General features: G+C 44.2%; 48 protein-coding genes, 2 tRNA genes and 1 pseudogene (1 of these 51 running past the window's edge). 21 read left to right on the plus strand and 30 right to left on the minus strand.

Translation table 11 applies throughout. The features are described 5' to 3' along the window. Positions 1-627, minus strand: partial view of a hypothetical protein gene (locus PHX29_01605; protein ID MDD5604603.1) — the start only. 858 nt of this gene lie to the left of the window's left edge; the window shows 627 of its 1,485 coding nt (coding positions 1-627); the start codon lies at positions 625-627; the stop codon falls past the left edge of the window. A gap of 254 nt (positions 628-881) precedes the next feature. On the opposite strand from PHX29_01605, the gene PHX29_01610 reads away from it, so the two are divergent. Together PHX29_01610 and PHX29_01615 are read left to right on the plus strand one after the other, a co-directional pair. Then, positions 882-1,283, plus strand: coding sequence for a secondary thiamine-phosphate synthase enzyme YjbQ (locus PHX29_01610; protein ID MDD5604604.1), 402 nt, complete (start codon positions 882-884; stop codon positions 1,281-1,283). A 52-nt stretch (positions 1,284-1,335) separates the two neighbouring features. Further along, complete coding sequence (locus PHX29_01615) at positions 1,336-1,809, plus strand: hypothetical protein (protein ID MDD5604605.1); 474 nt, start codon at positions 1,336-1,338, stop codon at positions 1,807-1,809. A 23-nt stretch (positions 1,810-1,832) separates the two neighbouring features. On the opposite strand, the gene PHX29_01620 is transcribed toward PHX29_01615, so the two are convergent. From PHX29_01620 to PHX29_01640, 5 genes are all read right to left on the minus strand, one after another. Then, positions 1,833-2,309, minus strand: coding sequence for a GNAT family N-acetyltransferase (locus PHX29_01620; protein ID MDD5604606.1), 477 nt, complete (start codon positions 2,307-2,309; stop codon positions 1,833-1,835). 1 nt (position 2,310) lies between these two features. Next, positions 2,311-3,300, minus strand: coding sequence for an ATP-grasp domain-containing protein (locus tag PHX29_01625; GenBank protein ID MDD5604607.1), 990 nt, complete (start codon positions 3,298-3,300; stop codon positions 2,311-2,313). Further along, positions 3,285-4,292, minus strand: a complete 1,008-nt coding sequence (locus PHX29_01630; GenBank protein MDD5604608.1) for an ATP-grasp domain-containing protein — start codon at positions 4,290-4,292, stop codon at positions 3,285-3,287. Before PHX29_01630 ends, PHX29_01625 begins: the two co-directional genes overlap by 16 nt. A 1-nt stretch (position 4,293) precedes the next feature. Beyond that, the gene (locus PHX29_01635) at positions 4,294-5,610 is read right to left on the minus strand and encodes a KamA family radical SAM protein (protein ID MDD5604609.1); all 1,317 of its coding nucleotides are present in this window, start codon (positions 5,608-5,610) and stop codon (positions 4,294-4,296) included. Positions 5,611-5,742: 132 nt separating this feature from the next. After that, the gene (locus PHX29_01640; GenBank protein MDD5604610.1) at positions 5,743-6,558 is read right to left on the minus strand and encodes a sulfite exporter TauE/SafE family protein; all 816 of its coding nucleotides are present in this window, start codon (positions 6,556-6,558) and stop codon (positions 5,743-5,745) included. A gap of 176 nt (positions 6,559-6,734) precedes the next feature. Here PHX29_01640 and PHX29_01645 point away from each other — a divergent pair, with 176 nt between their 5' ends. Continuing rightward, entirely contained in the window at positions 6,735-7,181 is a 447-nt protein-coding gene (locus tag PHX29_01645) for a zinc ribbon domain-containing protein (GenBank protein MDD5604611.1), read from the plus strand. An 18-nt stretch (positions 7,182-7,199) separates the two neighbouring features. Here the strand turns inward: PHX29_01645 and PHX29_01650 are convergent, their stop codons facing one another. Continuing rightward, the gene (locus PHX29_01650; GenBank protein MDD5604612.1) at positions 7,200-9,440 is read right to left on the minus strand and encodes a heavy metal translocating P-type ATPase; all 2,241 of its coding nucleotides are present in this window, start codon (positions 9,438-9,440) and stop codon (positions 7,200-7,202) included. Between the two features lie 135 nt (positions 9,441-9,575). On the opposite strand from PHX29_01650, the gene PHX29_01655 reads away from it, so the two are divergent. Beyond that, a complete protein-coding gene (locus tag PHX29_01655; GenBank protein ID MDD5604613.1) occupies positions 9,576-10,799 on the plus strand; it encodes an MFS transporter in 1,224 nt (407 codons plus the stop codon). Between the two features lie 358 nt (positions 10,800-11,157). Here the strand turns inward: PHX29_01655 and PHX29_01660 are convergent, their stop codons facing one another. From PHX29_01660 to PHX29_01695, 8 genes are all read right to left on the minus strand, one after another. Beyond that, positions 11,158-11,892, minus strand: coding sequence for a glycosyltransferase family 2 protein (locus tag PHX29_01660; GenBank protein MDD5604614.1), 735 nt, complete (start codon positions 11,890-11,892; stop codon positions 11,158-11,160). Beyond that, positions 11,879-12,796, minus strand: coding sequence for a Gfo/Idh/MocA family oxidoreductase (locus tag PHX29_01665; protein ID MDD5604615.1), 918 nt, complete (start codon positions 12,794-12,796; stop codon positions 11,879-11,881). The genes PHX29_01660 and PHX29_01665 overlap by 14 nt, the downstream gene beginning before the upstream one ends. Then, a complete protein-coding gene (locus tag PHX29_01670; protein MDD5604616.1) occupies positions 12,789-14,105 on the minus strand; it encodes a nucleotide sugar dehydrogenase in 1,317 nt (438 codons plus the stop codon). Before PHX29_01670 ends, PHX29_01665 begins: the two co-directional genes overlap by 8 nt. 9 nt (positions 14,106-14,114) lie before the next feature. Further along, positions 14,115-14,678, minus strand: coding sequence for a DapH/DapD/GlmU-related protein (locus tag PHX29_01675; GenBank protein MDD5604617.1), 564 nt, complete (start codon positions 14,676-14,678; stop codon positions 14,115-14,117). Next, complete coding sequence (locus tag PHX29_01680; protein MDD5604618.1) at positions 14,671-15,756, minus strand: DegT/DnrJ/EryC1/StrS family aminotransferase; 1,086 nt, start codon at positions 15,754-15,756, stop codon at positions 14,671-14,673. Before PHX29_01680 ends, PHX29_01675 begins: the two co-directional genes overlap by 8 nt. Before the next feature lie 24 nt (positions 15,757-15,780). Continuing rightward, positions 15,781-16,719 carry an SDR family oxidoreductase gene (locus tag PHX29_01685; protein ID MDD5604619.1) on the minus strand — a complete coding sequence of 313 codons (939 nt, stop codon included), beginning with the start codon at positions 16,717-16,719 and terminating at the stop codon, positions 15,781-15,783. 20 nt (positions 16,720-16,739) lie between these two features. Next, positions 16,740-18,512 (minus strand): glutamine--fructose-6-phosphate transaminase (isomerizing), encoded by a 1,773-nt coding sequence (glmS, locus tag PHX29_01690; protein ID MDD5604620.1) that lies wholly within the window; start codon positions 18,510-18,512, stop codon positions 16,740-16,742. Between the two features lie 229 nt (positions 18,513-18,741). Then, a complete protein-coding gene (locus PHX29_01695) occupies positions 18,742-19,479 on the minus strand; it encodes a type II CAAX endopeptidase family protein (protein ID MDD5604621.1) in 738 nt (245 codons plus the stop codon). A 153-nt stretch (positions 19,480-19,632) separates the two neighbouring features. Here PHX29_01695 and PHX29_01700 point away from each other — a divergent pair, with 153 nt between their 5' ends. The 4 genes from PHX29_01700 to PHX29_01715 all read left to right on the plus strand — a co-directional run bounded on the left by PHX29_01700 (position 19,633) and on the right by PHX29_01715 (position 22,756). Beyond that, entirely contained in the window at positions 19,633-20,136 is a 504-nt protein-coding gene (locus PHX29_01700; GenBank protein ID MDD5604622.1) for a MarR family transcriptional regulator, read from the plus strand. Positions 20,137-20,299: 163 nt separating this feature from the next. Then, positions 20,300-21,475, plus strand: a complete 1,176-nt coding sequence (locus tag PHX29_01705) for an NAD(P)/FAD-dependent oxidoreductase (GenBank protein MDD5604623.1) — start codon at positions 20,300-20,302, stop codon at positions 21,473-21,475. 29 nt (positions 21,476-21,504) lie between these two features. Further along, positions 21,505-22,320 (plus strand): transcription elongation factor GreA, encoded by an 816-nt coding sequence (locus PHX29_01710; protein MDD5604624.1) that lies wholly within the window; start codon positions 21,505-21,507, stop codon positions 22,318-22,320. Positions 22,321-22,417: 97 nt separating this feature from the next. Then, entirely contained in the window at positions 22,418-22,756 is a 339-nt protein-coding gene (locus tag PHX29_01715; protein ID MDD5604625.1) for a DUF4870 domain-containing protein, read from the plus strand. A gap of 65 nt (positions 22,757-22,821) precedes the next feature. Here the strand turns inward: PHX29_01715 and PHX29_01720 are convergent, their stop codons facing one another. From PHX29_01720 to PHX29_01755, 8 genes and pseudogenes are all read right to left on the minus strand, one after another. Beyond that, positions 22,822-23,058: a hypothetical protein gene (locus PHX29_01720; protein ID MDD5604626.1), complete on the minus strand. Its 237-nt coding sequence runs from the start codon at positions 23,056-23,058 to the stop codon at positions 22,822-22,824. Between the two features lie 5 nt (positions 23,059-23,063). Continuing rightward, entirely contained in the window at positions 23,064-23,504 is a 441-nt protein-coding gene (locus PHX29_01725; protein ID MDD5604627.1) for a rhodanese-like domain-containing protein, read from the minus strand. A gap of 56 nt (positions 23,505-23,560) precedes the next feature. Further along, positions 23,561-24,646, minus strand: a pseudogene (locus tag PHX29_01730) (YeeE/YedE family protein). A 261-nt stretch (positions 24,647-24,907) separates the two neighbouring features. Beyond that, positions 24,908-27,256, minus strand: coding sequence for a hypothetical protein (locus tag PHX29_01735; protein ID MDD5604628.1), 2,349 nt, complete (start codon positions 27,254-27,256; stop codon positions 24,908-24,910). Positions 27,257-27,392: 136 nt separating this feature from the next. Continuing rightward, entirely contained in the window at positions 27,393-28,148 is a 756-nt protein-coding gene (locus PHX29_01740) for an ABC transporter ATP-binding protein (protein MDD5604629.1), read from the minus strand. Beyond that, positions 28,127-28,885, minus strand: a complete 759-nt coding sequence (locus tag PHX29_01745; protein ID MDD5604630.1) for an ABC transporter permease subunit — start codon at positions 28,883-28,885, stop codon at positions 28,127-28,129. The genes PHX29_01740 and PHX29_01745 overlap by 22 nt, the downstream gene beginning before the upstream one ends. Next, entirely contained in the window at positions 28,879-29,871 is a 993-nt protein-coding gene (locus tag PHX29_01750; protein ID MDD5604631.1) for an ABC transporter substrate-binding protein, read from the minus strand. Before PHX29_01750 ends, PHX29_01745 begins: the two co-directional genes overlap by 7 nt. Positions 29,872-29,894: 23 nt before the next feature. Continuing rightward, the gene (locus PHX29_01755; protein MDD5604632.1) at positions 29,895-30,857 is read right to left on the minus strand and encodes a prenyltransferase; all 963 of its coding nucleotides are present in this window, start codon (positions 30,855-30,857) and stop codon (positions 29,895-29,897) included. Positions 30,858-31,021: 164 nt separating this feature from the next. Between PHX29_01755 and PHX29_01760 the strand changes: the two genes are divergently transcribed. Continuing rightward, a complete protein-coding gene (locus tag PHX29_01760; protein MDD5604633.1) occupies positions 31,022-32,221 on the plus strand; it encodes a histidine kinase in 1,200 nt (399 codons plus the stop codon). A 7-nt stretch (positions 32,222-32,228) separates the two neighbouring features. Then, positions 32,229-32,897: a response regulator transcription factor gene (locus PHX29_01765; GenBank protein MDD5604634.1), complete on the plus strand. Its 669-nt coding sequence runs from the start codon at positions 32,229-32,231 to the stop codon at positions 32,895-32,897. Here the strand turns inward: PHX29_01765 and PHX29_01770 are convergent. Both PHX29_01770 and PHX29_01775 read right to left on the minus strand, forming a co-directional pair. Next, positions 32,857-33,801, minus strand: a complete 945-nt coding sequence (locus PHX29_01770; GenBank protein ID MDD5604635.1) for a prenyltransferase — start codon at positions 33,799-33,801, stop codon at positions 32,857-32,859. The genes PHX29_01765 and PHX29_01770 overlap by 41 nt on opposite strands. A gap of 22 nt (positions 33,802-33,823) precedes the next feature. Continuing rightward, positions 33,824-35,620 carry a TIGR04190 family B12-binding domain/radical SAM domain protein gene (locus tag PHX29_01775; protein ID MDD5604636.1) on the minus strand — a complete coding sequence of 599 codons (1,797 nt, stop codon included), beginning with the start codon at positions 35,618-35,620 and terminating at the stop codon, positions 33,824-33,826. Between the two features lie 217 nt (positions 35,621-35,837). Between PHX29_01775 and PHX29_01780 the strand changes: the two genes are divergently transcribed. Then, the gene (locus PHX29_01780) at positions 35,838-37,556 is read left to right on the plus strand and encodes a TIGR04190 family B12-binding domain/radical SAM domain protein (GenBank protein MDD5604637.1); all 1,719 of its coding nucleotides are present in this window, start codon (positions 35,838-35,840) and stop codon (positions 37,554-37,556) included. A 95-nt stretch (positions 37,557-37,651) separates the two neighbouring features. Here PHX29_01780 and PHX29_01785 read toward each other — a convergent pair. After that, positions 37,652-37,725, minus strand: a tRNA-Pro gene (locus PHX29_01785). Positions 37,726-37,831: 106 nt separating this feature from the next. Here PHX29_01785 and def point away from each other — a divergent pair. Next, positions 37,832-38,344 (plus strand): peptide deformylase, encoded by a 513-nt coding sequence (gene def, locus PHX29_01790; GenBank protein MDD5604638.1) that lies wholly within the window; start codon positions 37,832-37,834, stop codon positions 38,342-38,344. Further along, on the plus strand, positions 38,331-38,993 hold the full coding sequence (locus PHX29_01795; GenBank protein MDD5604639.1) for an MtnX-like HAD-IB family phosphatase: 663 nt from the start codon (positions 38,331-38,333) through the stop codon (positions 38,991-38,993). Before def ends, PHX29_01795 begins: the two co-directional genes overlap by 14 nt. On the opposite strand, the gene PHX29_01800 is transcribed toward PHX29_01795, so the two are convergent. From PHX29_01800 to PHX29_01810, 3 genes are read right to left on the minus strand one after another with little or no spacing between them, the layout of a single operon-like run. Further along, entirely contained in the window at positions 38,990-39,646 is a 657-nt protein-coding gene (locus tag PHX29_01800; GenBank protein ID MDD5604640.1) for a YggS family pyridoxal phosphate-dependent enzyme, read from the minus strand. The two genes, PHX29_01795 and PHX29_01800, sit on opposite strands and share 4 nt — an antisense overlap. Before the next feature lie 16 nt (positions 39,647-39,662). Next, positions 39,663-40,004, minus strand: coding sequence for a zinc-ribbon domain-containing protein (locus tag PHX29_01805; protein MDD5604641.1), 342 nt, complete (start codon positions 40,002-40,004; stop codon positions 39,663-39,665). Between the two features lie 14 nt (positions 40,005-40,018). Then, complete coding sequence (locus PHX29_01810) at positions 40,019-40,966, minus strand: trypsin-like peptidase domain-containing protein (GenBank protein MDD5604642.1); 948 nt, start codon at positions 40,964-40,966, stop codon at positions 40,019-40,021. Between the two features lie 112 nt (positions 40,967-41,078). Between PHX29_01810 and PHX29_01815 the strand changes: the two genes are divergently transcribed. Then, a tRNA-Leu gene (locus PHX29_01815) sits at positions 41,079-41,160 on the plus strand. Between the two features lie 60 nt (positions 41,161-41,220). Here PHX29_01815 and PHX29_01820 read toward each other — a convergent pair. Further along, the gene (locus PHX29_01820; protein ID MDD5604643.1) at positions 41,221-41,496 is read right to left on the minus strand and encodes a sulfurtransferase TusA family protein; all 276 of its coding nucleotides are present in this window, start codon (positions 41,494-41,496) and stop codon (positions 41,221-41,223) included. A gap of 287 nt (positions 41,497-41,783) precedes the next feature. Between PHX29_01820 and PHX29_01825 the strand changes: the two genes are divergently transcribed. The 7 genes from PHX29_01825 (at position 41,784) to PHX29_01855 (ending at position 46,554) form a co-directional block, all read left to right on the plus strand. Beyond that, entirely contained in the window at positions 41,784-42,290 is a 507-nt protein-coding gene (locus PHX29_01825) for a DUF3343 domain-containing protein (protein MDD5604644.1), read from the plus strand. 3 nt (positions 42,291-42,293) lie between these two features. Further along, on the plus strand, positions 42,294-43,205 hold the full coding sequence (locus tag PHX29_01830) for an NAD(P)H-hydrate dehydratase (GenBank protein ID MDD5604645.1): 912 nt from the start codon (positions 42,294-42,296) through the stop codon (positions 43,203-43,205). 55 nt (positions 43,206-43,260) lie between these two features. Beyond that, complete coding sequence (yedF, locus tag PHX29_01835) at positions 43,261-43,836, plus strand: sulfurtransferase-like selenium metabolism protein YedF (protein ID MDD5604646.1); 576 nt, start codon at positions 43,261-43,263, stop codon at positions 43,834-43,836. A gap of 216 nt (positions 43,837-44,052) precedes the next feature. Then, positions 44,053-44,430: a DUF3343 domain-containing protein gene (locus PHX29_01840; GenBank protein ID MDD5604647.1), complete on the plus strand. Its 378-nt coding sequence runs from the start codon at positions 44,053-44,055 to the stop codon at positions 44,428-44,430. A gap of 172 nt (positions 44,431-44,602) precedes the next feature. After that, positions 44,603-45,466 (plus strand): NAD(P)H-hydrate dehydratase, encoded by an 864-nt coding sequence (locus tag PHX29_01845; GenBank protein ID MDD5604648.1) that lies wholly within the window; start codon positions 44,603-44,605, stop codon positions 45,464-45,466. Between the two features lie 25 nt (positions 45,467-45,491). Beyond that, positions 45,492-46,019, plus strand: coding sequence for a hypothetical protein (locus PHX29_01850; protein ID MDD5604649.1), 528 nt, complete (start codon positions 45,492-45,494; stop codon positions 46,017-46,019). Between the two features lies 1 nt (position 46,020). Further along, the gene (locus tag PHX29_01855; protein MDD5604650.1) at positions 46,021-46,554 is read left to right on the plus strand and encodes a YeeE/YedE thiosulfate transporter family protein; all 534 of its coding nucleotides are present in this window, start codon (positions 46,021-46,023) and stop codon (positions 46,552-46,554) included. Positions 46,555-46,788 lie beyond the last annotated feature (234 nt).

Here is a 46,788-nt window from a genome sequence, read left to right on the forward strand (position 1 = left end):
GTCAACCACAAATGCTCCGTATACGGAAAGATGATCGGTGGTGATGGTGATGTTGCCGGCAGACGGGTTAATGTCATAGGATACCGGCTCCCATACTTTAAGAGCCTGGTTGTAGTAGCAGGCACCGACATATTCAGCCGGGTCTGCTCCGGCAGGCAGAAGGGTTTTGTCATAGGGTATGGTGATATCCATGAGGCCTACCAGTTCTTCATCAGTATCGATGCGGAAATCCCAGGCATTTACCGACAGTTCATCGTTGATCAGCATGTTTTCCATCGGGGCAATGGTAACCTGGGCTTCCTCATTCAGGCATACCGGGGATACCTCGATGGAAACACCTTTACCGGAGACTTTCAGGTTCTCTTCATTCAATTTGCCCGATACAATGTTACTTGTAGTGGTGGGTATCGGTGTAGTGGTATAAGGCTTGGTGGTAGTTGTAGTTGTTGCCGGAAGAGTGGTTTTAGGGGCAGTTGTGGTTGGTTGCGTTGTTGCAGGGGCGGGTGAAGTTGTTGTGGGATCTTTTCCGCCTCCGCCACAGGCTGGCAAGAACGTGGCAACAAATACTAGCAATACAAGCACTGATGTAAGTTTTTTGGCTCTGGGGGATATTAGTCGTCTGGTCATGCAGCATCGTCTCCTTAAGATTGGTATACTTGAATGGATAGTTAGAGTAAAGGGTTATAAAACGAGCTATTATACATCTATCTCAGTAGTTATTTCTACTTTAAATAACCTTTTATATTAATAAGTAAATTTTTAAATAATTCTTGTGCAGGAAATATGTATAGTAAACAGATAGAAATTACGCTAGACTCTTTGTTTCAAAATGGCTGATTGTTTCAAATAAAAAATAAAGCTAAAAAAAGTAGGGGATAAACATGTTGAACAAAATTGAATTACCTACCAGCCAATCTACACAGTTTATAAATATTACTGATAGAATACGTGTTCTTTTATCTTCAAGCGGTATAACAAACGGAATTTGCTATATTTTTGTACCACATACCACCGCGGCAGTCACCATCAATGAAAATGCTGACCCGGATGTTGTATCCGACATTGAAAGGTTTTTCACTTTAACTATCGACAATAAGTGTAATTACCGGCATATGGAAGGGAATTCCCCTGCACATATCAAAGCAAGCCTGATGGGAAGTTCACAGGCGGTTTTAGTAGAGGATGGCAGATTATTACTTGGTACCTGGCAGGGAATATATTTTTGTGAGTTCGATGGACCCAGAAAAAGGTCTTTTTTCGTAAAATTCATGCCATCAGCTTAATTTATTTTTTTTTCGATCGGTATTCTTTCAATATGGACACCTGGCTCAATCTATGATTGTACCAATTGGCACCAATGCAATCTATGTTTCTTTAACCCGGGTTACTGCCAATGATCAGGGCATTATGGAAACAAGCGGGGATCTTATCAAAAGCATTGACGGAGGTAACTCATGGAATACTTCTCGCATGGGGCTAAACACCACGCAGGCTTTTGGAACAGTAGTTGTAAATGGGCTTGACTCAGATTTCGTGTACCTTCTAACCAGAGAAGATGGTATATACATAAATGAGCACAGAGGTGACGACTGGAATCTTTTACCAATAGAAACGCCTTACCAGCCGGAAGATCCAACCAGCTATGAACCAACGCTGCAACCGACTACAACTATTCCCGTAACTTTTCCTTCGCCTCAACACCCCTCGCCCAACGGGAATTTTGCCATATGGATTTTGTTGATATCAGGGGCACTTATAATTACAGGAATAATAGTGATTGTTCTAAAAACAGCGAAACGCAAGTATTAATTGAGGCGGTTTACTATAAAACGTTACAGCTTCTTGTAGTATGTTATCCGGTGATCACCAGGAGCGTAAAAATCTGGAATGCAAGATACTTGACAGTAGCCATGAGAAGAATAAAATTTGCGGGTCTTTTCATATTCTGGTATCGATGAGGTTTCTATAAGCGCCAGTTTTCCTCCCAGTAGGCGGATGTTAGTCTCCGCTTCATTGATTAATGATGAACCAATGCCAAAGCCTTGTCGTGCGGGAATTACGGCTTCCCAGTAAATGTCCCAGGTACTCTCGGTGAGGGGAGTAGGGCCATAGCAAATATATCCAACCAAAACATGGTTTTCTTCAGCTACCAGAATGTGGTATCCAGAATTGGTGCCTTTGCCAAGATATTCGTCAACCAGTTCTTTGGCGATGGTGATTTCTATTGGTTTGAATTGAGGAATTGTTTCAAGTAAATAGACAATTTCAGACTTGTCCTGTGCACTCATTTGGCGGATTACAATACTCATATCAACTATTATCCAGTGCCTGTTCGATAATTATCTTAATCAATTCTGTATATGTCAGCCCGGCTGCTGCAGCTTGTTTAGCGCAGCCTGCATCTGGGGAGATATCTGGGTTCGGGTTTACCTCTAACACATAGAAACTCCCATAATCATCCTGGCGGATATCAACTCTGGAGTATCCATGGCAGCCACAGGCTTTATAGGCGTTAATAGATAGTTCTCTGATTTTAGATTCATCTCTTCGTGATGTTTTAGCCGGGCAAACAGATTGGGTTTGTTTGTAGTATAAACTATCCGGATTCCATTTAGATTCAAACGTAAGAATCCTGGGCATTTCGGATGGGAGGTCATACACAATTTCAGATACTGGCAGCACCTTATTGCCAAGCACAGTTGCATTAAACTCTTTACCATCAATGAATTCTTCAACCAGAGCCGGTTTTCCTGAAGTTAGCAGAATTCGTTCCAAAACGCTATTAAGGCTTTCCGGTGAATATATAACGTTGTCAATATAAATGCCGTGACTGGCATCTTCCTGTGAAGGTTTTGCGATAACCGGGTAGTTAATTGTTAACTCTCCCGGGGAAGACGAATCAAGAATTTGGAAATCAGGTGTAGGGATGCCTTTCTTTTTAAAAGTGTTTTTAGAAAGCACCTTATCCAATCCAATCTCAAGAGCCTCTGGTGGATTACCGGTATATGGGATATCCAGGTTATGGCAACCTTTGGCAATTTCAACCTCGGTTTCCGGTTGGCCGTCGAATCCTTCAAAGAGATTGAATATCACCGAAGCCTTGATACGGCTAACGGTATCAAGCGCTTCATCAAGTGGGGGTGAAAGCGGCACTAAAAAAGACTGGCAGCTAAGCTCCAGCAGGGCATTCTCAACTGCAGCAACAGCGTTTAGTACTCCTTTAATGGCCGCATCTTCATCAGATGCAGTATAACGCGAGGGCGCTGGTTTATTGTAAATAATTGCTATATCTGGATGCATTGCGGATATCTTTCGAGCGCAGCTGAAAGAATCATCTGGATAAGGCTTTGGTGAGATATGCCCAGAAAGCTGGCCATTATTACCAAATCACTGTGATTGCCCAAGCCAGGAAGCGGATTAATCTCGATAAAATAAGGTTGCCCCTGTTTATCGATTCTAAAATCAAGCCTGGCCATATCCAGGCAGCCGAGTAATGAGTAAATCTTGAGGCTGGTCTTTTTTATTTCTTCTAATACCGTCTTTGGTAAATTGGCAGGGCATTCATAATCGACCTGGTTTACATAATCCCGCTTTACTTCAATTGAATACATGAACATTTCGTGCCGATGTTTGGGCTTGATTTCCATTATCCCAAGAACATCGGGTTTATGAGAGCCAATAATTCCCACTGTTACTTCTCTGCCAGATATATACTGTTCTATCATCACTGGCTGATTATATCCAACCAGTGATGTTGTGCAGAGTGCTTTTGCTTCCTGGACATTTTGCGCAAGAGAGCAATTATGGATTCCGATGCTTGAACCTTCATGGGCAGGTTTTACAACCAAAGGGAAGCCAATATTATCCCAAGATACTCTATCTGCCGATTGCTTATCACTCACAACCAGCCAGTGAGGTGTAACTATGCCGGAAGCTTTGAGAATATGCTTGGTTAGTGGTTTATCAAGACAGATCGAAAGACATTGGGGGGATGAACCAGTATAGGGAATGTTATACATTTCAAGCACTGACGGAACCTGCGCCTCGCGTGATGGATAGTTCCCGCGACCTTCGCTGATGTTAAAAACAAGTTCGGCATCAGTACCTGCGCACATATTACTAAGAAATTCCAAACCCCCACCCAGATGTATCACCGTATGGCCAAGTGCCTCAAGAGAAGAAGAAATCAACTGAACGGTTTCAACCGAGTCGTATTCTTCTGCAATATCTTCCGGCAAGCCGGGTTTCAGATCAAAGCTGGTTTTGAGATCGTAAGTGAGACCGATGTGCATATTACGATTCTGCCCCCGAGTATGCATGGGCAGGTGGTATCGAAACAACTCTTTCAGAATTGTTGGGTTGTTCGTACGATTCTGCCGATGGATTCCTATATGAATATAGATTGCCTCGATAATTTTTAAATAACATCGATCCTGGATTAATCGCTGCAATGTAGTCGGGCAGCAGAGGCACCTTGCCACCACCATCTGGTAAATCGACTACGAACGAGGGGATTCCCATCCCGGAAGTATGGCCGCGCATTCCAGCGATAATCTCAATGCCTTTTTCTACGGGTGTACGTAAATGCTCAGCTCCTCGTACCTCATCGCATTGGAAGAGGTAATAAGGCCGAACCTTTATTTTCAGCAATCCCTGGCAAAGAGCCAGCTGATCTTGAACGCTATCGTTAATACCTTTCAAAAGAACCGATTGGTTGTTAACCGGAATACCGTGCCGAAGCAGGCGTTCGCATGCTGCAGCAGACTGTGGCGTGATTTCATTCACAGTATTGAAGTGAGTATTGAACCACACCGGGCTATAGCGAGATAGCATTTCGCATAATTCGTCATCGACGCGTTGAGGCAGCACTACCGGGAATCGGGACCCGATGCGAATTATTTCTACATGACTGATACTACGCAGTGAAGATAAAATACTCTCCAGGCGTGCTGTGCTGAGGCTGAGTGGATCTCCGCCCGAAACAATCACATCCCTGATTTCCGTATGAGAGCGTATATAATCGAACATTGCCTCAAATTCTTCCTTGGAGTGGACCATGCCTTTATGATTCCAGTCACGTTTACGAGTGCAATGCCGGCAAAGCATTGGGCAAATATTGGTTGAAACCATTAGAGCCCTATCGCTATAGCGGTGAACAAGGCCGGGTACTACTGAATCTCCCTTTTCATCCAGCGGATCATCGTAACCTTGCATATGTTCATCGATTTCAAGTATAGAGGGTACCGATTGCCTTCTCACCGGATCGTTAGCATCGTTTGCATTTATGAGAGTGAGGTAATAAGGCGTAATTGAAATTGGGTAGCGAAGGGTAACCTTTTCAAGGCTTTGGATTTCTTCAAAAGACAGCGGTAAGTAGCGAGCAAGCTCTTGAATTGTGGTAATACGATTCTGGAATTGCCACTTCCAGTTGTTCCAAAGTTCATCAGAAACAAACGGGAAGTATTTGCTTCGATTGGAGAAGGGTTGGGGAGGTTCGCTGGACGTACCGGGAGGTTCTGTTTCTTCCGTGCTTTCCGATGAGGCAGCATCAGGTATAACAATATTAGATTGCCTGGATTCAACCGAGGGATTTACAACCCCATGTTTCACTTGTTTACTTTCTCCTTTTGTTATCTAGTTTAATTAAACAGGAATTATATTTCTAGAATACTAATTATACAATAAGCGCTAAAGAATTCAAATAGTTTTTAGAAATACGAAAAGTATATTTAAAACAAAAAGTTAAGTGCTAACCACAGATACAATCAACCTGATTGCAACTGCAAGAAGACCTAAAGCGAGGAAGCGGATAATTACTTGCCCGGGCACTTTTTTGGAATATTTTGCACCGACTTGAGCCCCGGCTATAGCTCCCAATGAGAGAAGAAGTGCAATTGCAAAACCATCAGCAAAGCTTTCTCTGATAATATGGGTTATCAGGGCTGAAAACGTCGTGATGGAAATAACCATATGAGAAGTTGCAGTGGCTATATGCACTGGGTAGGAAAGCAGGTTGCACATAGCTGGGACGTGTATAATACCTCCTCCGATACCCAGCAGCCCTGCAACAAAGCCGGTAAAAAAAGCCAGAACAATACCCAGTTTGAGAGAATATGAAAAACTGTGTTTGGTACCTTCGGAGTCAGTTATTTCGCGTTTAGTGGTACCGTTAAGGCTGCAAGAGTTGGATTTTTGAACACCGGGCTTTACTAACAGATAAATGGATAGAGCAATCAATACGACGCTAAATATGAGCTGAAACGAGTTTCGGCCAAGCAGACCGGTGACGTTGGCTCCTATGATAGCACCCGGTATACCGGCCAGTGAAAAAATCAATGCAGACCGAAAATCAATTCTCTTCAGCCGGCTGTAAGCAAGAGTTCCAGAAAAGGAATTAAAGAAAGTAACTGTGAGGGTTATTGCAGTAATGGTTGAGGGGCTATAATCCGGGTATATTAATAACAGAACAGGGACAAGAATAAAGCCGCCGCCAGCGCCGATAAGCGTTCCGAAACCACCCACCAGAAATCCGATAATTGGCAGAAGAAACCAGGGCAAGAAGTTACTCCTGTGATTAATTTAGTGCCATTATAGAGTTTTTAACCGTTACTGAACAACCGCAACAGGAGATGGCAGCGGTTAAAACGCCTGTCATTGACGGTATGGTTAAAAACTTACATAATTAAAGAGCTTGAGCTGATTTTATCAGCGGGGTATAAGGAGAAAAATAAAAGATGGTTGCCAGAATTCAAAAAATATTGAGATATACTGTGTTTTTTACACTTGGTTTTGCGGTAGCGGGGGCGATTTTAGGTTTTATGCTTAGCAGCCAGGATGAACGAGAGTGGATCTGGATTGCCGGATTTGCTCTAATTGGGGGATTCGCCGGCGCCGCCATTGCTCTTGTAACAGGCCGTTATAAAATGCTTTTCAAGCTGGTTGTAGCCGGAGCTATAGTGGGCGCTTTAAGCCAATGGATGATAATTGCATCAGTCGCTGAAGAATGGTTGCAAATGACCATTTCCGGTGCAGTATTTGGAGCGTTTGCAGGCATTTCGATCCCGATGCTCGAGAGAGAGAAGAAATTACCCGTTGAAAAAACTTTTGAATGTGATGAGTGTGGCCGCAAGGTAGGCAAGGACGACAAGTTTTGTGCAGGTTGTGGAACTGAATTCGAATAATCGATTCAGTAATCGTTGTTATTGATATGCCTCACGTTTAAATTGCCTCAGTCTGAGTGAATTGGTTACAACCGTCACAGAGCTGAACGCCATTGCTACTGCAGCCATGATCGGGTTTAAAAAACCATATTCCCCAAGCATGAAACCGAGATATCCAGGCGCATTGCCAGAATTAAAGAAGACATAGAGTAGCCCTGCGGCAATCGGTATCAAAAGCGTATTATAGGCAAAAGCCCAAAAGAGGTTTTGTTTTATTGTCCGCATGGTTCTCCAGCCCAGCCGAATAGCATTTACCATGCCTTCAAGTTTTCCTTTCATGAGGGTAATGTCTCCGGTTTCAATTGCAATATCGCTCCCGGTTCCAATTGCAATTCCTGTATTTGCCTGGGCAAGTGCTGGAGCATCATTTATACCATCGCCCACCATTGCTACGATTTTACCCTTTTCCTGTAAATCCTTAATGACTTTAGCTTTGTCTTGTGGTAATACTCCAGCAATGACTTTTTCAATGCCTGCCTTATCGGCAATAGCCATGGCAGTTTCATGATTATCGCCCGTCAGCATTACCAAATCCAGATTCATTTCCCTTATTTTCTCGACCGCCCAGCGGCTTTCAGCTTTTAGTGTATCAGCAAGCGCAAAAATTGCCACAGGAGCCTTGTCAACTACCATTATCATGATGGTTTTCCCTTGTTGTTTTAAAGAATGCGCTGCAACAGCTAGTTCGCCCAGCTCTATATTAATCTTCTGTAATAGGGCTTCATTACCTATAACCACAGTTTTGCCCTGGTATACAGCTTTTACCCCCATGCCGGATACGGACATAAACTTGTCTGCATCTTCAATCAAAGCGTTTTCTGCCCTGGCGTGTTTAACCAAGGCCTGCGCCAGTGGATGTTCAGAATACTTTTCTACGCTTGCGGCAATCCCAAGGGCTGAAAGTCTACCCTGATCGGTTGAGGTGATAATATCGGTAACTTCGGGAACTCCGGTTGTCAAAGTGCCGGTTTTGTCTATTACCACAGTATTAAGGCGAGCGCATGTTTCAAGTGCGGCTGCATCGCGGATTAAAATACCGTTTTCAGCGCCTACTCCAGTGCCAACCATAATAGCAGTGGGGGTCGCTAGCCCTAATGCGCAAGGGCAGGCTATGATTAAAACAGCAATAAAATTAAGAAATGCATAAGTAAGCGAAGGTTCTGGCCCTAAAAAGTACCACAAAATAAAAGTAAATATAGCTATCGAAACAACTACCGGCACGAATACGCCAGATACAACATCGGCGAGGCGTTGAACTGGAGCCCGCGAGCCCTGTGCTTCGTCAACCAGGCGGATTATCTGGCTTAATACAGTATCTTTACCGACACGGCTGGCTTCGAAAGTAAAGCTGCCGGTTTTATTAATAGAAGCACCTATAACTTCATCCCCAAGGTTTTTCTCAACTGGAAGACTCTCCCCGGTAAGCATTGATTCATCAACGCTTGAAGCTCCTTTAACGATAATCCCATCAACCGGTATCTTTTCACCAGGACGAACCAGAATAATATCTCCTTTAATGACCTGGGAGACTGGAACAGAAGTCTCAACGCTTTCTCGAATGACCGTAGCTTTCTTAGGGCTCAGGTCGATCAACTTTTTTATTGCCTGGGAAGCCTGCCTTTTTGCTCTGGCTTCTAGATATTTCCCAAGAAGCACCAAGGCTATTATCATGGCGGATGTATCAAAATATACTCCGGTTGAGATTTCGGCGGTCGAGAATAAGCGGGGGAAAAGCACAACCGCCACGCTGTAGAAGTACGCTGCTGAAGTACCAATTGCTATCAGCGTGTTCATATCAGCGGTTTTATTTTTAAGTGCACTCCAGGCTCCTTTATAAAAGCCGGCACCTGCCCAGAATTGAACTGGAGTGGCTATCAGCCACAAAAGATACTCAACATGTTCAAAGTGGGCAAAAAAGTGGATAAGCATGATAATAACAGATGCAATAGCGGCAAAGATAAAGCGTATTTTTGCCTGTTTGTCTGTATTATCTAATACAGCCGGAGTAGTTTCTGGGGAAGCCTGGAAACCGGCATTTTCAACGGCCTTAATCAAATCTTGTGTACTAACTTTGCCTTGGTGGGTTATTGTAGCTTTTTCAGAAGCGAGATTTACATAGGCGTTTTCTACGCCAGGTACAGCCAGTAATGCTTTTTCGGTACGCCCAACACATGCTGCACAATGCATTCCACTGATTTTAAGAACAGTTTTTTCTGCCATTTGCTCTTCTCTGGTAAATTGGTTTTGTGGGTAATATAATAGCATATTCTATAATGGTACCTAAGTAAAAATAATTATAAAGAGTTTATATTGGCGAGTGGCATTCTTTGACTATTCGTCTTAACACAATCTAAAGTGATAAATACGTTTATTTCCACTCGAAAGACAGTCACCAAGTTTGTTTCACGCTTCGATAGGGGAATTTGGCTGGTCAGCCTGATTAATCTATTGCTGGCAATAGGTTTTTCAATGTGCATTCCCTTTCTTGCTCTTTATCTTCATCAGGATCGCGGTGTGTCTATGGCCTTGGTGGGGATCATAATTCTGGTAGCGGGTTTGAGTTCAGCAGTATTTGAGCTGGTTGGCGGTGAGTTGTGTGACCGGTTGGGACGAAGACCGCTGGTTCTATTTTCCGTTATATCAAGAAGTGTTGTGTATATAGTGATGGCCTTTCTGGTTAACTCGGGTGCTCCGGTCTGGAGCATTGCTCTTGCTTTTGTGGCTTCGCAAGCGCTGGGATCGATAGGAAAACCGGCTACACAAGCTATGATTACCGACCTCGCTCCTCCCCGGCTCCTCACCGAATCCTTTGGAATACTCAGAATCGGGATAAATGTTGGGTGGGCAGCAGGTCCGGCAATTGGAGGCTATCTAGCCGCCTTCATGCCTTACGGATGGTTGTTTGGTGTTGCGGCAGGAATCAGTATTATTACCGCAGTTATTGCTTTCTTTCTAAAAGAATCGATTGTTCAAAAAAATCATAAAACCGATTTCCGCGGATTGTTAAAGGTCAGTCGCAATGTTTCATTTATGTTGTTTATATTTTTTAATCTGCTTTTTTTCACTGCCATGGGCCAAATGATGAGCACTCTTTCTATCTATATGGTTGACCGTGTTGGTTACACAACCGCCCAATATGGTTTGCTGTTGACGGTTAATGGATTGCTGGTAATTATTCTGCAATACCCCATAGCAAGAAACATAGACCGTTTTTCAAGAAGCCGGGTGATTGTGGCGGGATGTCTTTTATATGCTGCAGGCTACCTGATGTTTGGGTGGGTAGGGAGTTATGCCCTGGCAGTAGCGGCAATGGTATTAGTTTCATTTGGGGAAATAGCTTTTGCGCCGGCAGCAATGAGTGTTGTGGGTGAAATAGCTCCCCGTGGAGAAAAAGGGCGGTATATGGGATTCTTTGGGCTTAACCAGATTGTTGGTATTTCCATTGCCCCGTTGTTTGGGGGAATACTTTTAGACTTGTTTTTAACCAACCACATCGCAATCTGGGGCATAATTGCAGTATCTGGTGTATTTGGAGCGGCAGCCTTTGCATGGTGGGCGCGCCATTATAAAGTAGAATAAAACCAACCCCTCTTAATAAATACTGTATAGCTTGCAGGCAGTGAGTTTGATAACTAGATAAAGGCAAGCAACAAAGCAACCAGAGACTATCCAATTTTAGATGACAATTCAAGAAGCGCTGAGGCTATTACATGCAATATAAACAAGATTATTATCGGGCACATAAAGAGTTTTGGATAAAATGTTGTATAAAGTAAGTCATTGGTATGTTGCAGTTTCTTGGTGAGTGGATTATTAACGGTTAATACCAGGGAAAAGTCATACAAATCTTTCACTGGGAAAGTTATCGGTCAGATCTAAGGCTTCTCCGACCGAGGAAGCTGTAAAGCTACGTGTGTAATACGGTGAGCATAACTGCTTACCTGACAATATACTTAACCCATAGTCGCCAGATCCAACTGGTTAATAGCATCCAGCTAGTTTTAACGATAAAACTTGGGTATTTTATTTTAGACTGCTGGCCATTGTATATCGCTGGATGAGGTACATCCACTACTTTCGCTCCAATAACATTAAGGCGTACAAGCATGTCGTTTTCAAAAGCGTAACCTTTGTATATTCGTTTTAAAGGAATTTTTGAAAGAGCATTCGTATTAATCACCGTATAGCCATTTTGCGGATCACTGATATGCCAGTACCCGGATGATATGCGGGTTAGTAGTGTTAGCAAATTAGTACCAAAGCGCCTGAATCGCGGCATTCCTTCGTAATGAGCAGGGCATGACATACGATTCCCTTTAGCGTAGTCTGCCTCGCCGTTTATTACTGGATCCAGTAAAGCTGGGAGGTATTCAGGCGCCATTTGGTTGTCGCCAGCCATTATTGCAACCAAATCAACCATTTCTTCAAGTGCTAACGAGTGGCCAGTAGTTATGGCTCCGCCAAGTCCTTTATTCTGCTCCAGACTTATTATTTTAATCCTGTCATCTCTCTCAGCGAGAGCATTTGCTATTTCTGCAGTTTTATCTGTGCTGGCATCATTTACTACATATACCCGGTCAACATACTTCGGAATACCGTTAATTACATCGGCAATAAACTTTTCTTCATTATAGGCTGGCACCACCACGGCAATTTTTTTACCTTTGTACATCGTTTACTACTTCGCTGGCCTTAAGCGCAATTCTTAACGTGTTTAAGCCCTCCTGGCCATCCACCAGAGGTTTAGTGTTGTTGTTAACACAAGAAATAAAATGGGTGATTTCTGTTTTTAATGGCTCGGTCTTTACAATTTTAATGCGAGATTCCTGATATGAGTTGTGAAGGGTGAGTTGCTGCTCAATATAATCCAGGTAGCTGATCCCTTCGCTCCCGGTAGCGACCAGAGTGCGCACTTTGTGTGGCGTAAACCAGTTCACTTCTAACGAAGCTGAGCTATCACCAAAATCTAGCATGATAAGAGCATGGTCTTCCCGGCTGGGATGCTTGAAGCGTCCGGCTTTGGAATATACTGCTACAGGCTCTTTGCCGGTAAGAAAACGGGTTGCGTCGATATCGTGTGTAGCGGAGTCTATTATGATACCGACATCTCTTATTCTGGGCTGAAACGGGCCTACCCGGCGCGTAGAAATGAGCATAATTTTACCTAGAACACCTTGTTCTATCAATTCTTTGAGCTTAAGTATAACCGGATTGAAGCGCTCAATATGACCAACCATTAATTTCACGTCGTTATCTCGGGCGGCTTTAATCATCTCCTCTGCTTCTTTAACAGTAGAGGCGATCGGCTTTTCTACCAAGCAGTGGGTTTTAGCAGCAAGAAACTCAAGTGCAACATCTTTATGAGCACTGGTCGGTACTGCAATACTTACCACATCTACATGACCAAGCAGTTTGCGGTGATCGCCAAAACAACGCGTATTATATTTAGCACCGATTTCCTGAGCACGTTTTATATCTGCATCTGCAACACCAACTAGCTCACATCCCAGTTCCCGGTAGACACGGACATGGTGTTGCCCCATAGCTCCAAGGCCGATGACCCCGGCTTTAATCATATAAAGTCCTTCCCAGGCCTTTGTATCTAAGGCCATTTTGTTTAATTATATTTGGATCCCATGCGGCTCTGATATCTATGATTAGATTACCTGTCATTAAGCTTTTGACACGGGCAAAGTCAAGATTCTTATACTGGGAATGAGCTGTAGAAAGGATTACGCAATCCGCCCTTGTAATAGCTTGGTAAAGATCCGGTTCGGTCTTGAAGTCATATTCCTTGTCTTTTATAAAAGGATCATGCACGGTTACTTTGTAATCCTTTTCTTCTAGTTTATTGATTAACCGGGGAGTATGGGAAGTGTCGAAAGATCTTACTCCGGGTTTGAAGCTGAGGCCGAGCACGGTAATATTTTGCATGCCGTTTTCTATCATACTGACGATTACGTTGAATATATCTTCGTTAAGAGCGCGAGCTGCTGTCATAACTGGTGGGGTAAAACCTCTTTTTGAAGCATCACTGATAACATAATAGGGGTCCATTGGTATACAATGACCGCCAACCAGCCCAGGTTGGAGTATGTGACAATAAGGCTGTGAGTTGGCGGTTTCAATCAGTTCCTGGACGTCTACTCCATAAAGTTGACATAATAATGCCAATTCATTGGCAAAGGCGATATTTACATCCCGGTAGGTATTCTCGATTACCTTATCAAGCTCAGCTGCTATAATGCTCTTCATGTGTATTACGGAAGGCGCAAAAGTTGAATAGACCGCAGAGAGGGCAAGGGTACTTTTGCTATCAATGCCGCCAACGATTTTAGGGTAGGTTTTCAGATCCTTTAATACTTGAGGAGACTGGGTGCGCTCTGGAGAGTAGGCAAGTCCAAAGTCACAGCCTGCCTTTAATCCGGTGTTTTTAGTAATAAGTTCTCCCAGCACAAATTCGGTAGTTCCGGGCGGTACTGTACTTTGAAGAACTATGATCTTGCCAGCACTCATGTGTGGGCTGATACTCATGGCAACTTTTATTACTGCTTCTATATCTGGCTGTTCATCTTTTATTAACGTTGGCACAGCAATGATTAACATATCAGCGTCTCTAATGGCTGCAACATCAAGAGTAGCACGAAGTTTTCCCGACCTTACGCAATTATATATAAGGTCAGCAAGCCCTTCCTCGTCTGGATAAGGTGTTTTAGCATTATTGACAGTGTCTACAGTGTGAGGATTGATATCAATCCCGGTAACTTTAAATCCGGCATCTGCCAATACGGCGGCCAGAGGTAATCCAACCCGGCCCAGTCCGATGAAGGCAATTTTTACTGAGCGCTCGCTTGCCAAGTTTTTAATTTCGTTTTCACTGTACAAATAGAGCACTTATTCCTTCCTAGTTATTACTTTTGCAGGGTTTCCGGCAACAGTTGTTCCAGCTGGTACGTCTTTGGTAACTACAGAACCTGAACCTATTACAGCGTTCTCTCCAATTACAACACCTGGAAGAATCACTGCATTAGCACCGATACGAGCCCCTTTTTTGATATAGGATCCCTTGAGAGTTGCGCCTGCCTGCATATATTTATCATTAGTGGTGACAGAGCAAGGCCCCATAAAGACGTAATCTTCTATGACAGTATAAGCCGTTACATAAGCTCCAGTTTGCAAGCTCACATAATTGCCAATGTTAGCGTTTCCGTCAATTACAACATTGGTGCCAACCACAACGTTATTACCCAAGCGGGTATTTTCGCGTATTAAGATATTATGCCCGGTTTTTAAGTCATTCCCAATAACTACACCAGAATATATCACAGATCCAGATCGAATGATGGCATTAGTGCCAATTACCAGTCTACCGCCCTCTGTACTACCTAATACGATATTGCCCTCGATAATTGCTCCATTGCCTAGTATCACCTCTCCTTTTTTTGTTATATCAGGCATTTTTTAACACCTCTGCTATTGTGTTTAGATCATGGCTGGTAAGAGATGGGTGCACCGGCAAGCTCAACACCTCACGCGCAGCCTGTTCCGAGGTGGGCAGTTCATCTGTATAATCCAGGTCTCTAAACATGGGTTGTTGATGTATCGGTATCGGATAATGAACACCGCAGCCGATACCGTTAGCTTCAAGATAATTTTTTAATTCGTCTCGACTCATCTTGTAATTGGGAGTAACTCGAATGGTGTATTGGTGAAAAACATGCTTGCTGCCTTTTAAAACCTGTGGTGGCACTAAGCCATTTATACTGGTGATGACTTCGGTAAGAAAACCGGCATTTTTTATTCTGACTTCGTTAAAAAGGTCCAATCTCTTTAGCTGGCTAAGGCCAATTACTGCAGCAATCTCCGTCATGCGAGCGTTGTAACCGAGTATGGTGTGTCTATAGCGCTCAGCTTGGCCGTGATTTCGGAGAAGGCGGCATTTACAGGCTATGTCCTGATCGTTCGTGGTTATCATGCCGCCTTCTCCGGTGGTCATATTTTTAGTGGGATAGAAAGAAAAGCAACCAATTCCGAAGGAACCGGCTTTGTGTTCTCTCCAACTCGCTCCATGTGCTTGGCAGGCATCTTCGATCATAACCAGGTTGTGGTGCTCGCAAATATCCTGCGTGGCTTCTATATTAAATACTTGTCCATAAAGGTGAACCCCAATTATAGCTTTTGTGCGGGGAGTGATTTTAGACTCTATTTCATTAGGATCAATATTAAAGGTAACCGGATCAATATCCGCAAAGATTGGCCGCGCACCGCATTGAAGTACTGCTGTCGCGGATGCTATGAAGCTGAAAGGTGTGGTTATAACTTCATCACCTTCCCTGATCCCGGCTGCTAGCAAGGCCAACTGTAAAGCGTTTGTTCCACTAGTAGTAGCAATTGCGTGTTCTGAGCTTATATAGCTGGCAAAAGCTTCTTCGAACTCTTTAACATATCTGCCTTGTGCAAGACTACCAGAGACGATCACCTGCCGTATAGTCTCTTCTGTATCTTGATCGATAACCGGTTTTGCTATTGGAATCATAAATGAGGTAACCTTTCTTTCATACTACTTTCCATATACTTCTATTGTCATTTTCAGTCCATCTTTAAGGGAATATTCCGGGCTATAGCCAAAGGCAACTTTTGCCCTTGAAATATCTGCCAGGGAATGAGCTACATCTCCCTGGCGTGGGCCAGAATAAACTGGAGAAAGGTCCGCCCTGCCCATCATTTTTAATATGGTTTCTGCCAGTTCATTAAGGCTTATGTTTGCACCAGTGCCAATGTTATAAGCGCCAGTTGCCGGGTTTATTGCAGCCAGGATATTGGCATTAACTACATCTTTTACAAAAGTAAAATCTCTGGTCTGGGTGCCATCTCCAAATATTCCTGGAGGTTTTCCCTGTTTGATAAGAGATATAAACATGGGGATAACTGCCGCATAGGCAGAATTGGCAGCCTGGCGTGGGCCATATACATTGAAGTAGCGCAGGCTGGCAGTTGGCAAACCGTATGAAGCGGTAAAAGCCGCACAGTAATACTCGCCGCTAATCTTGGAAGCGGCATACGGCGAAAGGGGGCGCGGCAGCATAGCTTCTATCTTGGGAAGGGTTGGGGTATCGCCATACACCGAAGAGGAGGAGGCATAAACCACCTTTTTTACACCGGAATCCTTCGCGGCAATTAACACATTTAACGTACCGTTAATATTGGCGTGATTGGTAGCAATAGGGTCAGCAATACTGCGCGGTACACTGGGTAGAGCAGCTTGGTGAAATACGTAAGCCACCCCCTGGCAGGCTTTTTGCAGGCGGTCAATATTGTTAACTGAAAAACAAAGTACTTCCAGGTTGGGGTTGGCAGATAGATGTTGAAGGTTGGCCAGGTTGCCGGTAGAAAGATCATCCACCACAGTAACCTGATACCCCGCTCCAAGCAAATTCTCAGTTAAATGAGAACCAATAAAACCGGCACCGCCGGTCACCAATACCTTTTCTTGTTTCATGGCTGTTAGTACTCCCGGAATTAAGTTACTGTGACCGATTTGGCAAGGTTGCGTGGCCTGTCCGGGTCAAGGGAACGGGCTATTGATGAATGAAAAGCAAAAAGTTGCAGCGGTATTATACACGCCAATGGGTAGAAATATTCATTAACCTTGGGTATTTCAATATAAATATCAAAGAGTTTATCGGGCTTGTCGGAAACACCAATTATAAACGCTCCACGTGCTTTAACCTCTGAGATGTTAGAGAGAATATCATCTCGCGTGCCGTCACAGGGGGCAATAGCAATCACCGGTGAGCCCTCTTCTATCAGGGCAAGTGTGCCGTGTTTTAATTCCCCGGCAGACATGCCCTCCGAATGAACATAGGCTACCTCTTTGAGCTTGAGGGAGGCCTCTCCGGCAACTGCAAAATTAATACCTCGTGCAATATAATAAAACTTGTCATGATTGGCTAATTTGATGGCCGTCTTGGGTATAGCATAGTGATTAACGCGCAGATTTTCCTCTAATAGCTCTGCTATGTGTTGTAGCTCTGTTTCTGCCTCTTCCAGGCGCCCAGCTATTGAAAATGATAGAAGGTATAAAAGCACCAGTTGGCTAATGAAGCTCTTGGTAGCAGCAACTGCAAATTCTGCACCGCAGTTTAAATATAGCGTACAGTCACTCATGCGAGCCAGTGTGGAGCCAAAGGTATTTATAATAGAAAGTACCTTTGCTCCTCTGCTTTGTGCTTCTTTAATCCCTTCAATAACATCGGCGGTTTCCCCGCTTTGAGACACTGCAATTACCAGTGTATTTTCATCTACCGCATCTCCAAAATAACTGAACTCCGAAGAGGTGATAACATCGCTGAAGCGGTGGGCAATCTTAGAGAACATATACCGGCCGATAAGCGAAGCGTAGCGTGAGCTCCCGCAAGCGGTAAAAACCACAGACCGACAGTTATTAACTAGCGTGGCAGCTTTTTGGAGTGTTTCTCTATCCTGTTTCATGGCGGATATAATTGCCTGAGGTTGGTCAAATATCTCCTTGAGCATGAAGAAATCAAAACCATTCTTGTCCCGTACTGCCAAATCCACATCCAGCATAATTGGATCTTTGGAGATTTTTTTACCGGATCCAGAAAGTATGTTGATTTTATTCGGTGTAATAACTACCGCTTCTTTGTCATCCAGAAAGAGTACTTTACGAGTATAAGGAAGGAAAGCTTGAAAATCACTAGAGACAAAATTTTCACCCTTGCCAAAACCGACTACCAGTGGGCTCCCTTTTCGTATAGCAACAATCTTTTGCGGTTCTACAATTGAAGTAACAACCAATGCATAAGTCCCTCTGAGTTCCCTTGTTGCCCGGATAACAGCCTGTTCCAGGGGTACACCCGGAAGCAGGTGCTCTTCTATTAAATGGACAATAACCTCAGTATCAGTCTCCGAAATAAACTCGTGTTTGGAACCAAGCTTCCTTTTTAATTGCAGGTAATTATCAAGTATGCCGTTGTGAGCAACTGCGATGTATTTTAGACAATCAAGGTGCGGGTGAGCATTGATTGCAGTAACGCCTCCATGAGTTGCCCAGCGGACATGCCCAATACCGGTGTTACCGGGCAGGCGACTTAAAGAACACTCCTGTTCAACCTCTTCCAGCTTACCAATACCCTTTTTTAAATGCAGATCTCCGTTAAAAACAGTAGCTATACCGGCTGAATCGTAACCGCGGTACTCGAGCCTGGTAAGACCATCCAAAAGCACGGTAGCTGCTTGTTGTTTGCCAGTATAACCTATTATCCCGCACAAAGCCCTTAACCTTTTTCTTATGGTTTTTTTATAGCCGCTCTTTATAGAGCATGGTTAAGCGTTGTTGTTGTCTATGAATAGCCCCTGTATGTAACTAATCGATATAGTAAGCTACGAACAAAGCTGTGTCAATTCTATTTATATCAAATAACCTTACTAAAACTTACTAAATTGTATTAAACAAGACTACTACTTTAGTACCTGTTACTATATTGCTACCTGTTTTTACTCAAAACAGATATGGTGCAATCACAAAGAGCACCGTATTATTAGCTCCATGGGCTAAAATTACACCAGTTAATGAGCCGGTTTTCATAGCTGCCCACGCAAAATAAAGCCCGGCAAAGAACACAAAGATAATATCTGCTGCGGAAAGAAAGCCAAGATGGAGCACAGCAAACAGTACGCTTGTGTAGATTATCCCTTTCCGACCGAAGTATTCCAGGGCGGTTGTTTGCATAACACCCCGGAATATTATTTCTTCTACAAAACCAGTAGTTACAAATAGGATGATTGCAGCCAGCAAGCCAGATTGCCAGTTGAGTTCTCCTATAAGAGGCTCTGCCTGGAGTATAAAATACTCTATAAAACCAAGGCCTATGCCACTAATTGCGATAAGAGTATTGGCTAACGCTGGTTTAAAGGTAAAACCAATATCCCTGAACCTTAGACCCAGCATGTACATAAGAGCAACTGCTGCAAGAAACAGCGGTAAATACATCAAGGGGAACCACCATATTTGGGATAATCCGGCAAGTGGCATGCTAAGGCTTATGATCCTGACTAAAGGAACCAGAGAAAGAGATAGAACCAAACGGGATTGCTGGTAATTATCTTTTAAAGCGGGGATAATAAGTGTTGCGAGCAGAATAACTCCAAACAGGGCGAGCCCAACCAAAACATCAACGAAAACCGTTAAGCATTCTGCGATTGTAATAAATACTAATAGAATTAGTGCAAGGTGCATGTTAATTAAACAGAGTACTAATAATTGTCATCGGATGTATTATAGCACAACGCTTAGACAAATTGTGTCAAACCTCACGGCAATTAGTATCGTTACAACACGGGTGATATAATAGTTATTTAATAACAATATAACGAAGGTACTATTAAAGAAATGAAGGAAGAAATAAAATCCACCTATTTTTGCGACCATGATTATAATGTGTGGCTTCTTTTTAACCATACCTGGCGTGCTATGTTTAAAGCCAGAGAGAGGGAGCTGTTAACCTATAAAATAACTCCAGAACAAGCAGAGGTGCTGTTGGCTGTGCAAGCGCTTGGCAATAAAGCTACTCCTGCAGCTATTTCTCGTTCGACTTTAAGAGAACCTCATACTATTTCCGGTTTGATTGACCGGATGGTTGGGAAAGGGCTGCTTACAAAAAACAAAGACCTGGACCGCCGAAATCTGGTTCGTATCGAGCTCACCGAAAAAGGCTTGAAGGCTTATGATCATTCCACTGCCCGCCGGGCTATCTTCGATGTAATGGGTGAACTTGATCCGAAAGAAAGGCGTTCGCTTTGTTGCATGCTTGAGCGCCTTCAGGCCAAGGCATTAAAAGTGCTGGGCGTTGAGGAAAGGCCGGCTTTTCCGCCGAAAGAAGAAGAGGCTGAATAAAACCTCTCATGCGCAAATAAAACCGAAATCGACAGTATCAAAAAGAGTACGATCAAATCTTTATTCCTGAGTTCCAGGGCGAACATTGCCGTTTTGGTATCATCTACTGAAGCCTGATTGGCCATTGTGCTATACTTGGAATTGAAACCACATGTATTAATTTATGACCACTAACAGCGATATTCTCATTATTGGAGCCGGCCCTGTAGGTAGCTATACTGCCAGGAGGCTAGCTCGGCAAGGTTATAAGGTTACCCTTTTAGAAAAAAGACCAGACCTTGGCGGGCCTGTATGCTGTGCCGGCATAATCAGCCCAGATTGTGTGAAATTGCTGGAAGGCGAAGATCTGCCAGTATTAAATGCATTCAGCGGAGCCCGGGTTTATTCCCCCAACGGGCAAGTGTTAGAACTCAAACGCAATAGCGTGCAGGCAGTTGCCCTGGATCGGGGTTTAATGGACTTGAAGTTGGCAGAGCGCGCCGGTGCAGCCGGAGCTGCTTGCGTATTTGGTATTAAGGCAACTCATATTAAAGCTGATGATACAAGTGTAACTGTATATACAAACGACAACCGCAGTAACGTCTACCGGGGAAGATTAGCACTAATTACTGCTGGCTTTAATCCTGCATTAACTAGTAGCTTGGGTATGGGCATACCAGCCGATTTTGCGGTCGGCGTCCAGGCGAGGGTAGAAATGAAAGCCCCCCTTCCGCTGTGTATCTTTACCAGCAAGCTATTTGCCCCGGGATTTTTTAGCTGGCTGGAACCGCTTGAAGATGGTACTGCACTGGCTGGTTTGTTATGCCGTAAAAATGCCGCAGCCGCTTTTTTGAAGTTTATAAAATACCTCAAGGAAGAAGGATTTATTATTTCTGCGGGTAAACCTCAGTATCGCGGTGTTAGCCTTAAACCGATTCCGAAAACATACAGTGATCGATTGCTCGTTATTGGAGATGCTGCCGGTCAGGTAAAACCGATAACCGGAGGAGGAATATTCTACGGATTAAAAGCCGCTGAATGTGCTATCAGTCAGATCGAACAAGCGTTCGAACATGGAGATTTTACTTCTGCTAATCTGGCAGGTTACCATATTAAATGGAAACAGTCACTTGGTCGAGATATCAAGTTGAGTCGATTAGCCCGCCATGCCTATGAAAAGCTTAGCCAGCGTCAGATTGATAAAGCATTTGCTACAATTGTTCGTACTCGCCTGGTCGAAAAACTGACTGGAGACGATAATTTAAAATTTGATGAACATGGCAATGTAGTGTTAAAAATTATAAGAACTCCGGCTTTTTATCGAGCCTGTGTTTCAACATTAATACCCTGGATAAAATAAAAACATCACTTATTAGAAGGAAATCTAACATGACCATAAAAGAACCTCAGCCTGTCCTGGCCGAAGCCGCCAACAGCTTTTTATTAAGCCTTGAGGCTTCACAATCTAATGAAGCAGCTCTTACAATTCACAGCTTTGTACACTGGTGCGGTACCCAGCGCAAGCCTTCCAGTCTGACACCGGCAGAAATAGCCCGATTCAGCCAGCAATTACCACCCACCGATACGGAGCTACAGCAAAAAATGGGAACCCTACGTGATTTTTTGATTTACATAAATAAATGCCGGTGGACCACATCCCGGCTTGCTGGGCACGTAAAGCCCCGCAAGTGCAAAACACGTAAAAATAACTCCGTCAATTGCCGGCCTGCAAGGGAACCAGTGTACTTAACCTCGGAAGGTTATGCATCTTTGAAAGCAGAGCTGGAAACACTAAAAGCCAAGAAACCTGAGATTATCAGAGCAATTCAACTGGCTGCTGCAGACAAAGATTTTAGAGAGAATTCCCCATTGGCAGCCGCTAAAGAAGAATTAGGGCATGTAGAAGGGCGCATTAGCGAGCTTGAAGAGACACTCAAGATGGCTAAAATTCCCGAACAAAATAATAATAGGTTACAAGTTAACATTGGAGATCAGGTCAGTTTAAAAGACATGTCCACCGGGGAAAACCTATACTATATAATTGTAACTACCAGAGAAGCGAGCCCTCTCGACGGGAAAATATCCGATTCTTCGCCTTTGGGTAAATCCCTTATTGGCAGAACTGCTGGAGAGGTTATAGAAATATCTGCTCCCGCCGGTAAAATTTGCTATACGATTGAGAGCATCGGAAACGTCGCCGAGTGACAACCCGGAATTGTCATAGTCTGGACGAGGGTTATTGACTTGAGCCATTGCAAGTTGTAATCTTTATTTTAATTTTTAAAGGAGGTTGTACGCTTAAATGGCAAAAACATCCTCGGGACTCGAAGAAAACGTTGCTGGTTTGCTCTGTTATCTATTTGGCTGGATTGGTGGCCTGGTTTTTCTGTTGATTGAGAAGGAAAATGCTTTTGTCCGATTTCATGCCTGGCAATCAATTGTAGTGTTCGGGGCATTTAGCATTGTACTGATCATATTGAATATCATCCCGATAATCGGGTGGATAATAAGTTCAATCCTCGGGCTGCTTGTATTTGTTCTGTGGATTCTGCTTATGGTCAAAGCCTATCAGGGCGTGCGCTACAAGCTGCCGCGGGCTGGTGATCTGGCAGAGAAATGGGCAAGCTCGATAAAAATTTAATACTTTAGCAGCGGTATAAAACAAAAAGCGGGGTTTTCGAACCCCGCTTTTTTAATGCCGATTAATTAAAGAATTCCGCCGCCGAGTGCCAGCCTGAAAATACCAATAATTATAGCTGCGCTGCAGAGAATGATAGCGACCACCCCGGCATTTTTACGGGCTAATATGCCAAAAACCAAGCCGATTACTGCCGCCGGAATAATAAACCAGTTAAACCAACCCAGCAAGGGTATGAAAGCCACCGCGCTGAGTATAAGACAAATAACACCAATGATTATGCCGATAATTCCAAGTATTATCATCTCTGTTAACCTGCCACCACTGGATAACCCTGGTTGCGCCAAGCTGCGGTACCACCTGTTAGGTTGTAAACGGATGTATAACCTTGGCTAACGAGGTATTGGGCAGCTTCAACACTTTTAGCGCCTACGGAGCAGTAAACTATTATAATAGACGATTTATCAGAAGGGACCACACTCAAGTTTGCTTCAATATTGGGGTACTGGATAAACAGGTCAGTTCCAGGTATGTTTCCTAACTGCACCACGTCATACTGAAAAACAAACATATCTTCCTCTAGTGCATTATACAGTTCTGCCGGAGTGAGATCCCAGTATGCGCCACCTTCTACTTCTACCTTGGTGCCAGCATCAATTCCACCATTGGAATCCCCGTTGGAGCCACTGCAACCACCTGCCAGCCCTATCACCATGCTGAGAATAATTAACACCGCTATATTTCGTTTCATTTTTTCCTCCTGAGTATTATTATAACCCTAATTCAAAACAGGAAAAACCTGCGCTGTTACCCCAACCGATTAACTACTTTTACTCCGGCGAAAGCACCTAAAGCCATGGATGCTCCAAACAGAAAACCATTGGCGCCGAGTGATGGAATTGCAGAAAAGAAGGCGCCGACACTGCAGCCTGAAGCAAGCCCGGCTCCATAACCCATCATGATGCCACCCAGAATAATTTGAACGTATTGTCGCCAATTTCTTGGGAACACCAATTTGAATTCGCGGCTCAGCAAAAAACCGCAGAGGGCTCCGAGTAACAACCCTCCGTTTAACATCAATCCCCAGGTCAACTGGCCTGGCTGGACACTGACAACTCAGGTGCCTGGCACGGGTATTATTTCTGGCACGGGGAGCCCTGCGAATTTGAAAACGATTTGTGACCAGCGCTGGATTTCGCCAGTTACTCCCCATGGCCTGTCGACCAGAACATAACAAAGGGTATTTAGCACCCCCAGAAGGATTCCCCCTGCCATTGCTGGCCAGCTTGCGGTGATGAGTTGTTTTGCCAGACTTTTCAGCTTGGCAGCGAAATGGGGTTTTACCATGGAGGTTATGCTGGTTGCTGGCTCGGAGTGAACTGTTTTAAACCGCCTGCTTTGTAGAAAAACAACCAGTAAATAAAAAGCAAGAAGAATAAAAATTGTAAAAATAACTGCCACCGGCCAGCCAAAATACTTCGGAAGCCAAATTTGCGGCAAACTGCTAACATCTGACCACCACAATTCTCTGGTAAAAAGAAAAGCGCCCATTCCCAGTAAAACACTAATCAAGGCAATTAAAGCATAGATATAACCGCCGCTAATCCGGTATAGCGAACCCGTTATGCAGCAACCGGCAATAACCATTCCAAATCCAAATAACAGCCCGGCTGGCAACAAGTACCAGCCAAAGGGGGAAACATGCGCTCCGGGTGGAATTGCTCCAGTTGACGGATCGTTAACCCACCCATGCATGATAAAGGCAAAACCTATAGTAGAAACAACCATTCCGGCAATAATAGCTTTAAGCATTTCACCTTCCCGGAACAGATAAAAATTCGAGAATCCGGAAACAAAACAAAAACGGCTCCGACTGAGGGTAAAACCGAACATGAGCCCAAGGATCCAAAAAGCAGCCAGGCGTGGAGCGGACTGGTTAACCAGAATCGCAACCGCTATTGCTGAAACAAGGGCAACAAATCCAGCAATCAACATCAGTGGGTTCTTTACTTTACCGGTCATAGTCAGAGTATTTGAATCCTGATTTCTTTTATTGATTCTAACATAGCAAAACAGCAAAGTACTATAGGCTATACTTAAAAAGGGAGACTGGCTTATAAACCAGCCTCCCAAGGTATTAAAGGTTGAGAACAATTATATCAAACTAAGACCGAGGCTGATTGATACAGCTGCAAAAATTGCACCTATTACCGTCAATATAATTATAGTCGTCAGTTGGCTGGAGGAAAGCACCCTTTTTACTATACTTTTTACCAGGGCTTCTTCGGCTTTTTTCATTGCCTCTTCGGCTTTTCGGACTGCTTCTGCTGCCATCGTTTCAGCTGTTTCGCTAGCTTTAGCGCTGGATTCTGCTGCTTTGCGAGCAGCTTCTTCCGATGCGGATCGCGCGCTAGTGGCAATTTCTCTGGCTCTTTGTGCTGCTTCTTCAGCTTCTTTGGAAGCTTTTAGTGCAGCTTCTTGAGAAGCCTTGATTGCTGCTTCAGCAGCAGCCTTTGCCTCTTCGGCTTTTCGGACTGCTTCTGCTGCCATCGTTTCAGCTGTTTCGCTAGCTTTAGCGCTGGATTCTGCTGCTTTGCGAGCAGCTTCTTCCGATGCGGATCGTGCGCTGATAGCAATTTCACTGGCTCTTTGTGCTGCCTCTTCGGCTTTTCGGACTGCTTCTGCTGCCATCGTTTCAGCCGTTTCGCTGGCTCGAGCACTGGCTTCCGCTGCCTTGCGAGCAGCTTCCTCTGAGGCAGTCCTTGCTGCGACGGCTATCTCCTTGGTTGTCTGTGCCGCTTCCTCAGCTTCTTTTGTAGCCTTCAACGCGGCAGCTTGAGAGGCTTTAATAGCTGCTTCTGCTGCAGCTTTGGCTTCCCGGCCGGAAATTTCAGCCGCCAGGGCAACTTTTTCTGCTTTCAGAGCACTTTCCTGGGCTATTCTTTTTGCCTCTTGCATGCCAGCAGCTGCTTCTGCGCTCATTGTTCTGGCTGCTTCGTCGGCAGCCAGGCGTGCGGCTTCCGCTGCCCCTGTGGCTGTATCAGCCGCCTGCCGAGACATCATGGCAAGATCTTCTGCGCGACTTACCAGTTGGTGTAAGACATCAGCAGAAGCTTCGATAGCTTTATCACCAGCTGCGTCAGCAAGTTCAGATTTCCGGGCGGTTTCCTGGGCGACCTTATAACCTTTAGCGGCAGCTTCTCGTGCATGGTTGCCAGCTTCTTCTAGGCTTACAGCCAAATGCTCGGACACGCCAGTTGCAGCCAGAAAAGCTTCGTCTGCAGCAATTTCAGAAAGATCGGATTTTCGTTTGACATCTTCTGCGGCTTGATAAGCAGCAGAAGCGGCACGTTTGGCCTGTCTGCCGCTGGTTTCCGCATTTCTGGCGCTTTCCATATCCGGATTTTCAACAAGTTTAACGATTGCCTGATTAGCAGATGCTGCTGCATCGTCTGCATTTTTACCAGCGGTTTTAGCATTCTTTATACTGGCAAGCACCGCATCTCTGGCTTCAAGCGCTATATTTTCTGCTCTTGCGGCAGCTTCTTCGGCAGCTCTTTGTGCACGAGCCGCTGCTTCTCTAGCGGCAAGTTCAGCTTCTTCTGCACGCTGCGTTGCTTCTTCTGCGGCGTAACGAGCGCCAATGGCAGTGTCTTCTGCCTTAAGTGCCGCCTCTTCTGCCCGGCGAGCGGCTTCTTCTGCCAGCTGAGCAGCATCTTCTGCAGATGCGCGGGCATTGGCGCTTGCCTCTTCTGCTCGGCGGGTTGCTTCAGCAGCTGCCGCACTGGCTGCGTCTGCGGCGTCTTTAGCTGCTTGTATTGCTGCCTGGGCTTCTGCAGATGTACGTAGTGAGGCCTCGTTGGCATTATTAACGGCATCTGCCAGTGCAGCCCTTAATGCAGCATCTACACTGTCTGCTTTGGTGATTGCATCCCGGGAAGCCTGTGTTGCCTCATGAGATACCTTTCGTGCCGTTTCGGCGGCTTGCTGAGCTGCTTTTACCGCCTTATCTGCTTCTTCGGCAGCAGTTTTAGCGGCAAGGTGCGATATTTTAGTTGCTTCTTCGGCTGCCTGGCGGGCTTTTTCACCAGCTACTTCTGCTTTTTCAGCAGCCTCTATAGCTGCTTGATGAAAGGATTCGACCGCCTGGATTGTGTGTTTTTCTGCTTCTTCAGCTCGTAAAGCTGCTAAGTCTGCTGCTTGTGTGACTTTATCTGCCGTAGATTCTGCTCTTGCAACTGCTTCGGCGGCTGCCCTTGTAGCCATATCGGCTGCACTTTGCCCGGCGATACGCGCTTCATCAGCCCTCTTTCCCGCTTCTCCTGAAGCTGCTGTAGCAGTGCGAGCGGCATCACTAGCCGCGCGGGAGGCTGCTTCTGCTCTTCGTGCAGCTTCTATGGCTGCACGAATGTTTTCCTCCATCTCATCAAGAATTTTTGGCAGGGGTTTGACGAGGATTTTGGGGGTTTCAGCAGCATGTGATTTTCCAACTCTCTCCACCATATAACGTCCCCTTTCGGGCAAATAAAGCTGCCCGATCGCTTTATTCGTGATTCAACTCGATTATACCTGACTATGGGTGCGAAATAAAAGGTTTATATGAAATTCTGGGGGAAGGAGTTAATATTTTTAATTCTATTTAAGAAAGTAAACGGCGGAGTTCCTGCTCGGCACTGATAAAATCCTGTGTAACCCTTGAGCGCGGCCTGGGCATATCAATATCCAGAACAGTTTTTATATTTGTTGGGCGGTTAGTAAGTACTATGACCCGGTCTGCCATGAAGACTGCCTCTTCAGGATCATGTGTTACCCATAAAAGGCTCATTTTCTTCTCCCGCCAGATACGTATAATTTCGGCTTGAAGTTCTTCCCGGGTTGTAACATCCAATCCCGTAAGAGGCTCATCCATAAGGAGAATGCGCGGATTAGTAACCAGGGCACGAGCCAGCGATACCCGCTGGCGCATTCCTCCACTTAGTTGATGTGGATAGCTGAATTTAAAATCAGACAAGTTCACCATTTCCAGTGCCCCGGCAACCAGCTTTTCATCGATGTCCGGTGGCTTTATCCCGACAAGCTCAAATGGTAAAGCTACGTTGTTGATAGCAGTTCGCCATGGCAGTAGCCTGGGTTCCTGGAATACCACGCCGATAGCCTGGAGGTTTGAATCAATAACCCCGGTTTGTGTCCCCTGAAACTCCACTTTGCCGTGGCGGCTAGGCATCAATCCGGCAATAATGCGCAACAGGGTAGTTTTACCGCATCCAGAAGGACCAAGTATGCAAACGACCTCACCACTTTTGACATTGAAGGAGATATCTTCGAGAACCTTTAAGGTTTCAAAGGTGTGCGAGATTTGCTTTACCTCTAATATTATGCTTCCTGGGGTTTCCATTTGCGGATAAACTTCCTGTCTATGTAGTTGAAAATTCCATAGTCGAATATGATAAGGATTATGGCAAAAGCCAATGTCCAACCAAAAACCTGTTCAATTCTGTAACTGCCAAAAGCGATAGAGAGCATATAGCCCATACCTGAGGCGGCGCCGAAGATTTCCCCAAGAATCACCACTTTCCAGGCAACCATTAGCGAACTGCGTGTTGCGGCAAAGATATAAGGATACAGCATCGGCATAATTACTTTACTCAGGATGCGGCTGCGTGATTTGGTATAGACCGAAGCCATTTCGGTTAGATTGGGATCCAGTTCTTTTAAGCCTTCCCAAATATTAATAATAAAGAATGGCGCCACCGCTGAAGCTATAACCAGGATTGGAGTGGTATCGGAAAGGCCGAACCAGAGTACTAATATAAGTGCCCAGCAGATTGTGGGTACTGATTGCAAAAGGGGATAAATAACCGTTTTGACGGCGACTGCCATGAATGACCAATAGCGCGTTGACAAGCCTAATACAGTGCCAAGCACAGAACCAATTGCAGTTCCAGCTACAACCCGGTAAGTGGATACGCCAATATGCTTCCAGGCATTGGGGGAAGTAATAATTGCCCAAAGCGCTTCCAGTGTTTCCCACGGGGTAGGGAAAAGTGCAGAATCGGAAAGCGCTGCTACTGCCCACCAGACGAGCCAAAAAAGCAAGGAAGCGAGAGCAACCAGGCTCAGTTTTTTTACCATTCTACAAATAATTCATCCGGTTGTGAAATTGTGTTGATTATACCCCGATCCTTGACGAAACTAAAAATTGCCATTACCGAATCTTCCAGTTTTCCTTCAATGGAATCAAAAGTAACAGAATAATGCGTAGAGTAGGCATTTACATAAAAATCTGCATCCCCACCAAATTCTTTGACATATATTTGGGCAAGTTCTTCCAGTCGAGCCTCGCCATACTGACGGCTTTCCATCAATAATTCGTATATGTCCTTGACGAGTTCAGCATTTTCTTCTAAATACTCGGTTTGCACTGTCAGGAATGAAGCCGGGTTGTAAGTGCCGTATTGTTTCTCAAAAGCCTGGTCTACGTTAAATAAAATATCAAATTCTCCGCTGGCATATGCCTGGACAGAGGGGTCTCCCAATACCAGCGCTGCTTGAATATCTCCCCTGCGTAAGAATTCCAGCAGTTGGGGCGGGTTGCCATCCACTATGGTGAACTGGCTTTCCTCAATATTGTATTGGTTTTTCATCAGGCCAAAAAATGTACTTGTAGTACCAGTGTTTAAGCCTGGTACACCAATTCGTTTACCAGCCAGGTCCTGCGGGGATTGCAAACCGCTGCCTTTTTTAACATACACAACTGCCACTCCGTTAGTAGTGTCTGCGCCGGTATGGGCAAGGTATACACCAAGAGCCTTAAGTTTGTATAAACTTTTTTCTCCAGCTATAGCAAAAGTGGCGGAACTCATAGCGCCGATTGGATAGTTGCCTGCCATCATCTGGTCATCAAACGCGAGCGACTGGTCAATAACAACATTTACATCATCCGAAGCTAGTGCACCGCTAACAATTCCATAAGTGCAAAGCCAGCTTCCAAAATAGGGCGCCATTACGATTTTTACGGTTGGCTTCTCGCTGTTACGGGAGCAACCTGCGAACCCAATGGCTAATACCACTACAATAGCCACCAAAAGGACCCTTTTAATACATGTAATTGTTTTCATTTATTTAAACCTCCTCAGTATAATTAAACGCCTGTCAGACCATTAAAAAGAAAGGTAAGGCTCAGGGTCAGTGGGCTGAACATCAATCCATAAAAACCATATCGGCAGCTGAAAGCAAGTCCTTGGGGATTGCGCCAATTACCCAGAGCCACATTGAATGCAGAACGCAGAATAAAATAGATGGGAATTAAATTTAACAGAGCAAATAGTGACTTTGATAGAACGAAGGACGGGATAAATAGCAAAATAGCTGCCGTCATCAGAAGTACATACAAGTAACTCATTCTTCCTTTGCCAAATATCACTACCAGAGTGCGCTTGCCAGCGTTTTTATCTGCTTCGTAATCTGGAAATTCGCGAAGTAATTTAATTGCTGGAACGGCGAACAATTGAGTTGATGCTACTGCAACCGGGAACCAGCTAAGCCCCGCCTGGGTGTAATAAATCGTAAAAACCAGCAAAAAATAGGCTAGCGCCATGAAGACTTCACCCAATCCGCGGTAGGCTGCCTTAATTGGTGGGGCGGTATAAAACCACCCAATAAGAATCCCTATCGCTCCCAATGGTATAGTCCATACTCCAGTTCCAAAACCGAACTGAAGAATAATGCCCACCGGCATTGCCAGGAGGAAAAAGACTATTGATGAAATCAAGGCGTGCTTGCGCTTGATTAATCCCTTAACCAGCACCCTGGTGCCGCCAGTACTGGTGACACTCTGGTTTTGCCCACCAAGGCGTGCGGCATTATTCTTATCGGTTTCATAATCGAAGTATTCATTAGAAATAAACGAGCCGTCGGCTATGAAAAACACCGAAAGAAGGGTAAGAGCAAACACCGCCCAATAGAAACTGCCAGTTGCGTACCAAGCCAGAACACCGCCGAGAATAATGCGGAACACAGGTGCTATATGTTTGGGAAGTTCCTGAATTTCTATCCATGCACGAAAAGTGCTAATTGAACTGTTATTGGAAATCTTTTGTCTCATCACACGTGTAGCCGGGAGGTAAAGACCTGCACGGACAAGTAAATGTTAACAGATTGTTATTATTCTTGTCATGAGTCCCGGGGGCCTAACCAAAACAGGATGTTAAATAGCTTGAAAAGAAGGTACAATAGAGCTTCGAAATCCAGATGTCAGGCATGTTAAAAATGCTCACTAAAACGACCGAACAGGAACTAGGAGAAAGCAAACGACTGGAAAAGGTATTGATTCTCCAGCGTTGGCTTTACGTGCCGGCAGTGCTCCTTGCCGGTTGGCTCTATTCCTGGCCAAGTCTTGCAGGAATTATCGCAATTGTTGTTGGGCTGGTTATTGTGAATATAGCTGGTTTCTATGCCAATAAAGCTACTACCGGCATGGCAGCTCAGAGGTTGCTTGGTTTCTTTATGCTGAGCGCAGATTTCTGTGCCGGGTGGGCGCTGATATTTATACTTGAACCAGATAAAAACTTACTTTTTTACATAGTGTTTTCCTTGATTATTGCAGAAGCCGCTATTCGCTTCGAACTGCGGGGAGCGCTGGTTATGGATTTGTTGTTTAGCCTGGGGATGCTCTTTGGGATTTATCTTCCGTTATCGTCTCAACCTGGTTCGTTTCCGATGGCCAATTATCTACTTCTACTGGGCGTCATGAGTTTTGCCAGTCTTATGGTTGGAATGGTTGCCCGTGAATGGAGGAAACAGCGCCGATACGCTGTACAGTTAGCTGCAGAACGCACTCTGCTGCTTGAGAGAAGGCGAATATCATCTGAACTGCACGACAGCATATTAAAAAGCCTCCAGGGGCTTTCACTGGAAGCTTATTCGATGGCTCAAGATCACTCGGAAGAAGGTAATGGGTTTTCTGAAAAAGCGAACTACATACAGGAAGTGTGTCAGCTTCTCAGTCGCCAGATAAGAAGCGTAATAATGGAACTGCGGATAGAAGACATCATGCAGGAGAAAAACCTTTCAGCTTATATCAACGACCTGCTGGATGCCTGGACAGTGCGAACCCATATTGAAGTCGAAAGAGATATACCAGATTTTTTTCCTTCAATTGATCCCACGTTGACCCATAATTTACATAATATTATTTCTGAAGCATTGCTTAACATTGAACGTCATTCCGGTGCATCGAAAGTATGGATAAAACTTGCCATTGAAAACGGTGAGATGCTATTAGAACTGGAAGATAATGGCCATGGTTTTTACAGCGAGCCTGAAAACGTATATTCATACCTAAAGAGAGGCAGTCTAGGCCTGGTATCAATCAAGGAGCGGGTTGAACTTGCTGGAGGCAGCTTTATAATTCAAAACTCGCCAAATGGGGTAAAACTTTACATAAAACAGCCTCTGAGAAAAATGTGAATTAAAGATGATTAGCATAGTAATTGTTGATGACAACTTTGTTGCCAGAAGAGGATTGCGCAGTGTGCTGGAAAGTGATACAGGCATCTTTATTGCTGGTGAAGCCTCAAATGGCCAAGAAGCAATAAACCTGTGCAATTCTGTTGATCCCGAGCTTGTACTCATGGATATTCGCATGCCGGATATGGATGGCATAAGTGCAACGCAAGCTATTTTAAATAAGAAACCCGAAACTAAAATCTTGATGCTAACAGTAATAGATGATCCCTGTATTCTTGCTAATGCTATTAATGCAGGAGCTGCGGGATATTTAATCTACGGTCATTTTAGCCCTCAGGAGCTGATAAAAGCAGTAAAAACTGCAGTTGCCGGTAAAGCAATATCCCTGCCGCCAGTGGATGATTTATTCGGGGCAGCGCAGGGCGCGTCTTCACCGGATATTGATATTTGGCAAAGGTTGACACAGCGGGAAAAAGAGGTATTGAACCTTATTGGCACCGGATGTGAAAACAGAGAGATTGCACGGGTTTTAAACATTGAGGAAAAAACTGTAAAAAACCACATCAACAGTATTTACTCAAAGCTCGGTGTGAATACCAGGCAGGAGGCAGTCCTGTGTGTTCTGCGCTCCAGGTTTAAAAATGGAAAAGCCCGTTCAGCAGGAATGTCAGGGTAAGAGTTACCGGTAATAACAATAAGCCTTGAAAGCCATACTTGCAGGACAAAGCCAATTGTTCTGGTATGTGCCATAAACCCTTAGCCATAGGCAATGCACTGGCTACCAGATATACAGCCGGTATAATATTAAGAAGGACAAAGAAAGATTGGGTTACACATATTGCCGGAATAAACGAGATGATTGAAGCAGCGATAATAACAACATAAAGCTTTGAAGCTCTGGATTTCCCAATCATAACCACCAGTGTCTTTTTGCCAGCAGCCTCATCTGCTCGTGCATCCGGAATGTTACGCAGCAATTTTAGTGCAGGGACAGTCAGAATACGCGGCAGGCACATCAGCAGTGGAAACCAGGCTGCACCAGCTTGAATATAATAGGCGGTAAAAACCAAGGCTGCGTATCCCAGCATCATAAACAATTCGCCCGCGCCGCGGTAGGATGCTTTTATGGGAGGATTGGAATAACCATACGTAAAAAATAATCCCAATATGCCCAGAGGAATAGTCCAGACGCCTGTTTTAAATCCGAATTGAATCAGTAAACCCAGTGGAATGCATAAAGCAAAAAAGACCATTCCTGCAATATAAACATGCCGGCGTTTTAGCCGCCCCTCTACTAACACTCTGGTACCGCCGGTAGTCTCCATGCCCATTCGGCGGCTGCTGCCGCCTATTCGCTCACGGTTGAGGCTATCACTTTCATAGTCTTGATATTCATTAGTCAGGTAAATACCATTCGCCATGAAGAATACAGCCAGCAATCCAGCAATAAACACTCCCCAGTGGAACTGATCGGCGTTATACCAAGCTAGCACTGAGCCTAGTATAAAAGAAAAGACATCATTGGAATGACGGGGGAACTTTTGAATCTCTACCCAGGCTTTCAGCTTGTCTTTTAGCATCAAATGCACTCGCGATTTTTAGTTATTTTTTCCCAAAGAGTACTTTCTTTACGGCGTTCCAATAGCGTAGCCGTACTAGCCCAACCGGGATTTCAAGTTCAAGCCTTTCGGCTGCTTTAAAGCCATTGATTTCATCCATCTCCGGTTTAAGCATGGCAATTGCCTCAGTATCTCCGGATTCGACCAGTTTGTCCAACTTCTCTTCCAGTTTGATAGCCCTTTTTATTCGTTCAGACTGTTCGTCAGCCATTTTCTGGGGTAATTGCCCGTAACGAGCTTTCAGCTGAGCTAGGCGTGAAATCGCTTCGTAGGTGACTTCAGTAATTTCTTTTTGGGAAAGCCATTGGGTTTCATAGTTCAATTGATACTTCCAGCTTGGCAAGGTAAGTGCCTGGCGGTGCTCTTCAAATGTTTTATACAGAAGGCGAAATCCGTAACACTCTGGATTTTCAAAAGCTGGGCATCCTGGGGCCATAAAAGGCGCCTGGTGCCCCATAAATAAAAACAACCGTTTATCTGCATTGAACTTCTTTAAAAGCTCTTCGCAGTAATCAACAGAATCCAGAACAGACTGTTTGTCCTGCTTGTGAAGACCTATCATGAAGAATATTTCTACTCGACTGGCGCCGTTGTCGAGCGCTGCTTTTATCATATCTTCCATAGCCTGGTTGCTAAATTCTCGTCCCAGAGATACCTTGCGCACTTCTGGATCATGAGATTCGGGAGACATATCGAGGGAAAATCCCGGAGCAGCTTCTGCCATCTCTTTTATGAACTCCGGTGGCATGGGATTAAAAGCCTCAAACATAAGAGTGTTTTTAACCCTGTCTTTTTTTATCAGTTCCAATATTTTGCGCGCTCGCGCGTTGCCTCCTTCACGGATATCTCCAACGATTAATATTGGCCCACGTGTAATCTGGCTGATATTATGGATATCGTTAGAGATATCTTCAGCTGTTCTTCGAGCCGGTTCTGTACGGTTGGCAAATCCAGCCATACCGGTTTTTGAACCGCTGCAGAAAATACATTCATATTTACAGCCGCGTGAGGTAAATACAGCTGTAACCGGGTACTTGAGCCACCCTTTAAAAGGTACTACGCTCGCCAGATCCCGATAGCGCAACACCTGGCGCACCATAAGGCCGTAATGGTTGCCCATAACATTTGATATGTCTCTTGGTACGTAACTGAAGGGGTTTTCATGCACTTCCCCTTTATCATCTTTCCATACCAGATTGGGTACACTGGCAAAGTCTCCGGTTTTAAGTGCGGCCATAAAAAGGCGCATTGGCTCTTCAGTAGAGTCACCACGCATCACGAAGTCGACTTCCGGGTAGCGAATTACATCTTTATAAAAACGAGTAGCTGAATATCCACCGATGATAATCTTTGATCCCGGATGATGTTTTTTTACAATACGGGCAATCTCTATCGATCCATGGGCATGTACCATCCAATGCAGATCTATGCCAAAAAGAGGGGCGTTCAATTTGGCGATGAATTTTTCTGCGTCGAATTTTGCGTTACGCAACATTCTCCATGCGATATTTACAATACGAGTTCTGTATCCGGCTTTTTCCAAGTGTTCCGCAATAGTAGAAAGCCCTACCGGGTACATTTCAAAAGTAGGGGTTGCCAGAACCAGGTCGCTGACCGGGCCATAGAGTTGGGGAATTTTACGAAAATCATACACATGCGGGGCATGCAACAAGATAAAATCGGTTTTTGGCATTACAATATTTTCTTTAACTCCTGATAATAAAACACCGGCTATATTTTCATCACCAGCCGGGAATATGACTGAAAAGCAGCTTACCAATAATGAATAAGCACTTAGGAATTATAGCTTTTGGCTAAGGCATATGGCAATTAAATATATAGACCAGCATGAGTGAGTCTGTGAATCCAGTTTAAGGCAGAGTATTTGTTCCGCACCCTTCTATGCACAGATTTCAAGAATCGTGTATATTGTTAATTGGCTAGGAGCAAAACCCGGGTGTTATCTTTATTTCTGGAGCACCGGTAATAATATATAAATGAAATCTTTGTTTAACCAGCGCGCTGATATTGTTCTCCTGCACCCCCCACATCTATATGATTTCAGGAAGATACCACAGCTTTATGGGCCAGTCAGCGATCTGGTTCCCTCGACACCGGTATTTGAGATGTATCCAGTTGGCTTTACCAGTATCGCCGAGTGCCTGGAGAAAGCTGGATACCAAACGCGAATTGTTAACCTGGCATGGCGTATGTTAAAAGATTCTCGTTTTGATGTTGAAAAATTTCTCTCTAAAATACAAGCTCCTGTATTTGGTATAGATATTCACTGGATGGTGCACGCTCATGGCGCTATCGAAATTGCCCGGCTGGTTAAAAAAATCCATCCAGAAACCAGGGTGATTGTAGGTGGTTTTTCTGCCTCTCGCTTCCATAAGGAAATAATCCAGTATTCAGAAATCGACTTTGTAATGCGTGGTGACTCTACTGAAGAGCCAATGCGCCTTTTTATGGCTGCACTTAAAACCGGAGACTTTGCCAGTGTACCCAATCTGGTATGGAAAGATGATAAAGGCGTAGCCCGTGAAAATGTTGTGAGCTATATCCCTGATGATATTTCAAACGTCATGGGCAACCATTACGGCCTTATGGTGCGCCAGGTGTTGCGCTATCGGGATCTGGCTAGCGTAGTACCTTTTAAAGGGTGGCTTAAACATCCAATAACAGCTGTGTTCACCTGCAGAGGGTGTACTCGTAATTGTCTTTTCTGTGGAGGCTCTGCCCGTGCGATGCAGGTGGTGGTCAACCGCAAAAAGACAGTTTTCCGTACTCCGGAGGATATTTTTAAAGATATTCAGAACATATCCAGAATTTCTCGCGGGACTATTTCGATACTGGGAGATATCCGCCAAGCCAGTCAAGGAAAAGCCGACAGGTTATTGGAATTGTTGGAAAAAAGACCGGTAAAAAACACATTGATGTTTGAGATATATGAACCTGTACCAGAAGACATGATGCAGCGTATTGCCATCGCTGCTCCAGGTTTTAATCTGGACATGTCGCCACATTCCCATGACGAGGCAGTAAGAAAAGCTTTAAATATCGATTATGCCAATCAGGGGATGGAAGAGACAATCGAAAGCGCTTTGCGTTTGGGGGCAGGCAAAGTCGAGATATTTTTTATGATAGGGCTTCCATTACAGGATAGTGATTCTGTGATGGAAACAATAGATTACTGTCGGTATCTTCTGGAAAAGTTCAAAGGTGATAAACGCTTATCCCTCTATATAGGACCGTTGGGGCCTTTTCTTGACCCCGGTTCCGAAGCTTTTGAAAATCCGGACAAACATGGATACCGCCTTTTGTTTAAGACCTTTGAGGAACATCGCCAGGCATTAACACGCCCTACCTGGAAGCACACTCTGAATTACGAAACCAACTGGCTTTCCCGTCAGCAAATTATGGATGTAACATATCAGGCAATTGCTAAACTCACTCAACTAAAGGTGGAATATGGCCAAATACCGTCTGGTTCGGCTCAAGCGCAAATTGAGCGCCTAAATGCAGCGTTAGCTATTGAACGCGAGATAGACGACATGGTTGATAGCGGCAAAGGCCATGAAATAGTTAGACTGAAGCCGGAAATCGACAGGGTTAACAACTTTTCCTCGATAGAACATCAGCAAATACAAGGAGAATCTAAACTAATAGGATTACGTTATTTCAGTTCTCTTTGGCAAGTTATACGGGGAAGATAACCAGACAAATACAGCAGGGAATGAACATAACGTAACTGTTGGCAGTCAGCGAAATGGGACATTTTACATAACTATTGAGGAACCGTTGAGAAAAATCGGGGTGGACGGATTCGAACCGTCGACCACCTGAACCCCATTCAGGTGCGCTACCAGGCTGCGCTACACCCCGAGATGACAAAATATACTAGCATAATCAGGCTGATAACGGCAATACAGGCTTTTCCTTATTCATACTCGTTCGCTCCATCATTGTATTTTATGATAAGATGTTCTCCATGGCTGCATTAAAAGTTCTAACCGCACCCGATCCGATTTTAAAAAACAAATCGGTCAGAATACCCGAGATCGACCGTTCTATTAAGCGGCTGATCGGGGATATGATAGAAACAATGCAAATAGAAGGCGGAGTTGGCCTTGCTGCGCCTCAGATTGGTAAAAATATACGCCTTATCGTCTTGCAGATGCCTGATGAAGAACCTTTTGCCATAATCAATCCGGAAATAACCAAACGGGAAGGGGAAAGGGAAATCATGGAAGCATGCTTGAGTATCCCGGGTTATGAGGGTCTTGTAAAGCGTTCAATAATGGTTACTGCCAAGGGGCTGAACGAGAATGGCAAACAATTAAGGATCAAAGCTTCCGGGTTATTGGCTCAGGCTCTTGAACATGAAATTAATCATCTTGATGGTATTTTATATCCTGACCTCATTGAAGATAAAGATAAACTTTTTGAAACAGATTACACTTGCGAGCAAATCACTACAAGGGGCGAAATTGAAACTCAATAATCCGAAGCCGCTACTATTTCAATCGGATTTTGATGGCACCATCACAGTTGAGGATATCAGCTTCTTGATACTAGACGAATTCGCCAAGGGTGACTGGAGAAGTATCCTTGAAGATTACAAAAGCTCTCGCATCACTGTAGGAGAGTTCAACAAAAGGGCATTCGCGCTGGTCAATGAACAACAAACCATTCTTGAAGACTATGTAATTAACAACTACCAGCTAAGGCCTGGATTCAAAGAACTTGTAGAGTTTTGTGCCTATCATAGCATTCGCTTTGTTATTATAAGCAACGGCTTGGATTTCTATATTCGCGCAATTTTAAAACACATGCAAATGGAAAATGTTCAAGTCTATTCAGCCAAAACCGTGTTTGGTAATCGTCATCTGGAAACGGAGTATTTCAGTCCTGATGGAAATCCGATTGATGACGGCTTTAAGGAATCTTATTCACGCTTTTTTATCGCTAGTGGTTACGATATCATCTATGCTGGTAACGGGGCCTCAGATGCTCCTGCGGCACGCTTGGCACGGCACGCGTTTGCTACTGACAGTCTGAAAGTAAAAATGAAAGAACTGGGTAAAGACTTTTACCCGTTCCAAAATTTGTATGAAATTGCTACCAGATTAAAAGGTTTGATTATTAGCTAAACTCTGGGGCCGAAAATTTTACTTCCAATACGCACAATATTTGCCCCTTCTTCAATTGCCACTCGATAAGAATCCGTCATTCCCATAGAGAGATACAGCATTTGTACTCGTGGTAAATTTAAAGCAGCGATCTGATTAAACATTTGTCGTACAATACGAAAATAGGGGCGATAATCTTCAGGGTTTGTCAATAGAGGCCCCATCGTCATTAATCCCTGTACCCTGATGCTATCGAACGTAGAAAGCTGTTTTATAAACTTCTCAATTATTTCCGGCATAATGCCAGATTTCTTTGTTTCTTTCCCGCTATTCACTTCGACTAAAACCGACATAATTTTACCTATAGAAACGCACTCTTTGTTGATAAGTGAGGCTAAATCGAGGCTGTCGACAGTTTCTATCATGTCAAACATTGCTACAATGCGCCCGATTTTGTTCCGCTGAAGGCGCCCAATATAATGCCATGAGGCTTTGTTGCCAATGATCTGAAAAGCTCTTTCCGCATCTTTAAGGTAATTCTCGCCGATAATGGTTGCACCTGCATTCACGCATTCGCTGACCTCTGCCGGAGTGCGATTTTTGGCCGCTACTACCAATTGCGTTTCCGGGCTAAGCTCCTGGAGTAGTTCTCTTGTCTTGTTTTCAATACTCAAATTCTGATAACCGCCTTTAATCGGAAGTATTGTCGATCATTTTCTGCTTGCTAATATGTTTGGTAAGTAACTTCTCCAACTGTCCATTTCTAATGATAGCAGTCAATTGTTCCTGACTAATTAATTTAGCAGCCAGCTGGCTTTTAATTTCATCTGCAACCTCAAAAACTTCACGACAATACGGGCACGACATAAATTGTTTTTTAGAATATTCGAAAGTTGGAACTAAGTACAGGGTAAATTTTTTCCGCTCTTGCTCAACAGTGAATAATCCGCGCATTCTGCATTCTGGGCAGGTAGTTGCAATATACCCCAGTCGATCTTTGTAACCTTTGCTTCCGATAAGGAAGAAAAACATTTCAAACAATCGAATTATCCTGCATGTTCGTTGATCATATTTTTTACTTCGTTGATTGGTATTGCCAGGCCTATACCTTCAATGTTTACATCTACATACTTGGCAACATTCACCCCAACCAATTCGCCGGCAAAGTTTAATAATGCTCCACCGCTATTACCCGGATTAATAGCGGTATCGGTTTGTAGATAGTTGTAACCATCAATTTTTCTCATTGCGGATACAATACCTCGTGTTACGGAAGCCCTGCCCGGAATAATATCACCCAGCGGATAGGGGTATCCAATGGCTAGTACATCTGAGCCTACTAAAATCGTATCTGAGTCTCCAAGTGGTGCAAAGGGGAAGTCTGTTCGATCCGAAACCAGTTTCAGAATAGCTATGTCCCTGTCAGCATGGTATTTTAACAGTTCGAGAGATATCGTTTCTCCAGTATTGAGTATTGCGTTTAAGTTCTTCATGCCTTCGACAACATGATAATTGGTGATGACATGCCCGGAAGAAGATACAATGATGCCAGAACCGGATACCTGGTAACTCAGATAGCTGGCTTCAATGTAAACAACAAAAGGTTCGGCAGCTTCGATAATCTGGGCAGCACTGAAGTAATCCGGATTTATTTCTACCAGTTTTTGGTTGATTTCTAAGATTCCGTCACTTAGTTCTCCCAATTGGTCTCTGAATTGGGAGATATCCCCACGAATAGATTGCAATTCCTCCAAGCCGGATTCTAATTGGCTTAAGTTGGCTTCAATCGTATTCAGCTGGTTATTTAACCCAGACGTATGTGAAAGGCTTTCATCAAGCTGTTGCTGGATTTCCGCACCATTTTCTTCCAATGTGGAAATCCGTTGTAGTGCCTTGTCCAGAGTATGGCCTTGTTCGATGTAAAAAAACAGGCTTATACCGGAAAGAGCTATTACCAACACAAACAGCGTCCAAACTAGATTCCATTTCTTCATCACCAACAACCTCCGGCGTGAAATCCTACGAATCCATCTATTGATTATATCACCTGGAGACATGGGGGAATTTTAAACTTGTAGGGCTTTTGATGCTATAATACCACCGAGCGGGGGAGTGCTGGAACTGGCAGACAGGCATGACTTAGGATCATGTGCCGCAAGGCGTGAGGGTTCAAGTCCCTCCTTCCCCATTGTTTAAAATGGTTGCTTTTCACTTTGGATAAAACCAAAAAGCACAGGCAATCTTCTTGCTAATCCTTGATTAAAATGCAGTCCAGAGGAAGATCTCCGGTTCCGGCAACTTTCTTAACTACCATGATAAAAGCGTCTGCAGCTTCATTAACGCTAACGGTTTCATGGCCCCTCATGCGAACAAAGCGTTGCAGGCTTCTGGACGCAGACTTGTCACCTGTAACCTCAACTAGCGCGCCAATAGGGACTCCTTCGAGTGCATCCTTTAGCATCATGTTTGGTGTGGGTGGCTGTTGTCCGCGCACATCCAGCTTTTTTTCGATTTCTTCTGACATAGTAATTTTATTATTCTTTAATCTAGAACAACCGGCTATTGGTGTCAACATATATGGTGATTGTAATAAGTAATATTTATATTGAAACATCGGAACATTTATGATAATATTTTCAGGAAAGATTATTAATGTGGCTAAGAGTTTTACGATGACGTTAATAGACATTTTTACTCGGAATGTAATAAGTAGAAAACACCTGAGTTGTTGTTGGTAATCAGTTCTGTGTTAAATAAAACCCGGGATTAAGGAGGTTTTAACGACTATCGATGGACAATAATGGAAGTAATATGACTGATGGTGGTGGTCTGATAATATTTGAAGACGTCAGCCAGGCTATTCAAGCCGAAAAGGTACTCAGAACAGGCGGATACGCAGTAAAACTTATTGCTCCACCGCCCAAATATCGGATGGGCTGCGATCTGGCAGTTGTAATCAACCTGGTAGAAAAGACTGGTATCGAAAGATTACTTAAAGAAAAAGATGTACATTTCTACCAAATCATTCCAAATCATGGCGGAACAGCTGAGTTGCTGTCAGTGGTAAAAACCACCGATTACGGCAAATGGACCATGATAAAAGCCGGGAATATGAAACTGGCTTTTGAGAAAGAAACTGGTTTGATAGTTAATACTTCCGGCGGGGGATGCCCTGATATTCCCTACCTTCATGCAGAAATGGTTGGGAAAAAGCTAACCCAAGCCCCCAAACCTTCTGAATTGGGTTATACTCTTTGCGCTTTAATGCTGGACCGGGCTTATGAAGAAGCTCTAACAATGTGGAACGGAGGTAATTAGGCAATGCTGGTAATTGGGGGAACTATACCAAAACAGGGCATGCCTTTAATAGCAGGTTATGTGAGGAGGGAAGGAGATATGCTTGTAGCAGATAGCCAGCCTTTCTCACGCATTCAGGGTACCGGCGCTATGATAAGTGCTGCATTGACTGCAACGGAATATATGGGGATTGAACCTCCATATGTTGTAGTCGCCGGAGACATTGGTAAAGGTGATGGTACCCGGTTAATGTATCGATATCTCATCGAAAATATCTCTGCTCTTAAGCCTGCATTTGTAACCCTGCATTACTGTCAGCCTTTTATGAATCTGTTGACCCAATTCGTAAAAGAGGTCGAAAAAATGGCAAAGCCTCCGTTTTTGATAGCGGATGCCGGTGCAATGTATGCAGCAAAAGCGGCTGGCCAGGCAGAGAAGTTCGGGATATTTACTCCGGATCCATCCGAAATTGCTTTTTTAGCAGATCCGAACGCTACTCATCCTGCTTATATTGCCAATCATCTTTTTGATTCGGAAATCGAAGATGTGCCTCAACTGATCAAAGCTGCGTATTCACATAAAAGCGCAGCGAGGGTAATGGTGGTAAAAGGCGCCAGGGATTATATAGCCAAAAATGGAGAGATTCTGGCAACTATTGAAGATCCGAATGTCCCCGTACTCGAAGCGATTGGCGGCACTGGCGATACCATAACCGGGTTGGTAAGTGCTTTTACCTACGCTGGAGTTGAGCCGGTAGAGGCTGGCATACTGGCAGCCAAATGCAACCGTATGGGCGGTAAAATGGCAAACCCGACTCCTGCAACAAAAGTATCGCAGATAATTGATACATTTCCGTTAGTTTTTAAGCAATACCTTTGTGAATGGAGTGGCACATGTGTTACTTCCCAAGGAAATGATAAACGCGGAAATTTTTAATCACCGGGATAGAAATTCAGCATAAATGATCAAAGGAGGATAAAACGAGGTTGCGATGAAACAAATAGACTGTCGCGGTTTGTCCTGCCCTCAGCCTGTACTGTTAACTAAAAAGGCGCTGGAGGAATCTGGAAACGAACCGTTAAAAATACTGTTGGATAGCACAAATGCTCTTCAAAACGTTAAGAGGTTTGCGTCTAGCCAGAATCACCAGATGGATTTAACAGAAAAAGATGGTGTCTTCGAACTAATTATTAAACCCGGACGAGAAAACGAAACGCGCAGCGACAAGACGGGGTCGTATGTAGTCTTGATTACATCGGAGGTTTTGGGTGGAGGTGACGAAAACCTTGGTACAATACTTATAAAATCATTTTTAAATACTTTGTGGCAGAATAACAACCTGCCGACCAAAATACTATTTCTAAACAGCGGCGTAAAGCTGGCTTGCGAAGGATCGAATGTTCTGGACACGCTTAATCTTCTCAAAGAAGCTGGAGTCAGTATCGTGTCTTGCGGGACTTGCCTGGCGTATTATGAATTAACCGATAAGTTGAACATAGGTTATACCGGCAACATGTATGAAATTGTGGAATCGTTGCTTGAGGCAACCAAGGTAATCAAGATTTAATACTGAATTCCTGCATTTAATATGTATTTTCGTCAAGGCTTGCTCTTATAAAAGAGAGCAAGCTTTTTTGTCGATGAATATTTATAGAATACTAGTCATAGCCATAAAAATACGTAATTATCAATATATTATAAAAGGATATAATAGTTTATGCTAATACCTTGACACTAAAGTGTATCAGTAATAAACTAGGCATAAAATATTCCGGAGGCTGTAATGACAGAACAAGGCGATAAAGCGCTAATAGTCTTTGACTATATCTATCATGCCATGCGCGCAAAGCATGTCCTGGATAAAGCCGGTTTTAAAATAAAGGAGGTCGCGCCGCCGGTTGAATACCGTACAGGCTGCGATTTGGCAATTGAAGTTGAAACTCCCGACGTGGATGCTGCGGAAGCTACACTTGAAGAAAATAAAGTAATTATTCTGGACATATTATTTATGCCGAGAGGAACCAATTTGGTACCCGTATTCCTGGCTAAGTTGATCAAAACCTGGGATTACGGAGACTACATGATGGTTCGGTGTGGCAATATGAAAATCACCTATCGTAAAGAAGATGGCGTAATTGTAAACCTCTCAGGTGGTGGCTGACCGGATATCCCATGGCTCGGTCTGAGCCTTATCGGCACAGTAATCGGAGAAGGTCCCAAGCCCAGGGAAATTGGTAAAACCATATGTGCTTATACTTTGGAGCATGCTTATACAAACGCAGAGAAGCTTTTTAAAAAGCAACAAGAAAAGAAAAAGAAGGGGAAGAAGTAAAATGCTGGTAATTGCAGGAACTATACCAATTGACGGAATGCCCCTTACCCAAGGAAGCTGTATCTATCAGAAAGACAAGCTCGCTATAGGTGATTACGTGCTGGAAGGGAAATACGTTACTTTGGGCACTGCCGCCATGGCATCTGCCGCTTCGGTAGCCTGCCAGACCTTGGGGATAGATCCCCCCTACCTGATTACTTACGGGGATACCGGAATGGGTGATGGGACTATCAAAATTCTGGATTACCTCAGCCAGGAACTTGTGAATCTGAAGGCTGATGTTCTTACTCTTCATTATCTCCTCCCAACCAAAGAGCCATTCGAAAAATTGATAAATTCCATGGACAGCCTCGAAAAAAGGCCATTCTTCATAGCTGATGCCGGCGCACTTCTCAATGCCAAAGCCCTCGGGTTGTCAAAGAAATTTGATCTTTTTACGCCGGATCCGGGAGAACTCAGCTTTATTGCTGATGCAGAAGCCCCGCATCCTGCTTATGTGCAACATTTTATTTTTGAAGTAGACGACAAGGAAATTCCCCGTTTAAGTGGAGAGGCATATCAACATGGTGATGCGCCGAAATACTTGCTTATCAAGGCAGCAGTTGACCATATCGTGGTAGAAGGAAAGGTAGTAGGGCAAGTTAAAGAACCTCTTATTCCCTCGCTAGAGGCGATAGGTGGTACAGGAGATACTATTACGGGAGTAGTATCTGCTCTTATTTCTAGCGGCATGGATGTCACGGAAGCGTGTTTGAAGGCAGCTCAAATCAACCGCTTTATGGGAGCGCTGGCACAACCGACTCCGGCTACTCCAATATCTGAGCTGATACCACACATAGCTGAAGCTGTTAAAAAGGTAATATAAACGAGTCCAGAAAGGAGGTTGTGGAATGGAAATCAAATTAGGTAAAATCAATATAACGCTGAAAAAGCCTTCTTTGAAACTGGTGCCAAACATGGCATTGCTTACTGGCATAGCCATGGGAGTACTGGCTGCTATTGCTCAAGGGTTTTTCAACGTGCAACCACCGGTGGGTGATGGCGTATGCGCTGTATCTCATCCAGCAAATCTGATTAACTGGTTGTCCAATACTATCTTCGGTACTGAATTTACTATACATGGAATATTTGTTGGCGTGCCAGTTCTCACCTCAGTTGGCTTTATTCTGGGTTCAACCGCTGCTTCTTTGAAAAATAAGGAATTCAAGTTTCGTAAAGGTCCGGTAAGGGATAGCATATTTGCATTTATGCTTGGTTTTATCATTATCAATTTTGGCCTTCTTTGGGGTTCATGCCCTATTCGCACTTCCATTCTGGCCTCTTACGGAATGATATGGTCTATGCTTGTATTGTTTGCGATTGTACTCGGTGTTATCGCCTCTTGTGAATATATAAAGTGGAAAGTGAGGCGAATGTAAAATGTTTTTAATTGCACTTGCTGTATTTCTCGTTCTTGCTTTTTCTATTTCCTGGGCGCTTGCCACTTATGTGCCGATAAACATAGGGGTGGTAACCCTTATCGTTGGTTTGGTTTTAGGTTATATGGGGCAACGTTCGCGCTTTTGTACGATAAGCGGACTCAGAGATTTTTATCTTGTTAAAGATTCATATCGACTCAAGGGCTTGATCGGGATAATTATTGGCGGTATCATCGGTTTTAACCTGGTGAAGCTTATCAGCGGCAAGCTGGATTTCCCCGGAGTACCTGAATTTCCCATGCTTAGCCAAGGCTTGGCAGTTGAACCCATTGTTCTACTTCCGCTGAGCATAATAGGGGCTTTTGGCATGGCGTTTTTTTCAGTTATGGCCGAGGGGTGTCCTTTCCGCCAGCATGTGATGGCAGGGGAAGGTTATCTATCGGGAATTCTTTATTTATTTGGTCTCTTGTTGGGTGTACTCTTTTTTGATATCGTAATCACCCCATTCCTGCAGGTGTTTACGATCGCTTTTTAATGCGATTCACCAAAAATTTGCGTGGTAAGGCAGGCTGTCAATAGCAGCCTGCCTTTACTTATATGGGCATACCAATACTTTGCGTGTAAAAATTTACCTTATAAACCTATGCAAAAGTTCAGATACATATTGGACTCCCGGGGAGGTGATATCCGGGAGTCTTTTTAATGAAACAGATATATGTGGAAAGTTATTACCCGAGAGGCTATAGTCGTTGGATGCAAAAGATCAACG

The sequence above is a fragment of the Dehalococcoidales bacterium genome, from assembly GCA_028717385.1.
Lineage (GTDB): Bacteria > Chloroflexota > Dehalococcoidia > Dehalococcoidales > CSSed11-197 > CSSed11-197.

What these genes read in the sequence shown, in the direction of transcription:
- PHX29_01680 (MDD5604618.1), bottom strand. Translation starts at nt 15,756, where the DNA reads ATGATTCCAATAGCAAAACCGGTTATCGATCAAGATACAGAAGAGACT.
- PHX29_01645 (MDD5604611.1), top strand. Translation starts at nt 6,735, where the DNA reads ATGGTTGCCAGAATTCAAAAAATATTGAGATATACTGTGTTTTTTACA.
- PHX29_01845 (MDD5604648.1), top strand. Translation starts at nt 44,603, where the DNA reads ATGCTGGTAATTGCAGGAACTATACCAATTGACGGAATGCCCCTTACC.
- PHX29_01855 (MDD5604650.1), top strand. Translation starts at nt 46,021, where the DNA reads ATGTTTTTAATTGCACTTGCTGTATTTCTCGTTCTTGCTTTTTCTATT.
- PHX29_01625 (MDD5604607.1), bottom strand. Translation starts at nt 3,300, where the DNA reads ATGCATCCAGATATAGCAATTATTTACAATAAACCAGCGCCCTCGCGT.
- PHX29_01710 (MDD5604624.1), top strand. Translation starts at nt 21,505, where the DNA reads ATGACCATAAAAGAACCTCAGCCTGTCCTGGCCGAAGCCGCCAACAGC.
- PHX29_01725 (MDD5604627.1), bottom strand. Translation starts at nt 23,504, where the DNA reads ATGAAACGAAATATAGCGGTGTTAATTATTCTCAGCATGGTGATAGGG.
- PHX29_01825 (MDD5604644.1), top strand. Translation starts at nt 41,784, where the DNA reads ATGACTGATGGTGGTGGTCTGATAATATTTGAAGACGTCAGCCAGGCT.
- PHX29_01665 (MDD5604615.1), bottom strand. Translation starts at nt 12,796, where the DNA reads ATGATTAAAGCCGGGGTCATCGGCCTTGGAGCTATGGGGCAACACCAT.
- PHX29_01770 (MDD5604635.1), bottom strand. Translation starts at nt 33,801, where the DNA reads ATGCTAAAAGACAAGCTGAAAGCCTGGGTAGAGATTCAAAAGTTCCCC.
- PHX29_01740 (MDD5604629.1), bottom strand. Translation starts at nt 28,148, where the DNA reads ATGGAAACCCCAGGAAGCATAATATTAGAGGTAAAGCAAATCTCGCAC.
- PHX29_01685 (MDD5604619.1), bottom strand. Translation starts at nt 16,719, where the DNA reads ATGAAACAAGAAAAGGTATTGGTGACCGGCGGTGCCGGTTTTATTGGT.
- PHX29_01675 (MDD5604617.1), bottom strand. Translation starts at nt 14,678, where the DNA reads ATGCCTGATATAACAAAAAAAGGAGAGGTGATACTAGGCAATGGAGCA.
- PHX29_01650 (MDD5604612.1), bottom strand. Translation starts at nt 9,440, where the DNA reads ATGGCAGAAAAAACTGTTCTTAAAATCAGTGGAATGCATTGTGCAGCA.
- def (MDD5604638.1), top strand. Translation starts at nt 37,832, where the DNA reads ATGGCTGCATTAAAAGTTCTAACCGCACCCGATCCGATTTTAAAAAAC.
- PHX29_01750 (MDD5604631.1), bottom strand. Translation starts at nt 29,871, where the DNA reads ATGAAAACAATTACATGTATTAAAAGGGTCCTTTTGGTGGCTATTGTA.
- PHX29_01715 (MDD5604625.1), top strand. Translation starts at nt 22,418, where the DNA reads ATGGCAAAAACATCCTCGGGACTCGAAGAAAACGTTGCTGGTTTGCTC.
- PHX29_01840 (MDD5604647.1), top strand. Translation starts at nt 44,053, where the DNA reads ATGACAGAACAAGGCGATAAAGCGCTAATAGTCTTTGACTATATCTAT.
- PHX29_01695 (MDD5604621.1), bottom strand. Translation starts at nt 19,479, where the DNA reads ATGCACCTTGCACTAATTCTATTAGTATTTATTACAATCGCAGAATGC.
- PHX29_01830 (MDD5604645.1), top strand. Translation starts at nt 42,294, where the DNA reads ATGCTGGTAATTGGGGGAACTATACCAAAACAGGGCATGCCTTTAATA.
- PHX29_01780 (MDD5604637.1), top strand. Translation starts at nt 35,838, where the DNA reads ATGAAATCTTTGTTTAACCAGCGCGCTGATATTGTTCTCCTGCACCCC.
- yedF (MDD5604646.1), top strand. Translation starts at nt 43,261, where the DNA reads ATGAAACAAATAGACTGTCGCGGTTTGTCCTGCCCTCAGCCTGTACTG.
- PHX29_01705 (MDD5604623.1), top strand. Translation starts at nt 20,300, where the DNA reads ATGACCACTAACAGCGATATTCTCATTATTGGAGCCGGCCCTGTAGGT.
- PHX29_01620 (MDD5604606.1), bottom strand. Translation starts at nt 2,309, where the DNA reads ATGAGTATTGTAATCCGCCAAATGAGTGCACAGGACAAGTCTGAAATT.
- PHX29_01810 (MDD5604642.1), bottom strand. Translation starts at nt 40,966, where the DNA reads ATGAAGAAATGGAATCTAGTTTGGACGCTGTTTGTGTTGGTAATAGCT.
- PHX29_01820 (MDD5604643.1), bottom strand. Translation starts at nt 41,496, where the DNA reads ATGTCAGAAGAAATCGAAAAAAAGCTGGATGTGCGCGGACAACAGCCA.
- PHX29_01700 (MDD5604622.1), top strand. Translation starts at nt 19,633, where the DNA reads ATGAAGGAAGAAATAAAATCCACCTATTTTTGCGACCATGATTATAAT.
- PHX29_01755 (MDD5604632.1), bottom strand. Translation starts at nt 30,857, where the DNA reads ATGAGACAAAAGATTTCCAATAACAGTTCAATTAGCACTTTTCGTGCA.
- PHX29_01610 (MDD5604604.1), top strand. Translation starts at nt 882, where the DNA reads ATGTTGAACAAAATTGAATTACCTACCAGCCAATCTACACAGTTTATA.
- PHX29_01720 (MDD5604626.1), bottom strand. Translation starts at nt 23,058, where the DNA reads ATGATAATACTTGGAATTATCGGCATAATCATTGGTGTTATTTGTCTT.
- PHX29_01805 (MDD5604641.1), bottom strand. Translation starts at nt 40,004, where the DNA reads ATGTTTTTCTTCCTTATCGGAAGCAAAGGTTACAAAGATCGACTGGGG.
- PHX29_01760 (MDD5604633.1), top strand. Translation starts at nt 31,022, where the DNA reads ATGCTCACTAAAACGACCGAACAGGAACTAGGAGAAAGCAAACGACTG.
- PHX29_01745 (MDD5604630.1), bottom strand. Translation starts at nt 28,885, where the DNA reads ATGGTAAAAAAACTGAGCCTGGTTGCTCTCGCTTCCTTGCTTTTTTGG.
- PHX29_01615 (MDD5604605.1), top strand. Translation starts at nt 1,336, where the DNA reads ATGATTGTACCAATTGGCACCAATGCAATCTATGTTTCTTTAACCCGG.
- PHX29_01735 (MDD5604628.1), bottom strand. Translation starts at nt 27,256, where the DNA reads ATGGTGGAGAGAGTTGGAAAATCACATGCTGCTGAAACCCCCAAAATC.
- PHX29_01630 (MDD5604608.1), bottom strand. Translation starts at nt 4,292, where the DNA reads ATGCACATCGGTCTCACTTACGATCTCAAAACCAGCTTTGATCTGAAA.
- PHX29_01850 (MDD5604649.1), top strand. Translation starts at nt 45,492, where the DNA reads ATGGAAATCAAATTAGGTAAAATCAATATAACGCTGAAAAAGCCTTCT.
- PHX29_01765 (MDD5604634.1), top strand. Translation starts at nt 32,229, where the DNA reads ATGATTAGCATAGTAATTGTTGATGACAACTTTGTTGCCAGAAGAGGA.
- PHX29_01660 (MDD5604614.1), bottom strand. Translation starts at nt 11,892, where the DNA reads ATGTACAAAGGTAAAAAAATTGCCGTGGTGGTGCCAGCCTATAATGAA.